Source organism: Planctomyces sp. SH-PL14 (assembly GCF_001610835.1).
Classification (GTDB): Bacteria; Planctomycetota; Planctomycetia; order Planctomycetales; family Planctomycetaceae; genus Planctomyces_A.
The window spans coordinates 5,048,918-5,106,424 of record NZ_CP011270.1; the positions used below are offsets into that span (position 1 = coordinate 5,048,918).

At 65.5% G+C, this 57,507-nt stretch carries 49 protein-coding genes (2 of these 49 only partly in view); 23 read left to right on the forward strand and 26 right to left on the reverse strand.

Annotated features, from left to right (window positions below; translation table 11 throughout):
* Together VT03_RS19250 and metW are read left to right on the forward strand one after the other, a co-directional pair.
* Positions 1–643: the 3' end of an MFS transporter gene (locus VT03_RS19250; RefSeq protein ID WP_075094487.1), read on the forward strand. Its footprint begins 770 nt before the window's first position; only the last 643 of its 1,413 coding nucleotides appear in the window; its start codon lies off the left edge, out of view; the stop codon is at positions 641–643.
* 136 nt (positions 644–779) lie between these two features.
* Positions 780–1,427 carry a methionine biosynthesis protein MetW gene (gene metW, locus VT03_RS19255; RefSeq protein WP_231870478.1) on the forward strand — a complete coding sequence of 216 codons (648 nt, stop codon included), beginning with the start codon at positions 780–782 and terminating at the stop codon, positions 1,425–1,427.
* A gap of 337 nt (positions 1,428–1,764) precedes the next feature.
* Here metW and VT03_RS19260 read toward each other — a convergent pair whose 3' ends face one another.
* Positions 1,765–2,196 (reverse strand): response regulator, encoded by a 432-nt coding sequence (locus VT03_RS19260; RefSeq protein WP_075094489.1) that lies wholly within the window; start codon positions 2,194–2,196, stop codon positions 1,765–1,767.
* A 961-nt stretch (positions 2,197–3,157) separates the two neighbouring features.
* Between VT03_RS19260 and fusA the strand changes: the two genes are divergently transcribed.
* A complete protein-coding gene (gene fusA / locus VT03_RS19265; protein WP_075094490.1) occupies positions 3,158–5,320 on the forward strand; it encodes an elongation factor G in 2,163 nt (720 codons plus the stop codon).
* Positions 5,321–5,672: 352 nt separating this feature from the next.
* Here the strand turns inward: fusA and VT03_RS19270 are convergent, their stop codons facing one another.
* On the reverse strand, positions 5,673–6,017 hold the full coding sequence (locus tag VT03_RS19270; protein ID WP_075094491.1) for a hypothetical protein: 345 nt from the start codon (positions 6,015–6,017) through the stop codon (positions 5,673–5,675).
* Between the two features lie 852 nt (positions 6,018–6,869).
* Between VT03_RS19270 and VT03_RS19275 the strand changes: the two genes are divergently transcribed.
* The 12 genes from VT03_RS19275 (at position 6,870) to VT03_RS19330 (ending at position 17,530) form a co-directional block, all read left to right on the forward strand.
* Complete coding sequence (locus tag VT03_RS19275; RefSeq protein WP_075094492.1) at positions 6,870–9,107, forward strand: PD40 domain-containing protein; 2,238 nt, start codon at positions 6,870–6,872, stop codon at positions 9,105–9,107.
* Between the two features lie 166 nt (positions 9,108–9,273).
* On the forward strand, positions 9,274–9,789 hold the full coding sequence (locus VT03_RS19280) for an RNA polymerase sigma factor (protein ID WP_075094493.1): 516 nt from the start codon (positions 9,274–9,276) through the stop codon (positions 9,787–9,789).
* Between the two features lie 2 nt (positions 9,790–9,791).
* Positions 9,792–11,126 (forward strand): hypothetical protein, encoded by a 1,335-nt coding sequence (locus tag VT03_RS19285; protein ID WP_075094494.1) that lies wholly within the window; start codon positions 9,792–9,794, stop codon positions 11,124–11,126.
* 431 nt (positions 11,127–11,557) lie between these two features.
* A complete protein-coding gene (locus VT03_RS19290) occupies positions 11,558–12,868 on the forward strand; it encodes a YegJ family protein (protein ID WP_075094495.1) in 1,311 nt (436 codons plus the stop codon).
* Positions 12,869–13,033: 165 nt separating this feature from the next.
* Positions 13,034–13,336: a hypothetical protein gene (locus VT03_RS19295; RefSeq protein ID WP_156514620.1), complete on the forward strand. Its 303-nt coding sequence runs from the start codon at positions 13,034–13,036 to the stop codon at positions 13,334–13,336.
* A 105-nt stretch (positions 13,337–13,441) separates the two neighbouring features.
* Entirely contained in the window at positions 13,442–14,023 is a 582-nt protein-coding gene (locus VT03_RS19300) for a TetR/AcrR family transcriptional regulator (RefSeq protein WP_075094497.1), read from the forward strand.
* 63 nt (positions 14,024–14,086) lie between these two features.
* Positions 14,087–14,989, forward strand: a complete 903-nt coding sequence (locus VT03_RS19305) for an alpha/beta fold hydrolase (protein ID WP_075094498.1) — start codon at positions 14,087–14,089, stop codon at positions 14,987–14,989.
* Positions 14,990–15,057: 68 nt separating this feature from the next.
* On the forward strand, positions 15,058–15,543 hold the full coding sequence (locus VT03_RS19310) for a hypothetical protein (protein WP_075094499.1): 486 nt from the start codon (positions 15,058–15,060) through the stop codon (positions 15,541–15,543).
* Positions 15,544–15,722: 179 nt separating this feature from the next.
* Complete coding sequence (locus VT03_RS19315; RefSeq protein WP_075094500.1) at positions 15,723–15,953, forward strand: hypothetical protein; 231 nt, start codon at positions 15,723–15,725, stop codon at positions 15,951–15,953.
* 41 nt (positions 15,954–15,994) lie between these two features.
* A complete protein-coding gene (locus tag VT03_RS19320) occupies positions 15,995–16,348 on the forward strand; it encodes a hypothetical protein (RefSeq protein ID WP_075094501.1) in 354 nt (117 codons plus the stop codon).
* Between the two features lie 105 nt (positions 16,349–16,453).
* The gene (locus tag VT03_RS19325) at positions 16,454–16,729 is read left to right on the forward strand and encodes a hypothetical protein (protein WP_075094502.1); all 276 of its coding nucleotides are present in this window, start codon (positions 16,454–16,456) and stop codon (positions 16,727–16,729) included.
* A 57-nt stretch (positions 16,730–16,786) separates the two neighbouring features.
* On the forward strand, positions 16,787–17,530 hold the full coding sequence (locus VT03_RS19330; protein ID WP_075094503.1) for a TraR/DksA family transcriptional regulator: 744 nt from the start codon (positions 16,787–16,789) through the stop codon (positions 17,528–17,530).
* Between the two features lie 176 nt (positions 17,531–17,706).
* Here VT03_RS19330 and VT03_RS33655 read toward each other — a convergent pair whose 3' ends face one another.
* Positions 17,707–18,057 (reverse strand): hypothetical protein, encoded by a 351-nt coding sequence (locus VT03_RS33655; protein WP_075094504.1) that lies wholly within the window; start codon positions 18,055–18,057, stop codon positions 17,707–17,709.
* A gap of 374 nt (positions 18,058–18,431) precedes the next feature.
* Between VT03_RS33655 and VT03_RS33660 the strand changes: the two genes are divergently transcribed.
* Positions 18,432–18,746 carry a DUF2934 domain-containing protein gene (locus tag VT03_RS33660; RefSeq protein ID WP_075094505.1) on the forward strand — a complete coding sequence of 105 codons (315 nt, stop codon included), beginning with the start codon at positions 18,432–18,434 and terminating at the stop codon, positions 18,744–18,746.
* 330 nt (positions 18,747–19,076) lie between these two features.
* Here the strand turns inward: VT03_RS33660 and VT03_RS19345 are convergent, their stop codons facing one another.
* From VT03_RS19345 to VT03_RS19400, 12 genes are all read right to left on the reverse strand, one after another.
* Positions 19,077–19,397, reverse strand: a complete 321-nt coding sequence (locus tag VT03_RS19345) for a cytochrome C oxidase subunit IV family protein (RefSeq protein WP_075094506.1) — start codon at positions 19,395–19,397, stop codon at positions 19,077–19,079.
* Positions 19,394–20,068 carry a cytochrome c oxidase subunit 3 gene (locus tag VT03_RS19350; RefSeq protein ID WP_197489006.1) on the reverse strand — a complete coding sequence of 225 codons (675 nt, stop codon included), beginning with the start codon at positions 20,066–20,068 and terminating at the stop codon, positions 19,394–19,396. Before VT03_RS19350 ends, VT03_RS19345 begins: the two co-directional genes overlap by 4 nt.
* Positions 20,049–21,746 (reverse strand): cytochrome c oxidase subunit I, encoded by a 1,698-nt coding sequence (gene ctaD / locus VT03_RS19355; RefSeq protein WP_082846353.1) that lies wholly within the window; start codon positions 21,744–21,746, stop codon positions 20,049–20,051. The genes VT03_RS19350 and ctaD overlap by 20 nt, the downstream gene beginning before the upstream one ends.
* The gene (gene coxB, locus VT03_RS19360) at positions 21,743–22,732 is read right to left on the reverse strand and encodes a cytochrome c oxidase subunit II (RefSeq protein ID WP_075094508.1); all 990 of its coding nucleotides are present in this window, start codon (positions 22,730–22,732) and stop codon (positions 21,743–21,745) included. Before coxB ends, ctaD begins: the two co-directional genes overlap by 4 nt.
* Positions 22,725–23,591, reverse strand: a complete 867-nt coding sequence (locus VT03_RS19365) for an SCO family protein (protein WP_075094509.1) — start codon at positions 23,589–23,591, stop codon at positions 22,725–22,727. The genes coxB and VT03_RS19365 overlap by 8 nt, the downstream gene beginning before the upstream one ends.
* Before the next feature lie 51 nt (positions 23,592–23,642).
* A complete protein-coding gene (locus tag VT03_RS19370; RefSeq protein ID WP_075094510.1) occupies positions 23,643–24,170 on the reverse strand; it encodes a hypothetical protein in 528 nt (175 codons plus the stop codon).
* Positions 24,171–25,343 (reverse strand): hypothetical protein, encoded by a 1,173-nt coding sequence (locus VT03_RS19375; RefSeq protein ID WP_075094511.1) that lies wholly within the window; start codon positions 25,341–25,343, stop codon positions 24,171–24,173.
* Positions 25,321–25,995, reverse strand: coding sequence for a c-type cytochrome (locus VT03_RS19380; RefSeq protein WP_082846354.1), 675 nt, complete (start codon positions 25,993–25,995; stop codon positions 25,321–25,323). The genes VT03_RS19375 and VT03_RS19380 overlap by 23 nt, the downstream gene beginning before the upstream one ends.
* Positions 25,992–26,546: a DUF3341 domain-containing protein gene (locus tag VT03_RS19385; RefSeq protein WP_075094512.1), complete on the reverse strand. Its 555-nt coding sequence runs from the start codon at positions 26,544–26,546 to the stop codon at positions 25,992–25,994. Before VT03_RS19385 ends, VT03_RS19380 begins: the two co-directional genes overlap by 4 nt.
* Positions 26,539–28,014 (reverse strand): NrfD/PsrC family molybdoenzyme membrane anchor subunit, encoded by a 1,476-nt coding sequence (gene nrfD / locus VT03_RS19390; protein ID WP_082846355.1) that lies wholly within the window; start codon positions 28,012–28,014, stop codon positions 26,539–26,541. Before nrfD ends, VT03_RS19385 begins: the two co-directional genes overlap by 8 nt.
* Positions 28,004–31,084: a 4Fe-4S dicluster domain-containing protein gene (locus VT03_RS19395; RefSeq protein WP_075094513.1), complete on the reverse strand. Its 3,081-nt coding sequence runs from the start codon at positions 31,082–31,084 to the stop codon at positions 28,004–28,006. Before VT03_RS19395 ends, nrfD begins: the two co-directional genes overlap by 11 nt.
* Positions 31,085–31,163: 79 nt before the next feature.
* Positions 31,164–31,808 (reverse strand): cytochrome c3 family protein, encoded by a 645-nt coding sequence (locus VT03_RS19400; RefSeq protein ID WP_075094514.1) that lies wholly within the window; start codon positions 31,806–31,808, stop codon positions 31,164–31,166.
* A 447-nt stretch (positions 31,809–32,255) separates the two neighbouring features.
* Here VT03_RS19400 and VT03_RS19405 point away from each other — a divergent pair, with 447 nt between their 5' ends.
* A complete protein-coding gene (locus tag VT03_RS19405; RefSeq protein WP_075094515.1) occupies positions 32,256–33,395 on the forward strand; it encodes a hypothetical protein in 1,140 nt (379 codons plus the stop codon).
* Positions 33,396–33,742: 347 nt separating this feature from the next.
* On the opposite strand, the gene VT03_RS19410 is transcribed toward VT03_RS19405, so the two are convergent.
* From VT03_RS19410 to VT03_RS19445, 8 genes are all read right to left on the reverse strand, one after another.
* Complete coding sequence (locus VT03_RS19410; protein ID WP_075094516.1) at positions 33,743–36,328, reverse strand: inverse autotransporter beta domain-containing protein; 2,586 nt, start codon at positions 36,326–36,328, stop codon at positions 33,743–33,745.
* A 541-nt stretch (positions 36,329–36,869) separates the two neighbouring features.
* Positions 36,870–37,532 carry an adenylyl-sulfate kinase gene (cysC, locus tag VT03_RS19415; protein ID WP_075094517.1) on the reverse strand — a complete coding sequence of 221 codons (663 nt, stop codon included), beginning with the start codon at positions 37,530–37,532 and terminating at the stop codon, positions 36,870–36,872.
* A gap of 637 nt (positions 37,533–38,169) precedes the next feature.
* Positions 38,170–38,436, reverse strand: a complete 267-nt coding sequence (locus tag VT03_RS19420) for a DNA-directed RNA polymerase subunit omega (protein WP_075094518.1) — start codon at positions 38,434–38,436, stop codon at positions 38,170–38,172.
* A gap of 122 nt (positions 38,437–38,558) precedes the next feature.
* Positions 38,559–39,134: a guanylate kinase gene (gmk, locus tag VT03_RS19425; RefSeq protein WP_156514621.1), complete on the reverse strand. Its 576-nt coding sequence runs from the start codon at positions 39,132–39,134 to the stop codon at positions 38,559–38,561.
* A 210-nt stretch (positions 39,135–39,344) separates the two neighbouring features.
* A complete protein-coding gene (gene hpnC / locus VT03_RS19430) occupies positions 39,345–40,256 on the reverse strand; it encodes a squalene synthase HpnC (RefSeq protein WP_075094519.1) in 912 nt (303 codons plus the stop codon).
* 533 nt (positions 40,257–40,789) lie between these two features.
* A complete protein-coding gene (locus VT03_RS19435) occupies positions 40,790–42,424 on the reverse strand; it encodes an OprO/OprP family phosphate-selective porin (protein ID WP_082846356.1) in 1,635 nt (544 codons plus the stop codon).
* Between the two features lie 303 nt (positions 42,425–42,727).
* The gene (locus VT03_RS19440) at positions 42,728–43,453 is read right to left on the reverse strand and encodes a TrmH family RNA methyltransferase (RefSeq protein ID WP_075094521.1); all 726 of its coding nucleotides are present in this window, start codon (positions 43,451–43,453) and stop codon (positions 42,728–42,730) included.
* A 155-nt stretch (positions 43,454–43,608) separates the two neighbouring features.
* Positions 43,609–44,094, reverse strand: a complete 486-nt coding sequence (locus VT03_RS19445; protein WP_075094522.1) for a host attachment protein — start codon at positions 44,092–44,094, stop codon at positions 43,609–43,611.
* Positions 44,095–44,523: 429 nt separating this feature from the next.
* On the opposite strand from VT03_RS19445, the gene VT03_RS19450 reads away from it, so the two are divergent.
* The 5 genes from VT03_RS19450 (at position 44,524) to VT03_RS19470 (ending at position 53,004) form a co-directional block, all read left to right on the forward strand.
* Positions 44,524–46,062, forward strand: a complete 1,539-nt coding sequence (locus VT03_RS19450) for a serine/threonine protein kinase (protein WP_075094523.1) — start codon at positions 44,524–44,526, stop codon at positions 46,060–46,062.
* A 1,492-nt stretch (positions 46,063–47,554) separates the two neighbouring features.
* Positions 47,555–48,103 carry an RNA polymerase sigma factor gene (locus tag VT03_RS19455; protein WP_075094524.1) on the forward strand — a complete coding sequence of 183 codons (549 nt, stop codon included), beginning with the start codon at positions 47,555–47,557 and terminating at the stop codon, positions 48,101–48,103.
* Positions 48,100–49,005, forward strand: coding sequence for a hypothetical protein (locus VT03_RS19460; protein WP_075094525.1), 906 nt, complete (start codon positions 48,100–48,102; stop codon positions 49,003–49,005). Before VT03_RS19455 ends, VT03_RS19460 begins: the two co-directional genes overlap by 4 nt.
* Before the next feature lie 32 nt (positions 49,006–49,037).
* A complete protein-coding gene (locus tag VT03_RS19465) occupies positions 49,038–51,521 on the forward strand; it encodes a PSD1 and planctomycete cytochrome C domain-containing protein (protein WP_075097195.1) in 2,484 nt (827 codons plus the stop codon).
* 34 nt (positions 51,522–51,555) lie between these two features.
* Positions 51,556–53,004, forward strand: a complete 1,449-nt coding sequence (locus VT03_RS19470; protein WP_075094526.1) for a DUF1501 domain-containing protein — start codon at positions 51,556–51,558, stop codon at positions 53,002–53,004.
* 275 nt (positions 53,005–53,279) lie between these two features.
* Here VT03_RS19470 and VT03_RS19475 read toward each other — a convergent pair whose 3' ends face one another.
* Positions 53,280–55,142: a heavy metal translocating P-type ATPase gene (locus VT03_RS19475; protein ID WP_231870480.1), complete on the reverse strand. Its 1,863-nt coding sequence runs from the start codon at positions 55,140–55,142 to the stop codon at positions 53,280–53,282.
* Between the two features lie 235 nt (positions 55,143–55,377).
* Positions 55,378–55,854 carry a hypothetical protein gene (locus tag VT03_RS19480; protein ID WP_075094528.1) on the reverse strand — a complete coding sequence of 159 codons (477 nt, stop codon included), beginning with the start codon at positions 55,852–55,854 and terminating at the stop codon, positions 55,378–55,380.
* A gap of 400 nt (positions 55,855–56,254) precedes the next feature.
* Between VT03_RS19480 and VT03_RS19485 the strand changes: the two genes are divergently transcribed.
* Positions 56,255–56,752 carry a hypothetical protein gene (locus VT03_RS19485; protein WP_197489007.1) on the forward strand — a complete coding sequence of 166 codons (498 nt, stop codon included), beginning with the start codon at positions 56,255–56,257 and terminating at the stop codon, positions 56,750–56,752.
* Positions 56,753–56,775: 23 nt separating this feature from the next.
* Here VT03_RS19485 and VT03_RS19490 read toward each other — a convergent pair whose 3' ends face one another.
* Positions 56,776–57,507, reverse strand: the 3' portion of a protein-coding gene (locus tag VT03_RS19490; protein ID WP_075094530.1) for a sigma-54-dependent transcriptional regulator. 723 nt of this gene lie beyond the right edge of the window; the window shows 732 of its 1,455 coding nt (coding positions 724–1,455); its start codon lies off the right edge, out of view; the stop codon is at positions 56,776–56,778.

Sequence of the window (57,507 nt, forward strand, 5' to 3'; positions counted from 1 at the left end):
TCAGCAGACCCCGCAGATCCTCGCCGGTCACGTCGATGTCCTGAAGGCGGTCGAAGCGAACCAGGCCAAGGCCAAGGAGGCCGCCACGGCCGAGAAGCCCTTCACCCAGAAGGATGCGGGGATCATCAAGGGGAACACGACCGACAAGATTGCCGCGTCGGTCCAGGGATGGCAGGAGATCGGCGGGCTTGTCGGCCGGATCCTCCTGGCGATCCTGGCCGTGCGGATCCTCAGCCGCCGGAACCTGTTCCGGATCTTCCAGATTCCGAGCCTGCTCTTCGTTCCGGCGATCTTTTACTGGCTCTCCATGAACCTCAAGACCGAGGGCTCGGTCGAGATGTTCCGGTACGCGATCTTTGCCGCGGGAGCGCTGGTCGTCGGCCAGATGAGCTTCTGGGGGAACTACATCCCGCTCGTCTTCCCGGTCCACCTCCGCGGGACGGGTGAGAGCTTTGCGGCGAACATTGGGGGCCGGGTCATCGGGACCGCGGCGGCGTGGATTACGATCACGCTCTCCGCCGCCAAGCCGCCCGATCCGGCGAAGATCGCCCTCATGGGGGCGGCGGTTGCCGGGGTGTATGCCCTGGTGGGAGCGATCCTGACGCAGTTCCTTCCGGAGCCGACGAACGACGTCCACGAGTGATGTCGCCGGCGTGGCAGCTGTCGGCGGCTGGCCGGTTCTGGAGGCCGTGCCCCTCGAAAACAGGGGCGCGGCGGAATCGGTGCTTGTCACCCGCCGTTTTCCGTGATCTGCTGACTGAACACTGACGACCGAGAACTTGTCACTTTCCGTGCCTATGCCTAAACGCCTGGTCTTTGCCGACTCCTGTGCCACGGTGGCGGACGACGTCATCCTGGGGCAGATCGAGCGCGGCAGCCGGGTGGTGGACCTGGGGTGCGGGGATGGGCGGCTGCTGTCGCAGTTGCGGGATACACTGGGCTGTGACGTGCTGGGGGTGGAGCGGGACCATCTGGCGTTTCAGCATGCGATTGGTCGCGGCGTGCCGATGCTGAAGGCGGATTTGAATCAGGGACTGCACCAGATCCCGCCGGGGAGTTTTGACTTTGCGGTGTTGAGTCAGACGTTGCAGCAGGTGAGTCGGCCGCTGGAGGTGCTCGATGAGATCCTGCGGGTGGCTCGGCGGGCGTTGATTGTGGTGCCGAACTTTGGGCACTGGCGGATCCGGATGCAGGTGGCGTTGCGTGGTCGGGCGCCGGTGACGGATTCGTTGCCGTATGAGTGGTACGAGTCGCCGAACGTTCACTTCCTCACGATGCTTGATTTCCGTGAGCTGGCGCATCATGGCAACTTCCGGATTGTGAAGGAGTTGCCGATTATTGGTGACCGGGCGGTGGAGCGTGCATGGGCCGCGAATCTGAGGGCGAACAGTGCGCTGTACATTCTGGAGCGGGCCCACAGCGCGTAGTTGAGCTCTTGCCGAACCGGGGTCCAGGGGGCCACCCCTGGTGGGGGATGCAAGGGGGCGAAGCCCTCTTGCCCGCCGGAGGCCTGGCCGTCGAGAGATGTCTGAAGGAGGGCGTGTCCAAGCGCGGACGACGTGCCGGATGCCCCCACACCAACCCGCTGGGATTGCAAAGCGAGCGGGGAATCTTCAACGCCGGTACCACAAAACGGTCGCCCGTTGTGCACCACGGTTCCGCAGGGAGAATGCCTCCGGCGGCAAGGGGGTGAGACCCCCTTGACCCCAGGCTGCCGTAGCACGTTGGGTTTGAGCTGTGGGAGCCGCGCCGGCAAGGACGTTGTTACCCGCCGATCGGCGCCAGCTCGTTCAGAACTCGCGTCAGCTCCTGATGCTGGATCGGCTTGACCATGTGAGCATCAAACCCCGCCTCGGCCGACCGCTGACGATCCTCTTCCTGACTCCAGCCAGTGAGGGCAATCAGCACCATCCCCTCACTCCACTCCTGCGCCCGAATCCAGCGGCACACCTCATGACCACTGATCCGCGGCAGCCCGATGTCGAGGAGCACCACCCGCGGACGAAGCGACTCCGCCAACCGCATCGCCTCCTCGGCATCAAACGCCGTGTGAGGCTCATTCCCCGTCAGCTTCAGCAGCATGCCAAGCGTCTTGGCATTGTCGGCATTGTCGTCCACAACCAGGATCCGGCGCTTCCCGGAGGCCTCAGGCCCCGGCTGGGGAGCGGATCCGGCTGGCCGATCATTCGAGTTCACGATTCCTCCGTGACGGACAGCGACGCCAGAAAGGGGTGGGGGGGATCCACTGAGTCCAGCCCTGCTCGACTCAGGACCTGAAAGTGTAGCCGCTCAAAGGGGTGATGGAACTTCATACGCCGGCGGCGGGCTGAATTTGACACAGTCGGCGTCGCTCCCACGGTCGAAACCCGCAGCCCGCTGATGCCCCCCGGGATTCTCCGGTCGTCCCACGGGGCATTGCCCGGGAGAACAGACGAGGCCCGGTCGAGCCAGGAGCGCAACGGCGAAGCGAACCGGACGGCCCCGAAGACTGTCCTGTTCCGGGCGGGAATCGCCTCCCCCGGGCCGCAGTGCGCCCCAAAATCGCGCCGGAAAATTCCCCTTGCCCTTGTTTTGGCAGGGGGACGATGAATACGATTCCGCCGCCATCCAGGGATGGACCCGCTGAGAATCTGTCTGTTTTCCGTCAGTTTCCACCTGTGGGTTTGTCGTTTTCCTCCCGCTTCGTGATCGAAGCGAGGGAAATTTCCCCGGATGCGGAACGATTCGGCTGGACGATTCCCTACACCCGTAAGACAGGAAGCCGCCATGGCTGAACAATCCGATCCACCACAGTGGCGTCAGGCCTGACGGCTCTCTCCCATGAGCTTGCGTCCGCCAGGTCGTAAGCCGCTTCGCGGTCAAAAGGTAACAGGTTCCCCGGTCCCGGCTCCGTTCGTTTCGCAACGGCCGCCGTGTCCGAGCCCGCTCCTTCTCTTGGCCGCCCGACCAGATCCTGCGTGATTTTGCCTTCCGCCACAGACTCCTGTCTCACGACAGACCCGGTCCTGCGGAAGCGGCGGCCAGCCGGGCGCGTTGCCCGGGCCTCACCTTCGGCAGACCAATCGTCCGGTCTCCGGAGAGCGCTTGGCGTGTTCCTTTCACCCACAACTGACCCAAGAACCTCCAACCTCAACTCAACGACCTCACCGTCATGGCAATGGACCTCACTCTCGTCAGAAACATCGGGATCTCCGCCCACATCGACTCGGGCAAGACGACCCTCAGCGAACGCATCCTCTTCTACTCCGGCAAGATCCATAAGATCCAGGAAGTGAAGGGGGACGGCGACGGGGCAACCATGGACCACATGGACCTCGAACAGGAACGCGGCATCACCATCACGTCCGCCGCCACCCAGGTGCACTGGCACCGCAAGGAAGCCGACGGAACGGACCAGGACTACACGATCAACCTGATCGATACGCCAGGGCACGTGGACTTCACCGTCGAAGTCGAACGCTCCCTCCGCGTGCTCGACGGGGCCGTCCTCGTCCTGTGCTCGGTCGGCGGCGTGCAGAGCCAGTCGCTGACCGTGGACCGCCAGATGAAGCGGTACAAGGTTCCCCGCATCGCGTTCGTCAACAAGATGGACCGCACGGGAGCCGACTTCTTCAAGGTCGTGAAGCAGGTCACCGACAAGCTGAACGTCCACGCCGTTCCGCTGACGATTCCCATCGGCGCCGGCAACACCTTCGAAGGGGTCATCGACCTCGTCGCCATGAAGGCCCTCTCTTACGAAGGTAAGAAGGGGGAAACCGTCGTCGTCAAGGAGATCTCCGAAGACGACATCGACGAGGCCAAGAAGCATCGCGCCACGATGCTCGAAGCCCTCTCGCTGTACGACGACGACCTGATGGCGGCCCTCCTGGAAGAGACCGAGTACCCGATCGAGAAGCTGCACGCCCTGATCCGCAAGGTGACCCTGGCCCACCACATCACCCCCGTGATGTGCGGCTCCGCCTTCAAGGACAAGGGGGTCCAGACCCTCCTCGACGCCGTCACCCGCTACCTGCCGAGCCCGCTCGACCGCGAAGTGACCGCCATCGACAACGATGCGACGGAAGCCGCGCGGAAGTCGGGCGAGATCCAGGAATCGGAGACGAAGCGGATCGTCCTCGCTCCGGACCCGACCAAGCCGACCGTCGCGATGGCATTCAAGACCGTCGTCGAGCAGTTCGGCCAGCTGACGTTCACCCGCATCTATCAGGGTGTCATCCGCAAGGGGGACACCTACACCAACACCCGTACCGGCAAGTCGACGCGTATCGGACGTCTCGTCCGCATGCACGCCGACGACCGGCAGGACATTGAAGTCGGCGAAGCCGGCGACATCATCGCGGTGGTCGGTGTCGACTGTGCGACCGGGGATACGTTCGTCAGCGGCGACATGAACATCTCGCTGGAAAGCATCTACGCCCCCGAACCGGTGCTGAAGCTCAAGATCGAGCCGAAGGATCGGGACGGCGCGGCGCAGCTGTCGAAGGCGCTCGAGCGGTTCCGTCGTGAAGACCCCACCTTCCACGTCATGTCGGACCCCGAAACCGGGGAAACCCTCATCGCGGGGATGGGTCAGCTTCACCTCGAAATCTACACGGAGCGGATTCGCCGCGAGTACAAGTGCGAGACGATCATTGGTGAGCCGCGCGTCGCCTACAAGGAGACGCCGACCAAGGAAGTCAGCTTCAACTACAAGCACAAGAAGCAGACCGGTGGTTCGGGTCAGTACGCCCACGTCGTGGGTCGTGTCTTCCCGCTGCCGGAAGGTTCGGCGGTGAACTACGAGTTCGTCAACAAGATCACCCAGGGACGCATCCCGTCCCAGTTCATCCCCGCCATCGACTACGGTTTCCAGCGAGCGATCGTGAAGGGACCGCTGGCCGAGTGCGAGGTGGTCCGGGTCGGTGCGGAGATCACGGACGGCAGCTACCACGACGTCGACTCGAACGAACGTGCGTTCGAGACGTGCGGCTGGCTGGCGCTGCGGGAAGCGATTCTGCAGGCGAGCCCGTGCCTGCTCGAGCCGATCATGAAGCTCGAAGTGGAAGTCCCTGAGGAGTATCAGGGTCCGGTCACCGGCCACATTTCGAGCAAGCGGGGACTCATCACCAACACGACGGCCCGCCTCGGCGTGGCGGTCATTGAAGGGGAAGTCCCGCTGGCGAACATGTTCGACTACGCCAACGAACTGCGTTCGATGACGCAGGGCAAGGGCGGCTTCAGCATGGAATTCGCGGCCTACAAGCAGGTCCCGAAGAACGTGCAGGAAGAAGTGGTCGAGCGTCGCCGCAAGGAAAAGCTCGAAAAGGAAAAGAACAAGTAGCCAGGGGCGAAGCCCCTGGACCTGGTGGCCGTGGAACGATGGGTTGCGCGAAGGATGTCCGTCCGGCCAGGACGGTGTTCGAACGCAACTGTCGGAGGCGGTCTCCGGACTTGTTGACAGCTTGATGTGTTGAATGTCGAAGGGGCGAGTTGGCAGCAATGCCGGCTCGCCCCTTCTTTTTTTGCGCGAGCCGACGGACGCGCGACCGCCGAGAACCGTTGGAAGCGAGTGCTGTCCGATCGCGAACCCTTGTTGCGGGCTCTTTCTCGCCGCTTCATCTCATTGCATAAACACGAAAGGAGGCTGCGCATCAGCGCAGCCTCCTTCGCGATGTCTGGCCTCACGGCCTGTCTCAGTTCGACAGCTGGAACCCGAAGTTCTTGCCGTAGAGCGAGATCCCGGACTGCGGGTAGTACGGGGCGTAGGTCGGCGCGACATAGGTCGGCGGAACGTAGACCGGCGCGGGTGCGACGGGGACGGCCGGGGCGACGTAGGTGTAGCCGTAGGGGGGAGCCACGTATCCGTAGCCGCGATACGGGCGGTACGGCGGATGGACGTGGACGTGGCTCGGGCCGTAGTGACCGTGCCCCGAGTGGCCGTGTCCCGAGGGGCCGTGGTGGTGGTCGGCCCGCGCTTCGGTCGACGGAGCGAGGGCGGCGGTCAGAGCCACGGCGGCGGACAGGATCAGAGTCTTCATCGTGCACCTGCAAAGAGGAATGAGGCGTCTCATGGGGAGACGCGGGAACGGCCGGCTTCGCAACGGTCCGCCGGCTTTCGTTCGCTCGCCGGGACCACAATGAAAGGTCCGTGCCAATCGGTTGCTGCCGCGGTCTGCGGCGTCGGAAACCGGCGGAGAGGGCCGTTCCGTCCCGCGCGATCTGCCCAATCGGATGTTGATGCCGTCGGATTGAGGACGGTTCGCGGGTGCGGTTGGGAGGGGCGGGGTGGATACGCCCGTTCGAAGGGGGTGAGGTCGATTGACGGAGATGCGCGGAGCGGAGGAGTGGCGCAGGTCGGTCGGCCGGTGCTGGTGGCTCGCCTGTTCGAAGAGTGGGACTACTGACGCGCCGCCGTCCATCCCGATGCTCGAACCGCGTTCTTGCCGGCGCAGCATTGATTGCTCAAACCCAATATGCGACGGCCGCTGGGGTCAAGGGGGCCTCGCCCCCTTGCCGCCGGAGGCACTTCTATGAGGGGCCGTGGGACACAACGGATGTTCCCTTTGTGGTACCAGCATTGAGGACTCCCTCAACCTGCACCGCTCGCTTTGCAATCCCCGCGGGTTGGTATGGGGGCATACGGCACGTTGTCCGCGTTTGGACACGCGCTCCTTCAGACATCTCTCGACGGCCAGGCCTCCGGCGGGCAGAGGGGCGTTGCCCCTCTGCACTCCCCACCAGGGTCCCCCTGGACCCGGTTGGGGATCGCGCCCGCTTGTTGCCGCCAGGATCTCCGGATAGCGTGAATGACGTCGGGGCGCGCTCCTCTGCCCCGGTGATGAGGAACGTCGACGTCGCGGGCCATACCCGACGCCTGTGCTGAGGCCGCCATGCTGAGCCGTAAACTGCTCCCGACTCGTCTCCTGCTCTCCCTGCTGACCAGCGTTGCTGTGCCGTTGGCTGGACCGGTCACCGCCGCGGAGCCAGCCGCCAAGACCGACTTCGCCAGCCTCGACCGCGACGGCAACAAAGCCCTCTCGGTAGAGGAGTACCTCGCATCACCGGGCCTCCCCGATCCGAAAGTCGCCCGCCGAAACTTCAGCGTCGTCGACTTCGACCGCAGCGGGGGACTGAACGAAGACGAGTTCCGCGCCCTGCCAGGCCGGCTTCCCGTCGACGAACGAGGCCCCGTTCCCGATCCGATCGCCGAGCTCGCGGCCGCCGCCCTCAAGACCTGGCGGCCGCTGCTGAAAGAGGCAGACCGGAACGGCGACGCCCAGTTGTCGGCAGGCGAATGGCCCGAAGCGAACCTCAAAGCCAAGCTCCCCCCGTTCGGCGATCTCAAGTTCGAGGTCTGGGACGCCGACGGCAACGGAGCCGTGGACGACGCAGAAGCCCAGCGGCTGATCGGCCTCGGCTACGGAACGGTCTATGGAGACGGCACGCCGGCCCGCTCCACAAACGGCCGAGTGCTCTACCTGAGCTGGATCCGCACGGCGGACCGGACCGGCGACCACGCGGTTTCCCGCTCCGAGTTCGTCGCGTCGTACTGGCTGACCCCTCCCGACCGGGCCAAGCTGTTCACCGAGCTCGACAAGGACGGAGACGGCCAGCTCACCGGCCCCGAGATGCTCAAGGCCCCCAGCCTGAACGTCGACGGCATGAACCTTTTCCTCCACCTCGACAAGGACCTCGACGGCCTCCTGAACGCCGCCGAGCTGTTCGGCAACCCCTCAACCGGCGCCACGAAGGCCCAGTGCGTCCATTCAGTCGCCGCTTGCGATGACGACCGGGACGGCCAGCTCTCGCTCCGCGAGTTCCAGCTCGCCCCGGCCGGCCTCGGCTACGTGACGCTGAGGCTCCTCAGCCGTCAGGACGCCAACAAGGACGGTTTCCTCGACTGGTCGGAGTTCTACACCGAGCGGAGCCCATGGATGATCGGCGTCGCGGCGGACCTCTTTCGCCGCTTCGACCGCAACGGCGACCGGCGGCTGGGGCTCGACGAGTTCGAGTTCGTCACCGACCTCACCAAGGTCCCGGTCGATGTCCTGTTCCGGATCAAGGACGCCGACCGCGACAACCGGCTGACGTTCACCGAGGTCTTCCCGCACGCCGAGCCCGTCACGGACGACCAGCGCGAAGCGGAGCGATACCGCATTCGGTTCGGCCGGGCGACGGCACGGTTCAAGCGGGACGACGCGGACGAAAACGGCTCGCTCGATCTCGCCGAGTTCACCCGCGGCCGCGAGCAGGCGGCCGCCGAACTAGGTGAGACTCCGGGCGAGTATTCGACGCGGCTCTTCATCGCCGATGCCGACGGCTCGAACATGAAGCAGCTCACGGAGCTGCCGGACTTCCAGAAGCAGGGCTCCCCCGTCTGGTCAGCCGACGGCCAGCTCATCGCCTTCGACGGCTGGAAGCCCCAGAGCGGCGAAAGTTTTTCCTCCTCCAAGATCGTCATTGTCGACGCCGATGGCCGAAACCCGCGGATCCTGGGGGACGGCTCCATGCCGAGTTTCTCGCCGCGAAGTCAACGCGTCGCCTTTTCGAGCCCCAAGATGGGCGGGGTTGTAGTCGCCAGCAGCCAGGGGGCCGAGCAGGAGCTGGTCCAGATCAGCTCGAGCGGCTGGGGAACTGACTGGGCGCCCGACGGCCGGCTCGTCTTTGCGACGGCGACTCCGGGCGGAGGGAATCTCGTGGTGGCCAATATCGTCGAGGGGACGACGGAGAGTCTGTTTGAGGAGGCCGACACTCCGTATCGGCAGATCGCGTGGAACATGGTCTGGTCGCCGGATGGAAAGCGGATCGCGTTCAAAGGGGTGACGAAGGAGGGGAAGGAAGAGCTGGGCATCGTCGACGCCAGGGGGGCGGACTCCGGCCTCATCCGGCGGTGCGAAGGGCCAATGCTGGCGAGCTTTGCCTGGAGTCCGGCCGAGAGCCGGATCCTGTTCGTGAAGCTCGATCCCGAGACCCGGCGGCACCAGATCTACTTCGTCGATCCGGACACCCAGGACCCGCCCCGCCTCCTCCCCGGCCAGGACGACCTGCGGAGCTACTCAGACGTCGCCTATTCGCCCGACGGAAAGAAGATCGTCGTCTCCTGCCACATGCGGACCGCTTCGGAGTAGCGGTGTCACGGCTCGGTGCCCGCGACTTTCTCGTCGATCCGCCGTCGCGTCCCCGGCGAAGACCGACAGTTTTCCTATTCCGGGCCGTTGCTCTGTAATGTTCAGGGTGTCTCCAGCGACTTCCTGGAGGATCGACACCCTTCTTCGTTCCGCAGAAGTCACCCGCATGCCGGAGTGGGACGCTCTCTACCGACGACATTCGGCCGCGGTCTGGCGGTCCGCCTGGCGGATCCTCCGGGATCGCGAGGGGGCGGCCGACTGCGTGCAGGAGACGTTCCTCTCGGTGCTGCGCCACCCGCAGGCCGAGATGGTCCGCGAATGGGAAGCGTTTCTCGTCAGCGTGGCGGTCCGCCGGGCGCTTGATCAGCTCCGCGTCCGCTGTCGTCGCGAGCGGCGTGAGTCGGAAGAAGGGCCGGACGCCTGTTCGCCCGGCTCGAGTCCCGAACAGGCGGCTGCGGCGTCGGAACTGGCGGACCGGTTGCGTCGGGCCCTCGCCGACCTTCCGCCCCAGCAGGCGGAAGTCTTCTGCCTGCGGACCTTCGACGAGATGAGTTACGACGACATTGCCGTTCAGCTCGGTCTGAGCGGCCCGCACGTCGGTGTGTTGCTGCATCGGGCCCGGCAGGCTCTCGGCCGCGCCCTCCACGACCTTCGCCCCGTCCTCGCGCCCCGGGAGGAATGATCATGACACGACTCCATGCTGACCACGATTCCGAATCCGCGGTGCTCGATGCGGCGGTGGCGGCGGTCCTGGCCGAAGAGGTCCCGCCGGGACCGCCCCCCTTTGTTCTGGACAAGCTCGCCGAGCGCGGGCTGCCGTCCAGGGGAGGGCCGGGGAGCCGTCGCTGGGGGGCGCGGGTCATGTCGGCCGGGCTTGCCGCGGCGGTTCTGCTGTGCGGTGTGCTGGCGTGGCAGGCTCTCGGAACCTCGGGAAGCATCGCCCTGGCCGATGTCGCCCAGGATTTCCGCCGGGCCAGGAACATCCAGTTCCGCAGCGTCGGCTACGTTCACGTCCGGGGCGAAGGGGATCCGGCTCCGCTGTGGCGGCAGGTCTCGTACACGGAACACAACTATCGGGCGCCGGGCCTGTACCGGATGGTGAACTTTGGCGCCGATGGCGTTCCGTGGCAGATCGTCACCGAGGACGCCCCTCGCGGACTCAAGCTGGAGCTCCGGTTGAGCGAGAAGAAGGCGATCCTCACCGATGAAAGCTGTGCCGCCCCATTTCAGGCCCACCAGCAGTTTCCCTCGGCACTGAGACAGATCGAGGAGATGCTGGAGCGTGGTAAGGTGCGGAAGGATCTGGGGACCCGCGAGATCGACGGGCGGCGGGTCATCGGCCTGCGGGTGTCGACCGAGGCCGGGAACGAAGAGGCCGACTTCTGGATCGATCGGAAGACGCGGCAGATCGTTCGCTATCAGAACCCGACGGCCGAGGTCTACGACCCGGAGACCGACCCCGCGTCCCCCGGGCCGGTCCCGCCAGACGCCAAGACCGCGGGGACGGAGCTGAAGGGGTCGATCGTCACCGACATCGTCTATGACGCTCCGCTCGATGTTGCGCAGTACGTCCTGACGCCGCCGGAGGAATACCAGCTGGAGCAGACCCGGTATCGGATGCCGACGGAGAAGGATCTCGTTGAGTGGCTGGAAGTCTTCGCCCGGGTCCGAGGGGGGACTTTCACGGACGACGAGAATTCCCCGGCTTCCGATCCGCTCATGGCGGACAGGCTCTGGAAGACGCCTGAAGCGGAGCAGACGGAGTGGGAGAAGACGCTTCAGCGGGGATACGTTCGCCAGGAAGAGGTGTCGCTGTGGGGAAGCGGTCGGTCGGTGCTGGTCGGCTTCTGGACCATGTATCGCGGCAGCTGGCATTACCAGGGGAAGGGGGTCCGGCTGGGGGACACCGCGACGGCGGTCTGCTGGTATCGCCCGGCGGGTGCGGCTGACTACCGCGTCGTTTACGGAGACCTCAGTGTGCGGGACGTTCCGGCTGAGAAGTTGCCGAATCGCCGATAGAGCCGTCTCGAGCCACATCCTTGCCGGCGCGGCGCTGCTAGCTCAAACCCAACGTGCGACGGCAGCCAGGGTCAAGGGGGTCTCACCCCCTTGCCGCCGGAGGCACTTCCATGAGGAACCGTTGTATGCAACGGATGTCCGCTTTGGGGAACCGGCGTTGAGACCTTTACGCTCGCTTTGCAGTCGCCGCGGGTTGGTGAGGGGGCATACGACACGGTGTCCGCGCTTGGACACATACTCCTTCTGACGACTCTCGACGAGACGGCCTCCGGCGGGCAAGGGGCGTTGCCCCCTTGCATCCCCCACCAGGGTGCCCCTGGACCCGGTTTACTCTCGCTGGCAATCATCCGAACGCCGTCACCCGATCCGAATTGCGAAGGGCCGCCCCGAGTCGTAGCCTGCTGGCATCCGAGGCGCTATCGGAGGTGGGCATGATCAGTATCAAACGGTGGTGGACTTGGGCGGGGGAGGTCTGGAACGACCCGCCCCGGCTGACCGGAATCCTCGGGGTCGCGGCCGGCCTGCGCCTGGCCTGGCTCAACTGGAAAATGTCGCTCGCCGGACGTTGGGGATGGGGCGAGATCCCGATGCTCGGCTGGTTCGCCGCACTCATCTGGATCGGCGGGGGGATCGCCCTCTACCGCCGTTCGAAGATCGCCAAGTGGCTCCTGAGCACGACGTTCACGCTCATGACGCTGTTCTACGGCTTCCTGCTCGTCCGGGCCGGTCGATACCCTCTGTCGCAGCTTCTTTTCCTGGCCGGCGGCATCTATGGGGTCTATCTGCTGTGGACGATGGACCTCAGCCCGCCGTCCGAAGAATCGGACGACGACGCGACCGGTCCTTCGATCGTTCTGTTGCGGTCGACGCCGCTCTATCTCGACTCCGCCATCCTGACCCGCGCGGCCTCGCGGGCCTTCGGCGCCGAGTGCTCCGACATGGGTGACGACGGCGAAGCGGAGTCCTCCGGCGACCTCTTCGTCGGCGGAAACATGCCGGTCTTCCTCTGCTTCTGCCGGCCCCACTCGCTCGCGGTTCACTCCATCGACGAGCCTCTGGATGACCACGAGAGCGTCGCGGCCTCGATTCGGGAGCCGCGGGCCAGGAAGGCCGTCGAGGCGCACAAGGCGTGGATCGCGATCACGTCGATGGACGACACTCCGGACGATCCCGCGGCCGTGTACCGCGCCTGCGGCCGGCTCGCGGCGGAGCTGTACGACGAAGAGTGCCTGGGGGTCCTCCTGCCGCAGTTCACCGCCGTGTACTCCGTGGAGCCCGGGACCGAGGCGAAGCTGCGGAGCGACGATCCGGTCGCCGCGATCCGCGGCCGCGACGCTGATCCGATTCTGCTCGTCGACGAGGACGATCCGCTCATGGTGGCGGCGATGCAGGAGGCCAAGCGGCGGTGGCCCGAGTTCGTCGAGGTGTTTGAAGAGGTGGGGGAGGGAGAACGGCCCCCGTGCTTCGTCAAAGTCCCGTTCAAGACTCCGAAGCATCCGGAGTTCATGTGGCTGCGGGTCACGGCGATGGAGGGGGACTCGGTCTTCGGTGTTCTCGACAGCGATCCGGGGATGGCGGTTGGGGTCAAGGCGGGGGACCGGGTCCGCAAGCCGGTCGCCGATGTCTGTGACTGGATCATTGTTCAGGGCGGGGCGATGACGGGTGGTTTTACGGCGGAGGCGATGAAGAAGATCGTCGAGCGGGACTCGGCGTCGTCGAACGAGGAACGCCGGAAGGAATAGTCCCCGGCCACCCGCTTCTCTTCCGTTTGCCTTCAGAAGCGTTCGGGCGCCGTGACTGTCAAGAGGGGACGGCGCGACCGTTCCTCGCCGCCTCTCTTCAGTGGAAGGAGTCTTCGTTAGCCTTTGCCCGTCGGCAAACTCTTCAGCACGTCAGTGAGGACGGCCATGAAGACGGCGAGTCTTGTCATCGCGTGGACGCAAAACCGGCATGAGATGGACAACCTGCTGGAGTTGGGGGCCAGCTGGGGAATTGACGATGAGCTATGGGCCTCGAAACGTGAGCACAAGGGCGTTCCATTTCTGACTCTGTCATTGCCGGAGGGGGACGAGCGCCGTCGCCGCTTCATCATGCGACTGCGTCAGGAACCCGGATTATGGCGAGTTGAGTTCAGGCCGCATGTTCCTTACTGGCAGACGGGTGACGAGCAGTTTCTTCGTCGTCGCGGGGCCCGTCACGCGATCCGGTAGGCAGGTCTCTCCTCCGCGCAGTCACCGATTCATGAAATCCGAAACTCGCAAAGATTCTCTCCAGAAGTTGTTGACACTATACAGACCTGTCTGTATCTTCGGGCCATGGCCACCAAGACCTCCTCCTCCGAAGCCCGCCAGCGTCTCATCGAGACGGCCGACCGGCTCTTCTACCGGGACGGGTTCCGCAGCGTCGGGATCGACAAGATCATCGCCGAGGCGGGGGTGGCCAAGATGACGCTGTACTCCCACTTCCCCTCGAAGGACGACCTCCTCCTGGCGGTCCTGCAGTATCGCGAGCAGCTTGTGGCCGAGTTCTTCCAGGCCGCGATGACGCGGCATGCCAAGGCCGGCAAGAGCCCGCTCGACCCCTTCTTCGCCGCCCTCAAGGATTGGCTGGAGTCCCCCGCCTTCCGCGGGTGCGCCTTCATCAACGCGACCGTCGAGCTGGCCAATCCGGAGCATCCGGGAGCCGAATACTGCCGGTCGCAGCGGGAGCGGTTCAACGGGATGCTGAAGAGCCTGATCGCCGAATCGATCGGATCGAAGTCGACCCGGCTCCTGCCGGCGATCTCGCTCCTGGTCGAAGGAGCGATCGTCACCGCCCAGATGCATCAGGACCCCAAGGCGGCCGATGTCGCCCGGGACGCCGCTCGCGTGCTCATGGAGCAGGCCGCGAAGAACTGATCGAGTGTTCATTTTTGACCAAGCAAGACAGACCTGTCTGTATTAACCGCGGAGGACAATGAGATGACACACGCCGCCCCGATCAACGAACCCTCGCTCGCCACGATCCCGGAGGTGACGCACCGCTCGGTCGATGTCGACGGCTTGCGGGTCTTCTACCGCGAGGCCGGCCCCGCGGATGCCCCGGTGATCCTGCTGCTGCACGGTTTTCCGACGTCGTCCCACATGTTCCGCCGGCTGATGCCGCTCCTGGCCGGCTCGTTCCGCCTCGTCGCGCCGGACCTCCCGGGCTTCGGGTTCACGGACCAGCCGAGCCGCGACACGTTCGCCTACACCTTCGACAACCTGGCCCGGACGATCGAACGGTTTACAGCCGTGGTCGGACTGACGCGGTACGCCCTGTATGTCTTCGACTATGGCGCACCGGTCGGGTTCCGCCTCGCGATGGCCCAGCCGAAGGGGGTGACGGCGATCATCTCGCAGAACGGCAACGCTTACGCCGAAGGGCTGAGCGACGCCTGGGACCCGATCCAGCGGTACTGGCGCGAGCCAACCGCCGCCCATCGCGAGGCCCTCCGCTCGCTGTTGACTCTCGAGGCGACCCGGTGGCAGTATGTCCACGGCGTCCCGGACGAATCGCTCGTCGCTCCGGAAACATGGACTCTCGACTGGGCCCTGCTGCAGCGGCCCGACAACGACGAGATCCAGCTCGACCTGTTCCGCGACTACGCGAAGAATGTCGCCCTCTATCCCGCATTCCAGGCCCACCTTGCGATTCATCGTCCGCCGACGCTCGCGATCTGGGGACGTAACGACCCGTTCTTTCTCCCGGCCGGAGCGGAGGCCTACCGCCTCCACAACCCGGGCGCGGAAGTCCGCCTCCTCGACACGGGCCACTTCGCCCTGGAGACCCACGCCGTCGAGATCGCCGGAGCGATCCGGACGTTCCTGAGCCGTTCGCTCTGAGTTCACGAGTCCATCGTTCAATCCAGTCCCTGCTGACAACCTTCTCGATTGACCCAAGGAGACCTCTCATGTTCACGTTCTTCCTCGTCGTCCATGTCGCCATCAGCCTGGTTGGGATCGCCGCCGGTTTCGTCGCGGCCTATGGCTTCGTCACGGCGCAGCGGCTCGACCGCTGGCAGTCGCTGTTCCTGAACACCACGATCGCTACGAGCCTCACCGGCTTCCTGCTCCCCGCCGACCGGATCCTCCCCTCGCATATCCTGGCGGTCCTCTCGCTGATCGTCCTGGCGGTCGCGGTCTACGCCCGGTCGGCCCGGCAGATGCAAGGGGGATGGCGGAGCACCTACGTCGTGACGGCCCTGGTCGCCCAGTACTTCAACGTCTTCGTGCTGGTGGTCCAGCTGTTCCAGAAGGTTCCGGCTCTCAAGGCTCTGGCTCCCACGCAGACGGAGGCGCCGTTCGCCATCGCCCAGCTCACTGTGGTCGTCGCCTTCGTGCTCCTGGGTATCGCGTCCGTGACCCGGTTCCGCCCGATCGCCGTTGTCGCCCGCTGATGCTCCCTCCAAACGATGTTGCGTCCCGCCCCGCGAACCCGCGGGGCGTTCGCATTGGGGGGGGGGAAGAGAACTGGACGGGGCCCGTGGCCACGGCTCGGGCGACAGTCGAATCGGCCTGTCCGGGCACCTCAGTTGCACTCATGCTCCTTCGCCGGAACTGCGGAGGAGAGCGACCAATGTGCATACGGCTCATCAAGATCCTGACCCAGGTCACCACGGAATCGCCTGTGGGCCGGCCGGCGTTTGCGGCCCATCTCCGTCGCATCTTCGATCAGCTGAATGAGAATCGGGATTCCGGCCCGGAGGCTTCGCCGGAGATCCGCCCGCGTTCACAGGATCTCCTCGTGGAACTTGCGGCGATCGAAGAGGCCCTGACGGGAGTTCGGTCGCCGGTGCTCTTGCCGTGAATCCGGCCCGTCGGTTGGCCGTCCCCAAGGAGAGGCTTGTCATGCAGCGGATCCCGTTCACCCGAAAGGCGACGGACGTGGAGTTCGCGGCGATCATGCAGCTGGCGTCCGCTTTCAATGACGCCGAATGGCGGGGCTTTCCGCCCGGCTCCATCCAGTTCAACTCGGCCGACTGGGATCCCGCGACGGGGATTCTCTCGGGCGATCTCGATGTAGGCCGCTCCCGGCTTCTCATCGACCAGGAGACCGGAGAGCCGACGGAGCACGCCCTTTATCGAAAGGGCAACTTTGCGCTGCTGGGCGATGTGCAACTGGGGACCCCGCGCGAGATCCCGCTGCCGGAGCCGAAGCAGGACTCCTCGGGGATCGCGGAGAGCTTTGCCCCTTCGATCTGAAGGTGGGCTGCGGCGTTCGGCTGGCCCGCTGGGGGAAAGAGCATCGCTTCTTTATGCGTGTTCGGGCACGACGTGTGTACGGTTTCCGGGCAGGAGGAAAACGCCATGTCCGAAGCCAGAACAACGACCGATCACTCGACAATCCGGCAGTGGATCGAGCAGCGCGGCGGTCAGCCGTCGAGCGTTGCCGGGACCGAGAAGAACGAGGAGGCCGGGATCCTGCGGGTCGATTTCCCGCCCGAGGAGGAACGCCTGGAGGAAGTCGACTGGGAGACGTTCTTTGACAAGTTCGACAAGGAAGACCTGGCCTTTCTCTACCAGGACGAAACCGCGGAGGGAAAGACCAGCCGGTTCTGCAAGTTCATCCGCAAGCCCAAGTAGGGGCGTCCGCCAGGACGACATGTCGCAACGACCCTCCGTTATCAAGGAGCCGGGGCTATGAGCACCAAAACGCAGGATTCGATCGAACGCCTGGAAGTCACCCTGAAGTGGACTCGCGACCGCCTTCGTTCCGACGCCGAGGGGATGGCAGAATCGGCGGCCGGCCTCACGAGCGAAGCGGGGACGGGCGATCTCTCCAACGCCCCGATGCATCTGGGGGACAAGGGGAGCGAAGAGTTCGAGCACGGAATGGATATGGTTCTTCTCGGCAACGAGGAGAACCTGCTGCAGGAGGTCGAAGCGGCCCTCGATCGGATCGAGGGAGGGACGTTCGGCACCTGCGAGGCGTGCGGCGAGGCGATCGCTCCGGAGCGTCTGGAGGCGATCCCCTACACGCGGTACTGCGTCGAGTGCTCGAAGACGGAATCCGAGATCCCGGTGCCGAACTTCAACGACGGCCGGCCCCGTTCGTTCGGCGACACGCTGGGGGGCGAAGGGATGGGAAGCAGCTCGCTCGACATGCCGGTGTCGGCCGACGACGAGAGCGAACCGATCCGCCGCCACGAGACCGATCTGGCGATCGGGACGCCTGGCGGAGGGACGCTGTCGGGAGGACTCGCCGGGAGCACCGAGGGGCACGGCGACCCGGATGAGGAGGAGCTGGAGGCCGAGATGGGAGCCGGCGACTTCGATCCCGACGACCGGGATGTCGATCCGGTTCACCGGGCGACCAGTGGTCCATCCGGCGGAGCGGTCGGCGGGAGCCCGGCCAACAAGCGGCGGCGGAACAAGGCCAAGTGACCTCGCTGGCCGATCGAGTCCGGTCAGCCGGTAACCCGGGGTCACGGCCCCGGAAAACTCTGGTTGACGGGAAACTTCGACTGGAAGGCTTCAGCGGTCGTTCGACACTCGGTGGATCTGATGAGGCGGACGGGGCGTGACTCCGTCCGCCTCCCTTTCTTTGACACTGTCCGTCCTCAGTAGCAGCAGACGGTGGAGTCGGAGTAGCCCGCGCTGGGAGCGGCGTACTCGACGGGCGCTACGGTCGTCCCTCCGACGATCGCCGGGTTGCAGGCATCGCTGTACCCGTAGCCGGAGTCCGCATAGCCGCTGCTCCAGCCGGGGGAGGACCAGCCGCTGGAGCCGTAGCCGTTGCCATAGGCGTACCCACCGCCGTTCCAGCCGGGGGAGGCGTTCCAGCCCACGCCCCATCCGCCCCCGCCGTACCATCCGCCGCCCCGTCGCCATCGGCGGGCTTCCGATGGCGATGCGAAGGCCAGGACCGTCACGGCGATCGTCAACGTCATCATCCAGAATCGCGCTTTCATCTTCCCTCTCCCCGGTTGAGCGGTTCGCGCCGTTGGCCGACAGGGCTCGGTCCGCGAACCGCCGGGCAATGGTTTCCGCGCGGCGCGGGCAGGAAACTGAACACGAGGGCAGCACTGCCGCCATGCGGGTGCGGAAGGGGAGAAGCCACAGCGGATCTGTTCGCGTGTTCCGGGTCTTCGTTGCTGGCGTGTCCGAAAACGCTTTGCCTGCAAAGGAAACCGGCCGGTCGGCTCGGTTCGGGGAATCGAATCTTGCTCAAGGGAGCGGAGTGGGCCGGTTTAGAATGGAGCGAGGTCCGGCATGTGCTGGGAGTTCGGGGGAGAGGTGCTCCGGTCCTGGTGTGGGCTGGGATCTTTTCGAAGGGGGAGTCTCCATGGTGATGGACAATCTGAGCGAGGTGATCCGGGAGCTGGCTTACTTCAAGTGGGAGGAGGCTGGCAGTCCGCCGGGTGATGGCAGGGAGTTCTGGCTGGAGGCGGAGCAGGAGGTGTTTGAGTCGCGGCTGGCGGATCGGGATGAGGACGTCGATGTGATTCAGGAGGCGTCGGAGGAGTCGTTTCCGGCGAGTGATCCGCCGGCGTGGACGGGTGCGATTTCGCATGCTCCGTTGCCGAATCGGATTGGGTCGGAGTCGAGGTCGCGGCGTGGTAAGTCAACGCGACAGGTCACAGCGACAAAGCGCGATTAAAGCCACGCCGAATCCGGGGTCCAGGGGGTCACCCCTGGTGGGGGATGCAAGGGGGCAACGCCCTCTTGCCCGCCGGAGGCCCTCTCGTCGAGAGATGTCTGAAGGAGCCCGTGTCCAAACGCGGACACCGTGTCGGATGCCCCCACATCAACCCGCGGGGATTGCAAGGCGAGCGGTGAGTCCTCAACGCCGGTCCCACAAAGGGGACGTCCGTTGTGTCCCACGGTTCCTCATGGAAGTGCCTCCGGCGGCAAGGGGGCGTGGCCCCCTTGACCCCAGGCTGCCGTAGCACGTTGGGTTTGAGCTATGGGAGTCGTGCCGGCGAGAGCGTCAGGCTCCAGGGCTGCGGGTCACGTAATCCATCAGTAGACCCACAATCAGAATCACCAGCCACAGGAACGAACCGGCGGCGACAATCCAGTTCAGCCGCGGGCTGTCCCGCAGATGCATGAAGTTCATCACGACCAGCCACGCCTTGATCGACGCGATCACGAGCGCCACCACAATGTTCAGCGGCCCCAGGTGGACATAAGCCGCCCCCACCGTGACCGCCAGCAGCACCAGCAGAGAGACATAAATCCGCAGGTACAGCCCGATCGGCGGATGCGCCGGATCATGCGGAACGGGAAGGTTGGTCGTGGCAGCGCTCATGATCGATCGATCAGGTAAAGCAGCGGGAACAGATAGATCCAGACCACGTCGACGAAGTGCCAGTACAGGCCCAGGACCTCGGTCCCCTGCCGTCGATGGCCGACGTCCACGGATCGCCACACCCGCACGGCGAAGATCCCCATCAGGGCGATGCCGATCACCATGTGCAGGGCATGCAGGCCGGTCATCCCCAGGTACAGGGAGAAGAACAGCTTCGCTCCCCCGGCCTGGGCGTGATCGTGCCACTCAAAGGGCAGGCCGAACGCGGGGAGCAGATGATGCTCGTACTTGTGGTGGTACTCCACTCCCTTGATCCCCAGGAACGCGGCCCCCAGGACCATCGTGGCCGCGAGCATCAGGACGGTCAGCCCCTTCTTCCTCGCCCCCGCCGCCGCGACCGCGAAGGCCATCGTGAGGCTGCTCGTGAGTAGGACGAGCGTATTGACTCCGCCGAGAACGAGGTCGAGCTCGCGGCTGGCGGCGTGGAAGGCGGCGGAGTGCTCGCGGCGGTAAACGGTGTAGGTGGCGAAGGCTCCGCCGAAGAACATGATCTCCGTCGCCAGGAAGACCCACATCCCCAGCGTCACCGCCTCCTGCTGCTGCTGGAGGGTGTCGAAATGATGGGCCACCGGCTCGTCGGACTCCGCCCCGTCAGTGGGCGTCGCCGACAAGGGCGCTGTCTTGGTAGGCATAGGCGTCTTCCGTCACGTGCGGAGTCACCGCAAAGTTGTGCGTCGTCGGGGGACTCGGGACCTGCCATTCGAGACCGGTCGCGTCCCACGGATTCGCGGGGGCCTTCGGTCCGAACTTGAGGGACCAGATCAGGTACGTGATGGGGAACAGGTACGCGACACCGAGGATCGAGGCCCCGGCGGAGGACATCACGTTCAGCGTCTGCCACTCCGGGGGATAGATGTGGTACCGCCGCGGCATCCCCAGGTAACCGAGAACGAACTGCGGGAAGAACGTCAGGTTGAAGCCGACGAACACGAGGATCGCCGACAGCCGGGCCCAGCCTTCGGGATACAGCCGGCCGGTCATCTTGGGCCACCAGTAGTGCAGCCCGCCGAGGTACCCCATCACCGCCCCGCCGACCATGATGTAGTGGAAGTGGGCCACGATGAAGTAGGTGTCGTGAACGTGGACGTCGATCGCCAGGAGGGCCAGGAACAGGCCGGTCAGGCCGCCGATCGTAAAGAGGCCGATGAACCCCAGGGCGTAGAGCAGCGGGGTGTCGAACCGCAGCCGGCCACGGTAGAGGGTGGCGGTCCAGTTGAAGACCTTGATCGCCGAGGGGACCGCGATGAGGAGGCTCAGGATCGAGAACACCATCCCCGCGTAGGCGGACTGGCCGCTGACGAACATGTGGTGCCCCCACACCAGAAAGCCCAGGACCGCGATTCCCAGGCTGGCGAAGGCGACGAAGCGGTAGCCGAAGACCCGGTTCCGCGAGAAGGCGGCGATGATCTCGCTGATGACCCCGAACGACGGCAGGATCATGATGTAGACCGCCGGGTGCGAGTAGAACCAGAACAGGTGCTGGAACAGGATCGGATCGCCGCCGAGCTTGGGGTCGAAGATCCCGATCCCCATCCCCCGCTCGATCGCCACGAGGAGGATCGTCACCGCCAGGACCGGCGTCCCGAGGATCATGATCAGGCTCGCGGCGTAGTGCGACCAGATGAAGAGCGGCATCCGGAACCAGTGCATCCCCGGCGCGCGGAGCTTGTGGACCGTGACGATGATGTTGAGCCCCGTCAGGATCGACGAGAAGCCGGTGATGAACACCGCCACGGCGGTCGCCATGACGTAGGTGTTGCTGTAGGTGCTGCTGTAGGGGGTGTAGAAGGTCCAGCCGGTGTCGACCCCGCCGATGAGCATTGTCCAGACGGCGGTCAGCCCGCCGATCATGAACAGGTACCAGCTGGCGAGGTTCAGTTTCGGGAACGCCATGTCCCGCGCCCCGACCATCAGCGGCACGAGGAAGTTGCCGAGGACCGCCGGGATCGAGGGGATGAGGAAGAAGAAGATCATCACCACGCCGTGCATGGTGAAGAGCTTGTTGTACGTCTCGGACTCGAAGAGGTCCGCCTTGGGGGTCATGAGCTCCAGGCGGAACGCGACCGCCGCCGCCCCGCCGATGACGAAGAAGAACGTGATCGACAGGAGATAGAGGATCCCGATCCGCTTGTGGTCGACGGTCAGGAGCCACGACTTCCAGCTGTAGTCGACGTTCAGGTAGTTGACCGGATCGCGGACCGCAGGCCGCGTGACCGTCACGACGCCGGGGGGCGACGATGGCTGCGGGGCGGGCGAAGGGCTCACGGTGGTGCCGTGCGGATCACTCATGGTTTCGCACCCTCCCCGGAACCTCCTTCGGTCGCACCGCCCGCTCCGCTGTCCGCCGCCCCGAGCGACTTGAGGTACGCCAGCAGGTCGCTCAGACCCTCTTCGCTGATCTGGCCTTCGAAGACGGGCATGATCGGCTGGAACCCCGCCACGACCTTCGCGGCCGGGCGGGTGATCGATTCGCGGAGGTAGCTGTCGTCCGCCGTCACGGTCGCACCGTTCGCCAGTTTCACCGAGCGGCCGTAGATCCCTTCGAGCGGCGGGGCGCGGAGCGGTGTTACGGTCGGAGCGTGGCAGCTTCCGCAGCGGAACTGCTCATACAGGGCCGCCCCGGCCACGACCGGCGACTGGTCCCGCCGTCCGCCGCCGAGCCACTCCTCGTACTCCGACGGCGTCTGGACCACGACGCGGCCTTTCATCCGGGAGTGGTTCGTCCCGCAGTATTCCGCGCAGAACAGGTGGTACGTCCCCGGCGTGTCGGCCTCGAACCAGGTCGTCGTGTACCGGCCCGGAAGGACGTCCTGTTTGATCCGGAAGGCCGGGACGTAGAAGCTGTGGATGACGTCCTCGCTGATCATCGTCATCCGGACCGCCCGCCCGGTCGGGACGTGCAGCTCGTCGATCTCCCGCCGGCCGCTCGGATGCTGGAGCTTCCACATCCACTGCTTGGCCACGACCCGGATCTCCATCGCGTCCTTCGGCGGCCGCTGCATCTCGAGGAAGAGCTGCGAGCTCCAGATGAAGACGAAGATCACGACCGGGACCGGCGTCAGGAGCCACGAGAGCTCCAGCCACAGCGGCGGCGAATATTGCGAGCGGTTCACGTTGGCCCCGCGGCGGTAGCGGATCCCGAGGTACAGGATCGCCCCGGCGATGGCGACGGTGAAGAAGACCGTCAGGGCGGTCATGAACAGGAACAGGGCGTCGACTCGCGAGGCGACGGTCGAGGCGGCGTCCGGAAAGAGCTGGAATTCGGCGTTATCCATGGACCGCCTCCTCCCGCTCCGGCTCCGCGGTCTCCTCCACGGCCTTCACCCTCAGCCGTTCCTGGCGGAGCATCGAGTAGATCCCGCTCCCCATCACTCCCAGGGTCAGCAGTCCAGCAAGTTGAAGCGTCCGCATGACCGTCAGGCTGTAGCGGCCGGTCGACGGGTCGTAGTGGAAGCAGAGGAGCAGGAGCTGGTCGACGACCGTCCCGATCCGCTCCTCGGCCGCTTCGACGAGCGCCAGCCGCACGTCGCGGGTCGGGAAGTCGATCCCGAAGAAGTATTTCGACAGTTTTCCATCGGGCGTCACGACGATCAGGCCGCTGGGGTGGGCGTACTGGCCGGTCTTGGGGTCGGGCTCGTAGCGGTATCCCGCCTCGTCGGCGATCGTTCGGATGCTGGCCTCGTCTCCGGTCAGAAAGTGCCAGCCGGCGGCGGTCTCGGGACGGCCGAACCGATTGAGGAGGCTCCGTTTCTTCCCGGCGGCGAGCGCGGGGGTCTCGGTCGGCGAGATGCTGATGACCACGACGTTGTACTCCCGTCCCGGCGTGAAGTCGATCGCCTTGAGGCACTGGACGAGCCCCTGGAGGACCTGCCCGCACAGCATCGGACACTCGTGGTAGACAAACGTCAAAACGACCGGCCGCGCGCCGAAGCAGTCCGCCAGCCGGATCTCCCGCCCCTGGTCGTCGCGGAATTTCTCGTCGAGCGAGAGCGTCCCGCCGAGCCGCTGTTCGAACCGGACCGATTTGAGAATCTCCCCCGAGCCGACCGCCATCGGTCGCGGCACCTGTGCGGCGGCGAGCGCCGGAGTCAGCAGCGCGATGACAAGGGCGAGGATGCGGGACAGGGAGGACATGCGGCTTCGGCTGGGGTTCGTTCTGTCGGGGACGTTGGTGGTTCGAGGCGGTCAGTCGCTCGGCGGAGGGGGCTTCTGGTCCGCGTCGGCTCCGGTCGCCGGTGGCTGGCCTTTCGCGTCGTCCTTCGCGGAGGGTCCGTCGGTCGCGACGGCGGGCCATCGCCGAATCCCTTTCTCGGCGACGATCGCCAGGGCCCGGTCGATCGGGATCCGGACGAGTTTTTCATTGCGGTTGACCCAGGCGATGCTCTGCAGGATCGCCTCCTGCTTCGCCCGGAGTGTTGCCATGTCGGCCACTTCGTCGACCTGGAGATGCGGTTCGGGCGGAGGACGGCGCTCGTCCGCCCGCGGGATCGGAGTTGGATCGTTGGCGCGGGCGATCCACTCGAACCGGCGGTACTGCCAGTAGACCAGGCCCCCCACGACGACGAGCCCCACCGCCATCGCGATCAGGAACTCGCCCAGCCCCGTAATGCTGACGTCGGACTCTTCGTGATCCGTCGCCTGCGGCGGAACCGGCTCCGCGGCTCCGGCGGGCGGGGGAATGATCTCTTCGGGAGTCGCGTCATGGTCCGCCATCTAGTGCGCCTCCCCGTGCAGAGGCCGCGCCGTAGCGGAACCGAGAGCCGTCGGCGTCGGGGTCCAGCGGTCGACAAGCGTTCCGTACCGCCAGAAGAACACCGCCAGCCAGGGGACGCCGAGGACGAGCGTCACGACGGCGAACATCAACAGATTCGCGGCGCTGGAGTCGGCGAACGCCGGCTCGACGCACCACACGAGATCGAACCACCGCAGGACGATCTGCCACACCGCGACGATCGAGACCATCCGGGCCAGCCGCTTCACGTCGCTGCTGAGGAGCGCGAAGAACGGCGCGGCGAAGTGGAACGCCAGCAGCACGATCCCCAGCCACAGCCAGCCCCGGTCGAGACGGGTGCGGTAGTAGATGACCTCTTCCGGGAGGTCCGCGTACCAGATGATGAGGAACTGCGAGAAGGCGACGTAGGTCCAGAGCATTGTGAACGCCAGCAGCATGTTGCCGAGGTCTTTCGACGGCGGCCGCGGCGTCGGGAGGTCGTTCATCCCGCGGGACATCGCCCGGACGGTCCCGAACGCGAGCCCCGCCAGCGCCTGCCCGATGAGGAAGATCACGCCGTAGATCCCCGAGAACCAGTGCGGCTCCAGCGACATCCCCCAGTCGATCGCGGCGAAAGTCATTGTCAGGCCGTAGAGCAGGATCCCGAGGGCGCTGCGGGCCCGGACGTCGCGCTCATTCTCGACCGTTGGGTCCGCGGTCGCCCGCCGCTCCAGCCGGCGGACCGACCACGCCATGAACAGCCACACGCCGAAGTAGATCGCCGCTCGAACGCAGAAGGCGGTCGGGTTGAGCCACAGATGCTTCTTCGCGATCAGAGCGTCGTGGGCCACGACTTCGGGGCGGGCCCAGAGGTAGAGGGCGGCGAGGTTCAGCGGGATGACGAGGAACCCGATCGCCACGAGCGGGAGCGTCTGACCCGCCGCTTCGCAGTCGCGGCGGATCGCCTTCCCCCACCCGCCGCCGGTCAGATTGTGGAGCCACACCAGCACCTGTCCGCCGAGGCTCAGCCCCAGCCAGAACAGCCAGCCGATCAGGTAACCCCGGAGCAGGACCGACGCGCCGACTGTCCCGCCGGAAGTGGCGTCACTGGCCGCGCCCAGAAGGCTCAGGGACTCAACGGTGAAGATCGCGTCACTCGCGAGGGGGAGCGGCATCGCCACCTCGCTGTTCGGTCGACAACCGGGACTGCTCCTCCGGCGTCAGGTCGCTGACCGAGGCGGCCTGACTGAGCTGGAGGGTCCGGACATAGGCGACGATCGCCCACCGGTCGCGGACGGAGATCCGCTCCCGCAGGCTCGGCATCGCGCCGAAGCCGTGGGTGATGACGTCGAAGACCTGGCCGTCGGGAACGCCCCGCAGCCGGTCGGTGTGGTAGGACGGGGGCCGGCGGAACCCCCGCTCGACCACGATCCCGTCGCCGCTGCCGGCAAGGCCGTGGCACGGCGTGCAGAAGATGTTGAACCTCTCGTGTCCGCGATCGAGCAGCTCCCGCGTCAGCTCGACCGGCAGTTCGGCAACGAAGGCGTCGCCCCGCTTGCCGGTCCCGACGGCGTCATCGGTCTCGATCGTTCCGCGAGCGACGACCCCCGGCTCCAGCGGGCGGGAGCTGCGGCCGTCGGAGAAGAACGTGCTCGGCTCGAGCGGCTCGTGCTTCACCTGGTTGTACATATCGTCGTGACAGCCGGCCGCGAGCAGCACGGCCCCGAGAACGATCGCGGTTCCCGTCCACTGGTGCAGAACATCGCCCGTCTCCCTGTGGCCGGGAGGCCGTTCGGACGGTCGGTGATGCGACAGGGGAAAACTCATCGGGGGACGATGCTGACCTGAAGCGGATGGAGGGTGAGCAGGAACGCCGAGACCGCCTCGACGTCGAACTTGGGATCGGTCGACTCGATGCAGAGGAAGAACCGGTCCCGGCTGGCGAGGCCGAACTCCGGGACGTTGAACAGCGGGTGGTAGGGCGTCGGCAGGCCGTTAAGGGCCAGCATTCCGAACACCGCCGCCAGGGCCGCGGCGAGGATCGTGGTCTCGAACGTCACCGGGATGAACGCCGGCCAGCTGTTGAGCGGCCGCCCGCCGACGTTCAGCGGATAGGCGATCACGGCGCAGTAATATTGCAGGCCGAAGCCCCCGAGCGCCCCGAGGACGCCGGCGGCGAAGACGATCCACGGCAGGCGGGTGTGGGTCATCCCCAGTTCGTGGTCGAGCTCCTCGACGGGGAACGGGGTGTAGGTGTCCATCGCGCGGTAGCCCGCCGCCCGCGCGGCCCGCGTGGCGGCGATCAGGTCGTGCGGTTCGGCGAACGAGGCCATGACGCCGTAGGGTGTTTCGACCACCGGTTCGAGCGGTTTAAGCATGCTGACCTCCGGTCTCTTCGGAGGTTTTCTCGACGAGCTCCCGCATCTCGAAGATCGAGATCACCGGCAGGATCCGGACGAACAGGAACAGGAGCGAAAAGAACAGCCCCAGCGTCCCGACGAACATCGCCCAGTCCCAGCGGGTCGGGACATAGATGTCCCAACTCGACGGGAGATAGTCCCGGTGCAGGCTGACGATCACGATCACGAACCGCTCCAGCCACATCCCGATGTTGATGATGATCGAGATGAGGAACAGGGCGACCGGGTTCGTGCGGATCTTCTTCGACCACAGGAACTGCGGCGTGACGACGTTGCACAGGATCAGGAGGACATAGGTGAACCCGTACGGCCCGGTGATCCGGTTCAGCATCGCGTACGACTCGAACTGGTTCCCGCTGTAATAGCCGATGAACAGCTCCATCATGTAGCCGTAGGCGACGATGAGGCCGGTCGCCAGGGCGATCTTCCCCATGTTGTCGAGGTGCCGGAGCGTGATGAAGTCTTCCAGGCCGTAGATCGCCCGCAGCGGGATGGCGAGCGTCAGGACCATCGCGAAGCCGGAGAAGACCGCCCCCGCGACGAAGTACGGCGGAAAAATCGTGTTGTGCCACCCCGGCAGGAGCGACGTCGCGAAGTCGAAGCTGACGACCGTGTGGACCGAGACGACGAGCGGCGTCGCGATCCCGGCCAGGAGCTTGTAAGCGACGTGGTAGCGGTGCCAGTGCCGGGCCGATCCCCGCCAGCCCATCGCAAGGACCCCGAAGAAGACCCGCGCAAAACGGTTTTTGGCCCGGTCCCGCAGCGTCGCCAGGTCGGGAATCAGGCCGACGTACCAGAACAGGAGCGAGACGGTGGCATAGGTCGAGACGGCGAAGACGTCCCAGATCAGGGCGCTGCGGAACTGTGGCCAGATCCCCATCGTGTTGGGGTAGGGGAACATCCAGTAGAAGAGCCAGACCCGCCCCATGTGGAACAGGGGATAAAGTCCCGCGCACGCCACGGCGAAGAGCGTCATCGCCTCGGCGAAGCGGTTGATCGACGTCCGCCAGTCCTGATGGAGCAGGAGCAGGACGGCTGAGATCAGGGTCCCGGCGTGGCCGATCCCGACCCACCACACGAAGTTGACGATCGCCAGTCCCCATCCGACCGGGATGTTGATCCCCCAGATCCCGGTCCCGACCGCCACGAGGTAGGTGATCGAGACCAGCAGGAGCATCGTCAGGAAGAATGCGATCGAAAACCCGACGATCCACCCCCGCGGCAGTCCGCGGCGGAGGACAAGGGCGCTGATGTGATCGGTGACGCTCGCGTAGGAGTGGCCGGGCTCCAGGACCGGCAGGCTCCGGACCGTCGTCGGATCGACCTCTTCGGAGGGCGGGGGCGGCGGGAGCGTGGCGGTCGCCGCGTCGGGACTCGCGGTCAGGCCGGCTTCCGGGCTCTCCGGATCGCGGGGGTCAGTGCTCATGAGGCTGACCTCCTTCCGAGTGCCCGGCTGCGGCCAGGAGCGGCGAGGGGTTCGTGACCCGCGGGAGGTAGGTCGTCCGGGGCCGCGTTCCAAGCTCTTCGAGGACGCCGTACTTCTGCGGGATCTCCCGCCACTTGGAAACCGCGCTTCCCTTGTCGTTGATATCGCCGAAGACGATGGCCCGGGCGGGGCAGGCGGCCTGGCAGGCGGTCACGATCGCGCCGTCGGCGATCTGGAGCGGCTCGCCCGTATGGGCCGATTCGATCGAGGCTTCGATCCGGGCCGCGTTGATCCGCTGGACGCAGTAGGTGCACTTCTCCATGACGCCGCGGGAGCGGACCGTCACGTCGGGATTGGCGCGGAGCATCGCCAGCGGGTCGCCGTCTTCGGAGTACCGCAGGAAGTTGAACCGCCGGACCTTGTAGGGGCAATTGTTCGAGCAGTACCGCGTCCCGACGCAGCGGTTGTAGGTCATCTCGTTGAGGCCCTCGCTGCTGTGGGTCGTGGCCGCGACGGGGCAGACCGACTCGCAGGGGGCGTGCTCGCAGTGCTGGCACATCATCGGCTGCTGGAGGACCTGGGGGTTCTCCGGATCGCCGGCGAAGTATTCGTCGATCCGCAGCCAGTGCATCTCGCGGCCCATCAGGACGCCGGGCTTCCCGACGACCGGGATGTTGTTCTCGACCTGACAGGCGAGGACGCAGGCGCTGCAGCCCGAGCACCGCGTCAGATCGATCGACATCCCCCAGGCCCGGTCCGGGTAGTTCCAGTCCGGGAGGAGCGTCGGCAGATGGGCTGCGTCATGGCCGGCTCCGTGACCGCTGACCACGGGCAGCCCGTTGGCGAGGACGTCGAGGGTCAACGTCCGGAAGATCGCTTCGTCGCGGCCTTCGAGGCTGGTCGTCTTCTGCGTGCAAGCGAACTTGTGCCGGCCTCCCGCCGCCGTCGCTTTCGGGGAGAGGGCGATGGATGGCTCGTTCGACGTCCGGAGCGAGAACGCGTCAAAGCCGTGGGCCGTCGCGATCCGGCCACCCACTTTGCGGCCGTAACCGAAGTGGAGCGTCACGACTTCGGCCGGCTGGCCGGGGACGATCCAGACCGGGACCGAGAGACTCCGCTCGCCGACCTGCAGCTCGACGAAGTTCCCCTTCGTAACTCCCAGCCGCTCGGCGGTCGCGGCCGACATGAGGGCCGCGTTGTCCCAGGTGAGCCGGGTCCAGGGCTTCGGGAGTTCCTGCAGCCAGCCGTTGTTTGCGAAGCGGCCGTCGAGGATCGTCGGGTCGGGAGCAAAGACGACCGCCAGCGGGGGCGGGCTCGCGATCGCTCCCGTACCGAACCGGCCGAGTTCTTCGATGACCTCCGCCGCGGGGCTGGCGGTGGTCGAGACCGGCTTCGTCTCCGTCCCGGCGATCAGGCCGTCGTGGACCGACTTCTTCCAGACCGCTTCGAAGTCGTCGCTCCGCTGCTCCTTCCACGTCGCCCGGACGGCCTCGTAGGCCGGGACGGTCTCCGTTCCCGCGACGGCGGAGAGAAACTCGTGCGGCGACCGGCCGGCAAACAGCGGGGCGATGAGCGGCTGCTGGATCGTCACCGTGTGGTCGTAGGCCCGGACGTCGCTCCACGACTCCAGGAAGTGCGTCTGCGGAATGTGCCAGTGGCACTGCAGACTCGTCTCGTCCTCGTAGGGGCCGAGATGGACCGCCAGCCGTTCAATCGCCCGGATGTGTTTGGCGAACTCCAGGTCCGCGGGGGCGGTGTAGGCCGGATTTCCGCCGGCGATGAGCAGGACGTCCACCTCGCCCGCCGCCATCGAGCGGGTCAGCTCGCGGATCGACTCGATGTGATGGACCGGGGCCAGCGCGACCGGCTCGATGAGGTCGAGCGTCTGGCCGACGTTTTCCAGCTTGGCGTTGATGAGGTGCACGAGCGCGTGGACCGGCCACGGCTGGGCGGGGCCCACGACGACGAGCGATTTGCCAGCGGCCCCTTTCAGGTCCGCAATGACCGCCGCGAGCCACTTTGCCGCCCCTTCCGGCAGCGCCGCGATCCGGCTCTCCGCCGGCAGCGATTCGACGCCGATCTCCTGGGCGAGCTTTCGAACCAGCGCCGCCATGACCGCCGGATGAACCGGCAGCCGATGGTCCGCCGCGGCCCCGGTGTTCGAGACGCCGCACTCGGCGACGTACAGGCGGTTCATCGCCTTGCCGCCGCCCGTCAGGTCGCGGCGGGACATGAAGTCCCGCGTGTACCGCGGACTGCCGTCGAGCGTGGCGAGGAAGTCGCAGTCGAGCGAGACCACGACATCCGCCTTCTCGAAACGGTAGACCGCATCGAGCGGACGCCCGAAAAGCTTTTCGCTCGCCCGGAGCGATGTGTCGGGATGTCCCGCCTCGTACTGGTGCCAGCGGGCTTTCGGGAACCGTTCCAGGATCTGCCGGAGCTGGCGGTGGAGCGTCGGCGAGACGACCGTTTCGGTCAGGATCCGCAGTCCGGCCCCCTGCTGTCCCTCCTGCTGCTGCAGGGCGTCCCGCAGGTCGGTGAGGTACGCCTCCCAGGTGCTGATCTCGCCGAGCCGCCGGACCGCCTGCGAGCGGTCGGGGTCGTAGAGCGAGAGGGGGGCAGCCTGGGCGATGGCGTCCGTCGCCCCGAGCGAGGCGGGGTGGTCCGGGTTCCCTTCGACCTTCGTCGGGCGGCCCATGTGGCTTTCGACGAGGATCCCTGTCGTCCGTCCCCCTTCGTGGATTGCCGTGGCGAAGAACTGCGGGCGGCCGGGGACGAGGGATTCCGGCTGGTGGGCGTAGGGGGCGATCGTCTCCCGCGGCTGTGAGAAGTCGCATCCCGAGAGGCCGCCGACCACAGCCGCCGCTCCCATCATCTCAAGGAACTCGCGGCGGCCGAAGACGGTCGGGTCCTCGGGGATGTCGAGCCGCGCGTCAGACGAGCGATGGGGAACGGTTTCGAAGTGTCCGGCGTGTTCGTCGAGGTCCCGCCAGAGGCGGAGGGAGGAAAGCGGGTAGTGCGTGACTGGCGGTGGCGAGGCCGACGAGAGCGGCAGATGTTTCGACTCCATATCCACCCTCGTCATCGCTCACTGGTGCCAAGCTCGTCCGTCCTACCCACGCCCCACCATCAACGCCCCGCATCTCCCCTCAGTAATGACACGCCGAGCAGTCGGTCGGATGCCGTAGCCGGTAGCGGCTGGCGAGCTCTTTCTTTTCCGTGAGCGATCCGGCGAACGCTTTCATCGAGAACACCTCACTCCGCGGCCGGACGTGCTCTTCCGTGGTCCGGTGGCAATCGAGACACCACTTCATCTGCATGCTCTTTTCGCGCCACATGAGCGGCATCTCGTCGACTTGTCCGTGGCATTCCGTGCAGGCGATCCCCTTGTGGATGTGGATGTCGTGCTTGAAGTGGACGTAGTCGGGCAGGTCGGTGACGCGGGTCCACTGCAGCGGCTGGCCGGTCTTGAGGCTGTCGCGGACGAGCGCCAGCTTGGGGCTGTCGGACCAGATCTGGGAGTGGCAGTTCATGCAGACCTCCGTGGCGGGGACGCCGGCGGAGGAGCTGTTTTCCACGGAGGTGTGGCAGAAGCGGCAGTCGAGTCCGAGGCCCGCGACGTGGTGGCGGTGGCTGAAGTCGACCGGCTGCGGGCGGACGATGTGGGCCTGGGTGTAGTAGTCCGACGTCGCCACGGCGTAGGCGGCCGCGAGGCCGGCCACGACGAAGAAGAGGGCGCCGAAGATCGTGACCTTGGCGAGAGAGTTCGTCAGCGGATGGAAGATCTGGGTCATTTCGGCGCGGCACTCTCCTTTGGGGGATCGTCGCGGAGGGTTCCGCGTGGGCCATCGCAAATTGCCAACCAGTTCAACGCTGAAAGACGCTCCCACCTCCGGTGGACGGGCACGGTTTGAATATCGCGAGTGGAGTTTACCACTCCGCGGTGGAATGCAATCTCTTTTTCCGGGCGTGGTCCTGCTTGCGCAGGAACCATGCTGACACACCAACAGTCACGGGACCGCGGGGCAGAGCTCGCCTCCAGGAGTTCCCCTCGTAAGGGAGCAGGGGGACGGTGTTGTTCTCTGGGCCCCCTTGTCCGCGGAATGCCCGTCTTTGTCCGGAGCCGAGGTTCGAGCCTCCGCGCCCGCCGGGCGAAGAGGATTCCTCACAAATCGACTCGATCTGTCCCGCATTTCGAGACCGCGAAGCGTACTCCTCCCGGTGACAGACCGGAGGGGCTCATGTTCGACATCGATCGGGCGACTGTCATGAATCTGGTGGTGATCGCAATCGTTCTCCTGATTCCCTGCTTCTGGAAGACCGGAGCGCGATGTTCGGCCGGGGTGGCGGCCATCGCGGGGATCTGGCTTCTCATCCAGCCCGCGGGGCGCGGGCCGCTGGCTTTCCTGCTCCTGGCGTTTGCGACCATGGTCGGGCTGGGGCTGCGGTCCGAACTGGCGGCGTCGCGCCGGGTTCTCGCGGGGGCGGTGGCCGCCTTCCTTGTCATCGGGCTGACGGCGTTCTCCCGGCATCCTGCACCGCGAACTCCCATGGCCGACAGGTTTCCGCTGCTCTCACTGGCCCCGCGGCTGGAGTACGAGGCGCGGGCTCAGGTTGCGGAACCCAAAGAGCCCTTCACCGCGGACGTTACGGCGGCGATGACGGAACAGGATCAGCGGATGGCCCCCTGGAACGAGCGGGTCGCGATCCTGCGGCTGTTTCACGCAGGCGTTCATCGCCGGTTCGACGAGACGGAGGGGTTCGGCGTGAGCCGCATGGGTGAGCTCACGCCCGACAAGCTGGTGCTTCCTGCGGAACCCGATCCGCTCCCTACGGAGCCGCCCGACACCCTGAGGTACGAGCCGCTGGCCGGACCTTCCGATGTGCCGGATGTGAAGCGGCTGCAGGGGGCGCACGTGGAGGCCCGGGACAGTTTCCTGTGGCCGACGGCGTTCGGGTACGTCAGGGACCGCGAGCATGTGGCCGGGTTTGCCTCGCATGCCTTCCGCCGGCCATTGGAGCCGCGGGTGGAGTCACCGCGGGGGGCTGTGGCGTGGAATCTCACGCGGCTGCAGCTGGTGAGCCTCCTCAAGCATGAGACTCCGCGGGTTTATGAATCCGGGGAGCTGCCGAACATGGAGAGGCTGGCGGCGGTTCCGACGCGGGCCCTGACGGACTTCGAGCAGGCCGCGCTGTTGCAGCTCGTCACGGAGCGGGATGTGGTCACTGAAGACGGGCCCCATCGGATCCAGATGCTGGGGTCGCTTCGTGCGTCGAAGGCGTGTCAGCAGTGTCACGAGGTACCGATGGGGACGCTGCTGGGGGCATTCAGCTATGTGTTCTCGCGCGTGCCTGACGAGCGTGATGTGGCCGTTCCGTGACGTGCCTGAACATCCGGGTCCAGGGGGACCCTGGTGGGGAGTGCAGAGGGGCCTGTGTTGTTTTCTTGGCCCTTTGCCCGCCCGAGGCCGTCTCGTCGGAAACCATCGGAAGGATTGCGTGTCCAAGCGCGGACGACGTATCGGATGCCCCCTCACCAATCCGCCGGGATTCCAGAGCGAACGGCGAGGTCTTAACGCCGGTTCCACAAAGCGGACGTCCGTTGCTTACAACGGGTCCTCATGGAAGTGCCTCCGGCGGCAAGGGGGCGTGGCCCCCTTGACCCCAACCTGCCGTGGCACATTGGGTTTGAGCAAAGACGCTGTGCCGGCAAGGACGGTGTTCAACCTTACGGCTTGGTGATCGTCAGACTGTCAAACTGCAACTGCAGATTGCCGCCGTTGCCCGTCAGGATGTCGATGTTGTCGCCGAAGAGCGTGCTGACCGTGCTCGCAATGCCCGTAGTCCCCAGGCTCACCGTCAGCGGAGCCGGCGTGTTCTGAATCTGGATCGACGGCGGGCTCGCTCCATTGATCGTCGTCGTACCGCTGTCGATGCTCCCCGAAACCGCGTTCAGGAAGATCCCCCGCGTCGGACTGTTGACCGACCGGATCGAATCGAACGCCAGATCGACACTCACAGTGTTGAGCTGCATCGCCGCTCCGGCCGTCGTGCTGATCGTGCTCGTCGACTGCGACGAGATGCTGAACGTTGTCCCGAGACCCGTCGTGTCGACCAGCAGCCCTGTCCCCGTCGAGTTGAAAATGTCGAGCGTCGAGAACTGCAGGGCCCCGGTCGTGTTCAGCAGCCGCACACCGTCCCCGACGACGTTCGTGAGGGTCGTCGAACTGCCGACCGTCAGGCTGCCGGCCACCGCATCGATGGCGGCGGTCGTCGGATCGGCATCGAACGTGACCACGTTCGCCAGGAAGCCGCCGGCAACCGCCCGGCCGACCGTGTTGCCGTTGAACGAGGTGACATAGAGCGTTCCCGCACCCGCCGAGCCGTCCAGGATGATCCCCGAGCCGGTCGTGGAGGCGACGGTCGTGTCGTTCAGCGAAACGATGGCGTTGCCCGCTCCGCTCTTCACGATGTCGATCGCGTTGCCGGAGGAGGAGATCGTGTTGCCCCCTCCCGTTGTGCCGGAGCTCTGGAGCGTCAGGGTCAGGTCGCCGGCCCCGGTCACGTTGACGTCCAGCCCCTGCGTTCCCGCGGACTGCACGTTCAGGTCGGTGAAGGTGATCGTCCGGTCGTTGGCTCCGTTGTTGATGACGACGCCGTTGGCGGATCCGGTCGCGACCTTGAAGTTCGTAAAGTCCGCGTCGCTGTCCGTGATCGTGGCTCCGTTGCCGCCGCCTCCCGCCGTCACGGTGATGTTCGAGATCGTGGCTCCGTTCACGCCATTGAGGGTGATCGCATCGCCGACGGAGCTGAACGTCGCGTTGTCGACCTCGATGTTCGAGACGCCGTTGGCCAGCAGTTGCCCCGTGACGTTGAAGCCCGAGAACCGCGAGTTGTTGGCCATCGTGACGTTGCCCGTGAGCGATGGCGGCGGCGTCCCCGGCGAGAACGGGAGCTGCTCCGCTCCGTACTGCGTCGGGAGGAACTGGGCGGTGATTCCGTTCCCCAGGACCGTCGCCCCCGGCACGAGGACGATGTTCTCGTTGAAGGTTCCCCCCTGCGGCGTGTAGATGATGCTCGTGCCGGCGTTGCCGTCGGCCAGGGCGGCGGTGAGCGTGCCGTAGGGGTTCTCGAACGTTCCGGTCCCCACACCGCCGTTCACGACGTGCAGGAAGTTGTAGGCGAGGCCGGTCGTCGGATCGCGGGCGATGTCGGAGATGCGGTTGAGGACGACGTTCGTCTGGCGGGCGACCGGCTCGCTGAGCCGCGACGAGATCGTTCCGGCCTCGGCATCGCCGTAGCGGCGGAAGAACTTGTGGTCCATCGGGACCGGAGTCTGCTTCGCCGGCGGGAGGAAGCGGTGGAGGAAGCGGATCGTGACCCCCACGCTGGCCGTCATGCCGAAGACGTCATCATCCTGGATGCGGAAGTCGACGTTGTACTGCTGGTCGAGGTCCGCCTCGGCCCGGACCCGCCAGCCGGAGGCGTCGGGGGCTCCCTTGTGTCCGGCGAAGAAGTAACCGCCGCCGAAGACCTTGAGCTGGAGGCGGTCCTCGTTGATGACGCTCAGACCCGCTTCGGCGTCGAAGCCGGTCATGGCGACTTCGCGGTTGATGAGCAGGCTGTTGCCGACGAAGAAGCCCGGCAGGACGCCGACGGTCTGGTCGAGATCGGGGATGTAGGCGTTGGCCCGGAAGTCCATCAGCGGGCCGAGGGACTCGACCCCCGCGCCGAGCTGGTTGAAGCCGTTGTGTCCGGAGTCGCGGTAGTCCCAGAAGCCGTTGACGCCCCAGATGCGGTTCCGGGGGAGGTCGTACCAGCGATAGGCGATGCCGAGGTTCGACGAGACCGTAGCGTCATTGAGGAGGTTGACGTGGGCTTCGCCGAAGAGGATGTCGAATTCGTTGTCGCCGTGGATGGGGGTCATCCACTCGAACGTCCCGTAGCCGCCGTTGTAGCCGACGCCGTCGCCGCCCGTGTAACCGAGGCCGAAGCGCTGGACGTAGGGGTTGAACTGGTCGAACGACCAAGCCGCGGGGGCGTTGGGATCGGGGGCTGGTGCGGTGTCGGCCGGAGGATTGGTGAGGGCGGCGTCGAAGCTGGGGGTGGCGAGGAACGGCGAGGGGTCGACGACCTGGGTGGTCGGGCCTTCTTTGGGTTGTTCGCCGGGGGCGAGGCCGCTGACGTCCGGTGCGACGTTGTCCGGGTTCTGGGCGACGCGTTTGGGTGGAGCGGCGGAAACTGCCGGTCCGGTGATGACCGCAGCGAGGGCCGCGAGTGTGGCGGCGAACCGAGCTGTCCGTTGCCGGGCCATCAAATGGTGACCTTCCGTCCCTGAACGTCCGGGGTGCGTGGTGGCGCAGTCCCGTCGGCTTCGTTGCCGTATTCGGGTTATCGACCTTGCGGGTTAGGCAGGCCAAGTTGACTTTGCCGATTCAGTAGATCTTGAGGCGAAAGTGGGAGGAAAGCGGCAAAAGTGAGCAGGTCGGGTGGGGGTCAAGGGGGCCACGCCCCCTTGCCGCCGGAGGCACTTCCATGAGGAACCTCGGTAAGCAACGGACGTCCGCTTTGTGGTGCCGGCGTCGAGGACTCACCGTTCGCCTTGGCGTCCCCGTGTGTTGACGTGAGGGCATCCGACGCCGTGTCCGCGCTTGGACGCGTGCTCCTTCAGATATCTCTCGACGGCCAGGCCTCCGGCGGGCATGTGGGCTTCGCCCCCCTGCACCCCCCACCAGGGGTGGCCCCCTGGACCCCGGTTGGACTGGCTCGAAGTTGGTGTTCTGCCAACGAAAACGCCCTCGTCGAATCGCTTCGACAAGGGCGCGATCTCAAATCAGCAGACCACCCGACACCAATCAGGCGTCCAGGTAACCCTTCCCCTTCAGGAAGGCGATCACATCGTCCGCCAGCTGATCAATGTTCTTGTTGTCCGAATCCAGCACCAGCTCCGGCTTCAGCGGCTCTTCATAAGGATCGCTGATCCCCGTGAAGTTCTTGATCTCGCCAGCACGGGCCTTCTTATACAGACCCTTCGGATCGCGCTTCTCACACGTCTCGACCGAAGCCTTGACCAGGACTTCGATGAACTCGCCGTCCTTGAACAGCGCCCGCACGTTGTCCCGGTCGATCCGGTACGGCGAGATGAAGGCGGTCAGGGTGATGATCCCGGCGTCTGCGAACAGCTTCGCCACTTCGCCGATCCGGCGGATGTTCTCAGCCCGGTCCGTCGCGCCGAAGCCGAGGCCGAACCGCGTCGCGAACTCGTCGCCGTAACGCTCCTTCAGCATCGGACCACCGGCGTTCAGACCCATCCGGATGTTGTCCCCATCCAGGATGTAAGTCCGCTTGCCGAGGGCAAACAGCTTGTGGTCGACCGTGTTGGCGATCGTGCTCTTGCCCGAAGCGCTCAACCCCGTGAACCAGATCACGCAGGACTTCTGTCCGTTGAGCTTCTTCCGGTCCGCGCTGGCGACCTTGTGCTCATGCCACGTCACGTTCATCGATTGACCAGCCGACATCTCTCTCGTTCTCCTGACTGCCGGGACGCCTTGGCCCGGAACTGGACGCCTCCCGCGAACAAAGGACTGGCGTTCAAAACAATTCACATCCGTTCGCAACGGTTGAAATGCTAGAGAAGTCCTGGGCGAGGGGGAAGACCGCGCGGCGTCCGCCCACCAAACCGGGTGCGTTCGCTGGATAGCGGTTTGGTAGTGGGGCGGTTTGATCCATTGCGCAAGTGAACCGGGGTCCAGGGGCTCGCCCCTGGTGGGGGATGCAAGGGGGCAACGCCCCTTTGCCCGCCGGAGGCCTGGCCGTCGCGAGATGTCTGAAGGAGTCTGTGTCCAATCGCGGACATCATGCCGTATGCCCCCTCACCAACCAGCCGCGTCTTCAGGACGAGTAGTGAGTCCTCGACGCCGGCACCACAAAGCGGACGTCCGTTGCTTGCCACGGTTCCTCATGGAAGTGCCTCCGGCGGCAAGGGGTTGCCCCCTTGACCCCGGCTGCCGTGGCACGATGGGTTTGAGGTAACAGAGCCGCGCCGGCAAGGACGTGGTTCAAAACACCGGGATCTGCCCGCCGCAAAAACGAAAACGCCCTGCCCGGATCAGTCGTCCCGGGCAGGGCGCGGTGTTCAATCAACGAGACCCGATCTTACAGGTCGTCGAGGTTCGGAGCCCCGTCGTCGCGGATGTCCGGAGCGTCGTCCGAAGCGATCACGACGTTGTTCGAGTTGTCCAGGAAGATCTTGTCTTCGAGGATCTCACGGATGACGGTGTGCATCCCCGGCTTCGTCATCTCTTCGACGAGCGGCGGAGCCCCCCGGTTGAGCTGCACGAGGCGCTTCTGGATAAGAGTCGAGAGCTTGAAGCGGCCCCCGACCTTGTTGACGATGCTCTCTTCTTTCAGTTCGTCCAGCATTCGCGTGTTTCTCCCGCCGCGGCCCGCTCTCCGGGCGATTGCAGCGTCGTCAACGTGATCCCGGGCTTCGCTGCCACGGTCCCCAATCTCAGTCGTCTGCGCTCGCCCGTCGCCGAGGGAGATCACCGGGCCGCACAGGCACCCAGCAGGTCGCAGATCTCACGCACCGCGCGATCCAGATCGTCATTGACGACACGGTGGCGGTACGAATCCGCCAGTTTAAGTTCTTCTGCCGCCGTCTGCAACCGACGCTGGATGACCCCCTCCGTCTCCGTCCCCCGCGACCGCAGCCGGCTCTCGAACTCCGCCATCGACGACGCCGTCAGGAAAATGCTGACCGCCTCAGGGTATTCCCGCATGATGCTCCGGGCCCCCTCGACGTCCACCTCCACCAGAGCCCACTTGCCATCCGTCCAGATCCGGGTCAGCTCGGACTTGAGCGTCCCGTAGAGGTATCCGCTCTTGTGGACCTCCGCCCACTCCAGGAACTCCCGGTTGGCGAGCCGCTTGTCAAACTGCTCGCGGGTCAGGAAGTGGTAGTGAATCCCATCGATTTCCTGGGGCCGGGGCGGCCGGGTCGTGGCCGAGACCGACATCCGCAGCGGAACCGGGGCCTCCTTGAGCAGCCGCTGAATGATCGTGGACTTTCCGCTACCGCTGGGGCCGGACAGAACGACAAGGCGGCAGGAAGTTTCCACGGGGGAGAGCAGCGTGCGGCGATGGAGAGAGAAACACCGTAACGGCTGGAGTGTAATCCGAGGCGTACCGACCGGCGAGAGACGGGGCGGAGTGAAACACGAAGACACGAAGTTCACCAGGAGCGAAGGGAGGCGGACGACCGGAGACCGCGGTGCCAATGACAGGCAAACCCCTTCGTGCCCTTGGTGCCTCCTTTGTGTCTTGGTGTTTCACCTCCCCAAGCCGGTCCACTGTCTCAAAGCGGACTTGGCCAGAAGCCGCAGGGCCATCCCTTTCGTCACCTTGGGCCGCGTCTCCCAGACCCGGTAGTCGATCCGCTCGATCTCCCGCAGGATCTGGAGTCCCCCCTGGATGAAGAGGTCGATGTCGATCTTCAGCCGGCCCGGCATCCGGTCGACGAGCGGGAGCCCCTCGGTCAGGAAACCCTGGGCCCGGTCGACTTCGAACCGCATCAGTTCCAGGAACGCGGGGGTCGTCCGGCGCTGCCGCAGGTCTTCGTCGGGGTAGCCGAAGCGGAGGCGGTCTTCGCGCGGCAGATAGATCCGCGGGATGTCGAGGTCGCGGGCGACGTCCTGCCAGAAGTTCGCCAGTTGCAGCCCGGTGCAGACGGAGTCCGACCAGCGGACGTTCTCGTCCGTCACGCGCTCGCACAGATGGAGGACGATCCGGCCCACCGGATCGGCGCTGCGGCGGCAGTAGTCCTGGAGTTGGGGGAACGTCTCGTAGTCCGTGACGAGCTGGTCCTGCTGGAAGGCGGAGATGAGGTCCGCGAACGGCGTCATCGGGATGTCGAAGCGGCGGATCGTCGGGAGGAGGGCGATGAAGACCCAGTGCCGTGGCTCGCCTGCGTAGCAGGCTTCGAGTTCCTGTTGCCACCAGCCGAGGAGTTCGCGGGCCCGTTCGGGGGTGCCGGCGTCGTCTCCGAGGTCGTCCGCCCAGCGGCAGAAGGCGTAGACGTTGTAGAACGGTTGTCGAAGGTCGCGCGGGAGGGCCCAGGAGACCACCGGGAAGTTCTCGTAGTGTCCCAGCGCCAATTGTCGCGCGGCGGCTTCGGCCTCGGCGTGGGTCAGGGGAGCGATGGCACCGCGTCGCCAGGCATCGGCTTGATCGGCGAGCGACACGGGGGACAAGTTCCGGGCGGAGCGAGGGGATGGGGACCGGCGGCCGGGCCACCGATCGAGGCGAGCGGCATGCTATCGAGATTCGCGAGTCGCCGCCGCATCAAACGCGTCCTTGCCGGCACGACTCCGATAGCTCAAACCCAACGTGCGACGGCAGCCGGGGTCAAGGGGGTCTCACCCCCTTGCCGCCGGAGGCACTTCCATGAGGAACCGTGGTAAGCAACGGACGTCCCCTTTGTGGGACCCGCGTTGAGGACTCCACACTCGCGTTGCACTCCCCGCGGGTCGGTGAGGGGGCATACGACGCGATGTCCGCGCTTGGACACTCACTCTTTCAGACATCTCTCGACGGCCAGGCCTCCGGCGGGCAAAGGGGCGTTGCCCCTCTGCACTCCCCACCAGGGTGCCCCTGGACCCGGTCGATGAGCAGCGATTGCTCGTTCCATCGAAAGCTCGAACACCGCCCCCGCCCGAACGGACTCCGCCACCTCAATCCCAGCGTGCGACGGCCACCCGGTCCAGCGGGACCCTGGCTAAAAATCGACCTGGCAACGCATCGCAAAGAGATCCGTCCCCGTCTTCCCGAAAAACGCCGGATTGTTCGGCGCATTCGCAATCGTGTACGTGTTCGGCGTCGTGTTCGCCACCGAATGAACATAGTTGAACACGATCTTCGTATACGGGTTCCAGAACCAGTTGATCCCCGCCGTGAAGTCCGTCACCTCGCCACCGCGGTAAGCGGGAAGCAGATCGTTGTTCAGATTGAGGTACGAGACCCGCGCCGCAAGCTCCCACGCCCCGATCCCCGGGTTGCCGCAGGTGTCGCAGAACGCCAGGTTCGTCTTCGGAATCACCCGGTCGATCGCCCCCGCCTTGCGGTCGTACGGCCGATGCTCACCCGTCAGGAAGTAACCCGCCTGCACATACCCGCCCGGCAGAACCGCCGTCGGTCCCCCCGCCTGATCGACGAAGTTCAACATCCCTTCCGACTGCAGCGAGAACGGCCCTTCCACCCACAGCAGCTCGGACCCCAGGACGTTGTAGCAGCTCGCAATGATCGTCGCGGTCTGAGCAAAGAAAGGGGTCCCGTTGATCGGTCCCGTCGGCACCGGCGCTCCGCTGGTCCCGCCGGCGGCGGTCGTGGCGTTCTGGCCGATGAACAGCTCGGGGATTGTCCGGAAGGCGATGCGGCTGTCGTTGGGAGCGCTGAAGTAGTGCCCCACCCCCAGGTGCAGATACTCCTTCCCCTCGCACTCCCAGTGCGGGAGAAACGTGACGCGTTCGGCGGTTCCGATTCCCCCTCCGGTCGCGATCGACCCGCCGAGCTGGTCCTGGCCGGCGGCGAACACCGAGGCCGCCCAGGTCATGCTCAGGTCTTCCGAGTGGTCGTAGAACCCGACCCCCAGGTGGCGGAACGGCGTAAAGGGGACGAAGAGGAGCGAACGCTCCATGAAGGTCGTGTACCGGTAGCTGCTGACCACTTCGAGACTGAACGGCTGCTTCCACTGCCCGATGCGGACGTTGCCGAAAAGAGGGACATCCGTCTGCTCGACCCACATGTCGGTGATCGTCGGACGGCCGAAGGCCCCGAAGTCCACCTGCATGAGGTAGTTCGTGTGCTCAGTGACCGACCCCTTGGCAGAGAGACGGGCCCGGCGGATGTCGGCCCCGTTCTTGATCCGCCCGAACTCCTCCAGGCTCGCGGCATCCTGGTGGAAGAACCCGGTGTCGGCCTGGAGAGCCCCGTTGACGACGACGTTGGGATAGGTCTTCTTGCTGCCCTTGTCGGTCAGCGCTTTGATCGCCTTCTCGAGGGTCGAGAGCTGCTGCTGCTGGGCGGCGTTGGTCGCGTCGAGGAACGACCCTTCGACGGGCGGCTCCACCGCGAAGGTCTCCATGGACCCCTGATCTTCCACCGCTTCGATCGCCTGCAGCCGCTGGGTCGCTTCGTTCCGGATCGAGCTGCGGAGCTCCTGGTTGTCCGCTTCAAGCTGCTCGATTCGCCGGCGGAGGTCGTCGATCGGATCGACCTCCTGCGTGATCTCCGGGGCCGGCTCCTGAGCCAGCACCGATCCGCCGCAGCAGGCGGCGAGCAACAGGCCGATTCGGCCCCATCGGGCGCAACTCGAGAGTCGGGCCCAGGTCGAAAACGGCGAGACTCCTGCCATGCTGCCTGCTCCGTCGGCGGTTCCTGTGAGCCATCCTGTCTCACGCCAGCAAAAGAACTATCGTCGCACGGGGCCGAGGGATTGCGTGCCAGTTACCGCGTTGTAATCTGCAAGTTCGGACTCAGCGGCATAACCGGCGCATCTTGCCAGCCTTGCCAGGCAGGACCCCCGCGACATGGATTTCCCGCAAGGGGCGGATTCCGGCTGGAGAGGTTGCAGTCCTGGGACAGCCGCGACGTCGCCGTCCAGCTTTCGGGCGATCATCCGACCCCAGACGCGCGTTCAGGCCAAGGCCAAAACAGATCAGGCCAGTGCGGAAATCATGATCGCCGCCGCCGCGGAGACGTTGAGCGATGTGACCCCGCCCGGCGTGCCGCGAGGGGTCAGCCGGCACATCTCGTCGCAATGCTCCGCGACGAGCCGCCGCAGGCCGCTCTCTTCATTGCCGACGACCATCAGCCACTTGCGGTCGCGGTCGACCTGGGTGATATCCCGCTCGGTGTGCTCGGACGTCCCCAGAACCCACAACCCCTTCTCCTTGGCCACCTCGATGGCTCGGACCATGTTCGGCAGGACGACGAAGGGGACGAACTCCAGCCCCCCGGATGCGACGTCGTAGACGGTCGCGGTGAGCGGAACCGACTGGTCCTTGGTGAGGATGATCCCCTTTACGCCAAAGAACGCGGCGGTGCGGAAAATCGCACCGGCGTTGTGCGGATCCTGGATGTGGTCCAGGGCGATCCACAGGCCGCGCGTCGCGTCGGTGGCAAACAGCTCCGGCAGCCCGGCTCCCTGTCGCTCGCGGACGACCGCTTCGCTGCCGCCGATCCGGCCCGCCTCCTTGGAGCGGGCGTCGCGGGCGGGAGCCAGCGGCGCCCGGACCGGGATGCGGTGGGCGTACGCGGTATCGACGACCGTCTTCCAGGCGTCGTTGGCGGTCTTTGTGTTCGTTCGGACTTCCAGCACGTCGGCCGGGCGCGTCTGCAGGATCGCTAGGACGCTGTGCGGATTCTTGAGGGTCAGAGACATGCGGCGAGTGTATCGCGCGCGAGCCCGTTCGCCAGATTGGAGCGATCCGCTTTCAGCCGTCAGCCAGAGGAGAAGACGCCGAGCCGCCGCGTGGCGGCTCGGGCCAATTCCGCGGATTGCCGGCAGCCGATCGCTGACAGCCAGCCGTCAACGGTTCAGACAACAGCCGCCGTCGCGGCGAGCGCCTTGCGGGCGTGGGCCGCGATCTCGTTGTCCTTGAGCTGCACGATCGTCTTGTCGATATCGAGTTCCACGATCTTCTGCAGCGGTCCACTGAAACGATTACGCAGCTCGCCCAGCATCAGCGACGGGGCGAGCAGGATCAGATGGCCGAACTCGTTCTCGTTCCGTCCCTGTTCCAGACGCGTGACGATCTCATCCGCGAACTTCTGCGCGGTCGCGTGTCTGTGGTCCGTCGGCCAGACGAACGAATGGGCCGGCCCGAAGGAAGCTCGTTCGCGCCCCGCCCCGTCCGCGTTGAGCTCTCGACCCATCATTTGCCCTTCCGGGTTGTCGAGAGTTTCGATGAGCTGGAAACCGTCGAGCGCGGGCCAGTTGGCGGCGTAAATCTTCGCCAGGGCGCGGTCGGCGGCAACGATCCAGGCAACGGGATTGCGGCGTGGTTCGCGACGAAAACTCATTGGACACCTCCATTTTCCGAGAAATGAACTTGCGCATAGGGAGCAACCAGGGTGCCCGGCGGTGTCAAACCGCCCTTACCTGATTGGCCATGACAGAAATTGCCAGGATGCCCGATCCCCACCCGGTTCAAGGGACCATTCGAGGTTCAAGCAGGAACCCGAATCGCAGAAGCGATAAACCATGATTCCGAATCCCGGAACGTCATGACTTGAGAACGCGCAACCACGTCATTCTCCGCGCAGGGATGCTCCGGGCCAGAGAATTCTTCGGAAGTTTGCCGGAATGTCACGGTTTGCGTTCCGCGCTCCAGAGAACGAGCGGCCACTGACATTCGCTGGAATCCGGGGATATAGTGGAGGTCCACGTCCCGCACAGCGCGTCGCGCAGTGCCCAGCGCCCGTCACCTGGATGTCACTCACGGTATCTCGATGGCCGATAAGCAGCCGGAAAATGAACGACAGATCGACCAGTACCAGCTGGTCAACGTCATCGCCACCGGCGGGATCTCGCAGGTCTGGGAAGTCCGGCACCTGGCGACGCAGCAGCCCTACGCCATGAAGCTCCTCCTGCCGGAGGCGTTCCAGGACAAGGAGCAGCGGGCCGAGATCAAGACCGAGGCCAACACCGCCAAGCTCTTCGAGCATCCGAACATCATTCGCGTGCTGGACGTCAACGTCAGCCGCGACCATGCCTACTTCCTGATGGAGCATTTCCGCGCCAGCAACCTCAAGCAGATGATCCGCGGCGACCTGGCGGGCGCGCAGGCCCGGATGAAGAAGATTGCCGAAGGGCTGGCGAGCGCGCTGACCCTGGTTCACGACAAGGGGTGGCTGCATCGCGACATCAAGCCGGAGAACATCCTCGTCAACCGCTCGGGAGAGATCCGGCTGATCGACTTTTCGCTCTCGTCGAAGATCCCTTCGGGACTGGCGAAGATGATGACCGCCAAGAGCCGGGTCGTCATTCAGGGAACCCGGACCTACATCGCTCCGGAACTCGTCGAGCGGCAGCTGCCGGGGATCCCGTCCGAGATCTACAGCATGGGGGTCCTGTTCTATGAGATCCTGACCGGGCGTCCGCCGTTCGTCAGCAAGAACCCGAACGACCTCTTGATGATGCACGTCCGCGACATCCCCGAGCATCCGGCCGGCTACAACCCGAACGTGTCGCCGGAGATGGACCAGCTCGTGATGAAGATGCTGGCCAAGAAGCCGAAGGACCGGCCGCAGAACATGAACGAGCTGTTCACCACGATCCGGTCGATGCCGTTCTTCAAGGAGGATCCCGAAAAGTACCACCGGACGAAGGCCCAGGCGGCGAGCGAGAAGCAGGCGCAGTCGCTCGACGTCCGTCTCGACAGCCGCGTCGATGCCGGCCGGACTCCGGAAGAGCGGGCCCTGGTGGCGAAGGCGGCCAAGGAGAAGCTGGAAGCCTCGCAGAAGAAGAAGGCCGAGATCGAGCGGCACGTCGCCAAGACGGGCGGCGGGTCGGCGCCGGCTCCCGCTCCGGCGGCGGCCTCTCCCGCGCCGCAGGCTCCGCCGCCGAACTTTGGCTACGGGATGCCCGGATACCCGCCCGGCTATCCGATGCCGATGCCCGGAATGATGCCGGGGATGCCTCCCGGAGGAATGCCCGGCATGGGCTTCCCGGGGATGCCGTTCCCGGGAATGCCCGGGATGCCCGGTCCGGGTGGAATGCCTGTTCCCGGGGGCATGCCGGGCGCGATGCCCGGGATGCCGATGCCTGGCGCTCCGATGCCCGGTATGCCGGGAGGACAGATGCCCGGGGGGATGCCGATGCCGGCCGGAATGCCGGTCCCCGGCGCTCCTCCGCGTCCCGCGGCTCCTGCGGCGGCCCAACCGGCTCCCGTCCCGGCGAAGGCCGCTCCTCCGAAGGCGGCCCCGGCTCCTCCGCCGAAACCGCAGGACGACATTCCGCTGATGGATGAGCTGCCGGACGTGCTGTAGCGACAGCGACCGGAAAGCCTCTTTAAACCGGGTCCAGGGGCACCCTGGTGGGGAGTGCAGAGGGGGCCTAGGTTGTGTTCTTGGGCCCTTTGCCCGCCGGAGGCCTGGCCGTCGAGAGATGTCTGAAGGAAGGTGTGTCCAAGCGCGGACGCCGTGCTGTATGCCCCCTCACCAACCCGTGGTGATTGCGGAGCAAACGGTGCGGGGTTGAGGGCGTCCTCAACGTGCGCTCCGTGACGCTGAAGGCGTCTAACAGCCTAGCCTGGGGCCAACGCCCCAGGTTCGCGGCGCAAATCAAGCGACAAGCCCTGTAGGGGCGCAACAATCCTGTTCGTTGTTGCGCCCCTACAGGGCTTGGGCTCCAGCACCGTCCCCGTACCTGGGGCGTTGCCCCAGGCTAGGTTGTCTCACGCCGTTGGCGTTCCCCGAAGATGCGGCTCGATGCGTTGATCAGTCGCAACAAATTACCCAAGAACATCTTACGGCATCTGAGGTTGGATACAACGCGGAGATACGGAGAACGGATATCTTCGTGGATACAGAACACCATCGGAAGCTCTCCGAATACCAAGTGCACTGGTTCTCATGGCCCGGCAGGATTCGGCCACAGCCCACTCAAACAATGGGGGTTCGGACTATTATTGCGGGAATGATCGGGCGCAATTCTGGGCGCGGTCGGAGGAACAATTGGCCGGTCAGGACCTGCTGACGGACCTCTTTCCAGAACTCCATATCGGATCGCACTTCTGGGCACCTCGGGGACGACGGACAGGACGAAGGCTGGCGCCTCCATCCTTCAGCGTTCCTGAAATGCACAACTGTGCGCTGTCAGATTCGAGCGCCCCGATCCCCGCCCGCCGCCACCATTTTGAACCGCCCTCAACACTCGGCTCCTGGTCGGTCGTTTGTGCCAATGCCCTGCCTCGTCCTGCCAGGAGACGCACGCCACCCGCATCTGTCGTCACACCATCCGGCTCTCTTGCGGGTCGTCTGGAGCGGGCTCGCGCTGATAGGTACAAAACAGGATTCCGTCACAACTGACATGTGCCCGCTTGGGGGTCACCCGAGGCTCGGGACAGGTGAATTCTCTGCAAGCAACTGCAGGGCTCTCTCGGGGCCATGTTTCTTGATTAGCTCTAGCACCTGACGAGCCCGTGGGTGGTCAGGCTTTAGCTTGACGAGTTCCTAGGCCCGCTTGGCCAATTTCGCTCCTTCGCGGGACTGGAGCGCTGACTCCATCTCCTTCAGGATGAAGTTGACTTCATCCATCAGCTTGTGGGCCTGCGCCAACAGCAACGCCGTTAACCCTCTGAGAGAGGCTGTTCAAAGAAAGTCTTGAGGCGACAACGCGTTGTGGCGACGCTTCGGTTCTCACTCTGAAAGTCTCACTCCGTCATCGCGCTCTCGGTCTCTGAAAAATGGTTCCCTTTCCGTGCGGCCCACATTTTCTGTAACGCTTCCGTGCTGACCGGGTTCTTTTGGTACCAGGAGGTTGTCCCTGAATTCTGGAGACGAATCCATTCAGAAGTGCGGCGAACGCGAGCGATGGGTTGCCTCGACCGTTCGCCGTGCGCTGGCGTACGCCCTGACCCTGGTCCGCCGGCAGCACGATGCGGAAGACATTGTCCAGGAGTGTTACCGGCGCCTGCTCACGAGGGCGGACCGGTACGACCTCCCTCGTGATGGGGCGAAGATCCTATTCAAGTCGATCACGAATGCCTGCTTCAACCACCTCAAGCGGCGGCGCCCCGCGGTCAGCATCGAGGGCGGGGCTGGCATGCCGGAGGTTTCCACGCCAGTAGCTGGCACAGGCCCTGATTTGCCGGTGCTGGAGCAGGAGCTCCAGCAAGCCATCGGAAGGGCCCTTGCTGAACTGCCGGTCAACCAGCGAGCGGTTGTCGAACTGTCGAGCCTAGGACATCCCCTCGTGGATGTGGCCGAGATGGTTGGCCTCAGTCCTGGCAACACTCGCGTGTTGCTGCACCGGGCGAGGCAGATGCTGGCAGAGAGACTGCGAGAGTTTCGAGAGGAGAAGTCATGACGGATCCGGAACGCGACCCGATCGACCAGCTGGTGCGATCATATCTCGACAACCAGGAATCGTTGGTCAATGCCGAACGTCTGCTCAGCCGGATCTCGGACGATCAGGGCCTCGATCCCGTGAGGTTTCGTCCTACCGAGGTCTCCGCGACTCGAAGACGGTTCCTGTGGATGGCGTGGTGGCCGTCGATCGTGACCTTGATCGTGGGGGCCTTTCTAGTCGGGCGGTCCTACCATCCCTCCTCCGCCAGTGCGGCGACCTTGCTGCGGAACGTCCAGGAGGTTCATCAGCGAGGGGGCGACCGCTGCTACCGCGTACTGCACGTCCCGGAACCGTCGGCGCTGTCGGGGCAGAACTCGAAGATCCTCGGATCCGAGAGCCTGTTGTGGACGAGGGGAGACCGCTTCTGGTCTGACTGCCGGATCGGAGAGACGCGGTTGAAGATCGGGCGGGATGTTGACGGCGCGCTTTGGCTGGCCCCGTCGCGAAAGAAGGGGGTCCGCTTCCCCCCCGATGACCCCGCCTTTCCGAAGGACCTCGAGACGCTGTGCCAGATCAGCTCCGTCACGGTCCCCGTTCTGCTCGACCGAGTCCTGGCCGATTTCGATTTCCGAACGGAAGCCCCCCTGGCCCATACCGGGAATGAGCGGCGCCTCGTCTGGGCGCGGCTGATGCCGGGGCGGACTCACAGCTTCCTGTCGGCGGCTTGCCTGGAGGTCGATCAGGAGACCGATGTGCTGGTCAGGATGGTGCTGTGGCTGCAGAAAGATGACCGTCCCAATGGGACCGTCACCTATTCCCTGATGGAACAGTCTCCCCCAGGGGACGAGAGCTACCGGCTGGAGTCGCACCTCGATCCGGACGCGACGATCGAAGAGCAGTCATTTCAGAAGCCGAAGTGAACGTGCCGAACAAGATCAGCGGGAATAGAAAGATGAAACTGCGGCTGATTCTGATGTGCGCGATCGCCCTCGGATCGCCCTCCTTTCTGTCGGCGAACGAGAAGGGGGGCGAGTTGGCCGGCGCTGCCGACGTGGCGTTCTTCGAGGCGAAGATCCGCCCCGTCCTTGTCGAGCATTGCTACCGCTGTCACTCCGCCGCCTCGGGGAAGGCGGAGGGGGAACTGCGGGTCGACTCCCGGGCCGCCCTTCGGAAGGGGGGCTCAAGGGGGCCGGCCGTCGTCGCCGGCGACACGAAGGCGAGTTGGCTGCTCGTCGCGGTCGCTCACTCCGATCCCGATCTCCGGATGCCGCCGCGGGAAGATCGGCTCAAGGACTCGGTCCTCGCCGACTTCAAATCCTGGATCGACCGCGGCGCGACTGACCCGCGGGACGTCGATCCTCCGGTCATGGCAAAGCCGCGTCCGGAATTCTGGGCGAAACGAGGGATGGTCGATCATCCGGCTCCGGAAGTGGTCCGAAAGCATTGGCCGCTCACTCCCATTGATCGCTTCATCCTCGCCAAACTCGAGGCCGAGCGAATTGCCCCGTCGCCGGATGCCTCCCCGGCCGTGCTCCTCCGCAGAATCTATTTCGACCTGACCGGTCTTCCCCCCTCGACGGCTGACCTCGATCGGTTCACGGGGCGCGCGGCGGCGGACGGAATGGATGTCGCCTTGGTGGTGGAGGTCGACGCCCTCCTGGCCACGCGGCAGTTCGGCGAACACTGGGGGCGGCACTGGCTCGATGTCGCCCGCTTTGCCGAGTCGAGCGGGAAAGAGGCCAATATTTCCTTCCCATACGCCTGGCGATACCGTGACTACGTGATCGACAGCGTCACGGCCGACGTTCCCTACAATCGGTTCCTGGAGGAACAGGTCTCCGGGGACCTGCTGCCGACCGGGACCAATGCGGAACGGGCCCGGCTTCTGATTGCGACCGGCTTTCTCGCGCTGGGGCCAAAGAATCTCGACGAAGGGAACGAGGCCCAGTTTCAGGCGGACCTGGTCGATGAACAGATCGACACAGTTACCCGGGCCATCCTGGCGAACTCCATCGCCTGCGCCCGTTGTCACGATCACAAGTTCGACCCTTACTCGATGGAGGACTACTACGGCCTCGCGGGGATCTTCGGCAGCACGAAGACGTACTTCGGCACGGCGGTTTCCCCCTCCAACCGGAACAGCGGCGATCCGCTCCGGCTGCCGGACATCGAAGGACAGACGGTCCTGCATGCCTCGATCCCCAAAGCAAAAGTCGATGAGCTGAAGACGAAGCTCGCCGCCCTCAACAAGGAAGAGCAGGAGAAACAGGCCGCCGTGTTGAAAGCGGTCGCCGAAGGAAGGGATGCCAGCGGGATCTTCACTCTTCAGGACGCGCTCCGGATCTTCTGGTCTCGCGGCGGCATCGAAGGGGAACTGGAGCGGGTTTCCGACGACGGGACGGCATTGCCTCTGGCGATGGGGGTTCTCGATCGCAAGGAGATCAAGGATTCCCCCGTCTATGACCGCGGGGACGTGGCGCGGCCGCGCGAGCTGGTCCCTCGTAGTATTCCCGCCGCGCTCCGAATTGACGGGTGCGAAGCCATCTCCCCGGACCACAGCGGACGTCTCGAGTTCGCTCGATGGCTCATTCATCCCGAGAATCCGCTCACGGCCCGTGTCTTCGTCAATCGGGTCGTCCGGAACCTGCTGGGAGCGGGGCTCGTCAGGTCCGTCGACAACTTTGGCTCGACGGGTGAACCGCCGACGCACCCTGAGCTGCTGGATCACCTGGCGGTGCAGTTCGTCTCGGAAGGATGGTCACTGAAGAAGCTCGTGCGGAGTGTGGTCCTGTCGCGGACGTACCGGCAGGCCTCCGACTTTCGCAGCGACTGCTTTGAGCACGACCCGGAGAACCGACTTGTCTGGAGGATTCCGAAACGACGGCTGCCCGCCGAGGCGATTCGCGACGCAATGCTGTGCGCTTCGGGAGAACTCGACCTCTCGCGCCCTCAGGGGTCGCTGGTAGGACGAGTCATCGGAGATCGTCCGATCTCACTGATCGGGCTCGACCGGCGGTTGCCGCGGGATCTCGACGGTTCCGTTCAGCGGAGCGTGTACCTCCCTGTCATCCGGGATCGCCTGCCGGATGTCCTTGAGCTTTTCGATTTCGCCGAGCCGAGCCTGGTGACCGGGGAACGCGAGAAGACCAACGTGCCGACCCAGGCCCTGTACCTGATGAACAGTCCCTTCGTGAGCGAGCGATCGACCGCGATGGCCCGGCGTCTGACCCGGGAGTCGACTCGTCCGGATGAACAAGTCCGGATGGCGTTTCAGATCTGCTTCGCCCGCGACCCGCTGCCAGAAGAATCGACCCGCGTGATGGCCTTTCTGGATTCGCAGCATTCCGGTCCTGAGGAACAGAAGACACCGCCAAAGTCCCTGGTCATGTTCTGCCAGGCACTGCTCTCCACGGCCGAATTTCGCTACGTCGACTGACTTTGGAACGCTTCTCCGCACAAGAGGACGAGGAATGACTCACAACCTCGATCACACGCCCGCACTCCTGTCGCGGCGCGCGACGCTGAAGTCCCTGGCCTCGGGTTTCGGCTATCTCGCCTTCGCGGGCCTCGCGCAGGCCGAAGCCCTTCGCTCGCCCTCGGCCGCCGGCTCCCAGTTGGCGCGGCGGACGACTCACTTTCCGGCCCGCGCGAAGCAGGTCATCTTCCTCTGCATGAACGGCGGCCCGTCGCATGTCGACCTCTTCGACTACAAGCCCGAGCTGAACCAACGCTCCGGCCAGCCGATGAAGGTCGACCAGAAGAACGGTCCGCGGCTTCTCGGTTCCCCGTTTTCGTTTGCCCGGCACGCGGAATCGGGGCTTTGGATCTCCGAGCTCTTTCCGCACCTGTCGCAGCACGCCGACGAGCTGTGCGTGGTCCGCAGCATGCAGACAGATCTCCCGAATCACTCGCAGGCGTTCCTGCAGATGCACACGGGAAGCTTCCAGTTCGTCCGCCCGTCACTTGGAGCCTGGACGCTCTACGGGCTTGGGACGGAGAACGCCAATCTCCCGGGGTTCGTCACGCTCAACCCGCCGAGCGACAACGGGGGAGCCCGCAACTACGGCAGCGCGCTCCTGCCATCCATCTGCCAGGCGACCCGGATCGGCACGAACCAGATTCCCGGGTTCTACGCAGCCCTTCTGAAGATCGACCAGGAGCCGGGGCCGCCGCTGAAGAACATCGAGAATTCGGCCCTCTCACTGGCCGAGCAACGCAGTCAGCTCGATATGGTTCGCGATCTGAATGCCATGAAGCTCGCTCGCGACCAGTACCATCCTGAGATCGAGGGAGCGATCGAGTCGTTCGAGCTCGCTTTCCGGATGCAGGGTGAACTGCCGGAGGTGCTCGACCTGCGGAAGGAGACGGAGGCGACTCAGGAGGCGTATGGACTCGGAGCCGGCAAATCGACCGACCGTTTCGGCCGCCAGTGCCTGTTGGCGAGGCGGATGGTCGAATCGGGTGTAAGGTTCATTGAGCTGACGTCGCCAGTCGCCTGGGATCACCACTTCCTGCTCAAGGACGAACTTTCGAAGAGCTGCCTGGCGACCGATCAGCCCATCGCCGCCCTCCTCAGCGACCTGAAGCAGCGGGGCCTCTTAAGCGACACCCTGATCGTCTGGGCAGGCGAGTTCGGAAGAACTCCGTACGTGCAGGGGGGAGCCGGACGCGACCATAATAACAAGGGCTACTCTATTTGGATGGCAGGCGGCGGCGTGAAAGGGGGGCTCGCGTACGGGGAAACCGACGAAATCGGCTACGAGGCGGTCGAAAACCCGGTCCACCTCCACGATTGGCACGCCACACTGCTGCACCTGTTGGGGTTCGACCACACGCGGCTCACGTTCAACTACGGCGGCCGGGATTTTCGGCTCACGGACGTGCACGGACACGTGATCCACGAGTTGGTGAAGGGCTGACTCCACGGACCACGGACAACGAGTATTTTCGGCATCGCGACCTCATTGTCGCAGAGAGTGGTAAGCCGGTGATCGTCATGCGACGGTGCTCCTGCCGGACCACAAAGCCGCGCTCCTGCTCGAAGACTGGTTCGAAGCGGAGCCCCCGTTCGTGCGGGTAATTGCCCTGCGATATGGAGTGTCTTCGACATCGGTCCAAGGAATTGTCAGAGAGGTCAGAGGGTCAGTTCTGGTGCCTTCTCAACGGCCTTGCTCACGCTCTAAAAACCGCTCGTCTACGCACTGATTTCTTGGTCGCGATGGAGATCGTCGAGATTTCGCGGCCGGTGCGCCACGCGAAGCGCATTCAGAACAGCCAGGACATCGATGACTTCCTGGCTGATTGCACCAGCGACCGGGGCCAGATGGCCGCTCGCCGCGAGGAGCATGCCGACCAGGCTGAGGCCCATTCCCCCCAGCGCGCTCTGCATCGCAATCGTCCGCATCCGATGGCCGATGTGGAGCAGCTCGTCGACTCGTTGCAGGGAGCTTTCCAGAAGAACCGCTCCCGCCGCCTCAGCCGTAACGTCGCCTTGGCCGAAGGCGATCCCGACCGTCGCGGCCGTGAGGGCCGGGGCGTCGTTGATGCCGTCTCCCATGTAGAGCGTCTGGGCCCGCGCGGTCTCCTTCCGGACGAGCTCGAGCTTCTGCTCCGGAGTCTGGTCCGCGTAGACCTCGCGGATGCCGACCACGGAGGCCAGATGCCGGGCCTCGATCTCGCGGTCGCCGGAGACGAGCAGCACCCGTTCAAAGTGGTGCCGCGGAAGATGGTCCAGGAACGGTTTGCTGTCGCGGCGGGGCTCGTCTCGAAACCGCAGAACCGCCGCGAAGACGCCGTCGATCACCAGCACGCACTCCAGCCCCGCCGCTTGGGCCGGAAGCGTTTCGGGGGAGACGCCGCGGCGGGCCAGGAGTTTCGTCCGGCCCGTGACCTCGACGTCATAACCCTCCACCCGGCCGGTCAGGCCGTGGCCCGGGGGTTCCCGTACCTCGGTCGCCTCCGGGATAGTCAGTCCCCGCTCCCGGGCTCCGCGGAGGACCGCGTCGGCCAGAGGATGCTTCGAATACTGTTCCAGCGCCGCGGCGAGTCGCAGGACCGGCCCCTCCGCGAGAGCGCTTCCCGGCGCGAGGACGCATTCCGTCAGCCGCGGGCGGCCGTAGGTGAGCGTTCCGGTCTTGTCGAAGATGGCAACCCGGCACTGGTCGATCCGCTCCAGGACCGAGGGGTCCCGGATGATGATGCCGCGGCGGGCCGCGAGCGAGATTCCACCGAGAATCGCGACGGGAATGGCGATCAGCAGGGGGCAGGGGGTCGCCACGACGAGCACCGCGAGAAACCGCGTCGCATCCCCGCTGGCGATCCAGGCCGCGAGGGCGATCGCCACCGCGAGGGGCGTGTACCAGGCGCCGAGCTGGTCAGCGAGTCGCCGGAGACTGGGCCGCCGCTGCTCGGCGTCGCGCATGACCGACATGATCTTTGCGTAGCGGGAGTCAACAGGGAGTCGGTCGGCCCGGATCCGGAGGGCCGCCGTTCCGTTGAGCGCGCCGGAGAGCACGAGGGCGCCCGGCGCTTTCGGCATCTGGTAGGGCTCGCCCGTGAGATAGGACTCGTCCATGCTCCCCCGCCCGTCGAGGACCGTTCCGTCGACCGGGCAGACTTCGTGCGGCAGAACGACGAGCTCGTCGCCGGTCTGGATCTCTTCCAGTGGGATGTCGGACTGGCCGTCGGTTGTTTTCCGATGGGCGGTCCGCGGAACCCGCTTGGCCAGGGCCCGCAGGACCGAGGAGGCCTGCCGCATGGCGAACGATTCGAGGGTCTCGCCTCCGGAGAGCATCAGGACGACGATCAGGCCGGCAAGGTATTCCCCCTGGATTGCGGCGGTGGTGATCGAGAGTCCCGCCAGGAGGTCGGAGCCGAACTCGCCGCGCAGGGCCTGTCGCGCGAGCAGGAGGACGAGGGGGAGTCCGCCAGCGATCAGGCCGGCGATCAGCGGGGCGTCCCGCGCCGGGACGAGGTGGCCTGGATCCGCCGCCACTAGCCATCGCGCCGCCAGGTGAACGGCGAGGCAGGCGAGAGCCAGGGCGGCGATGGCGGGCATCAGTCGTCCGATCCAGGGCTCGGGGGATGTAGACCCATCCGGCGGTGGATTGAGAGGCATGGAGCAGGCTTTCCGTTTGCTCAAACCGCGTCCTTGCCGGCGCGACTCCGCCAGCTCGAACCCAATTTTCCACGACCACCGGGGTCATGGGTGTGACCTCCTTGCATCCCCAACGAGGGTAGCCCCTGGACCCGGTTCGGCCACGATGTCGGGTTGCGCTCGCCCCGATTCAGGATCACTTGTCAGACGACTTCTCCGGGGCCTTCGCTGGCGGAGCCTTGCGGACGTGATCGTGACAGTCCACACAGGAGATCGTCACATCGAACCAGGCGAGAGCCGCCTTGTCATACCCCTCCTTGTCCGCCGCCGCAATCAGCCGCTGGACCGCCTCCCGGAACTGACGGTTGTGAAGCCGGTACTCCTGGTCCGTCAGAACCTGGAACTTCTCCGCCTTGCTCATCTCCAGGAGCGAATTCCCCCCCTGTTTGATGAGGTCTGAATTCTCCATCACGATCCCTTCGAGGATCTGGCTGGACGCTTCCATCTTGCGAGCCATGAACTGCTGCAGCGGACTCTTGTCCTGACGCTTGGCCGCGGGAGGATCCGCGTAACAGGTCATCATCGAGGCGTGCCAAAGGAGCGCCCCCGCCGCACCCGCACCGGCAGCGACAAGGGGGAGAGCCCAACGGAGGGAGGGATGAAGAAGGGACATGATGCTTCCTGAACCAGTCGGGGAATGGGAGTCGGGAGGGGAACTGGGATGGGGCGGGATCGCGATCGCCCCGACCGGCAGGGAGCGAAGCAACCGATATACCGCCCGGCTGCGCGCCTCGGGATTTCAGAGAGGCAGAGTTCGGAGCAGCAATCCGGAGCATGCGGCCTCTCCTTCCGCGTTCGCCGCGGTCGCACCGGACATCGCGTCTCCCTGGGAATTCGCAGTGGTGGCGAAACTGTGCGTTTCAAGCCTACCCACTCCCGGACGCACACTTGTGTGACACCCGTGCCCAGTGCCAGGGGCAAACCCGCGTCTCCGGTGGAACTCTCTTTCCGGAGTCAACGATCCCACCGCGTCCAGCCGATCAATGAGACCAGAGCTCAAGGAGGCTGGCGTCATGCGATCGATATCGATGGGAATCGGAACGGCCCTGCTGCTGGCGGGGGCCCTCTCCCTCCGGGGAGCGGAACGAAACGGGGCCGCGGAGAAGCCGGTGGCCAGCCAGACCGCCAACGCCGCCATCATGCGGGCCAAGCTGGCGAGCACGCAGAAGATCGTGGAAGGTCTCCTGGCCAATGACTTCGCCCTGATCGAACGAGGAGGAGACGAACTCGACCGGATCGGCCACAGCGAAGCCTGGGCCGCCGCCGAGGACCAAGTCTACGCGCACTACCGCAACGAACTGCAGCGGCAGGCGGTGAAGATCTCGCGTCTGGGGCAGGAGCGGAACTTGGACGGGGCGTCCTACGCCTACATGCACCTCCTGACGGCGTGCATCGGGTGCCACTCCCATTGCCGGGATGTCCTGCACGTGGCGACACGGATTCCCCGCCTGGAAGCGCCGCCCAAGTCGACCGGCTCGGCCACAACAGTGCCGCCGGCGCGGGAGCCGTGACTCTCGGGAACGGAGGCGGCCTGTCAGAACTCGCCGGAGTCGATCTGCAGCCGATCGAGCAGTCGGTAGAGCTTGCGGCGATGGATCCCCAGGATCCGGGCCGCCTTGGCTTTGTTCCCCCGCTCTCGCCGGAGGATCTCCAGGATGTGCTCCCGTTCCTTGGCCTCCAGCGTGTCCTCCGCCGGGACCTTCGCGGAGACCGTTCCCAATGCGATCCCGCGCCCGTCCATAGAGAGGAGGGGCGCGTCGACGCCCGCCCCGTTTGACCCGCTTCCGCCCTTCCCGCTGTCGCTCTTGGCTACGGAGGCGGCCGTTCGGGACACGACTTCCCCCGGCAGGTCATCCACTTCGACGACATTGGTGTCGGCCAGGATCTTGGCTCGCTCCAGGGCGTTGATCAGTTGCCGGATGTTCCCCGGCCAGCGATAACTCTCGACCGCGGCCATCGCGTCCGGGTCGATGTCCCAGCCCTCCCCCAGGATCGACCGGACCAAGAGCGGGATGTCCCCCTTCCGTTCCCGCAGCGGCGGTAGGACCAGCGAGAAGACGTTAATCCGGTAGTACAGGTCCTCGCGGAAGCGTCCGGCCTGCACTTCCTGCTCCATGTTGCGGTTGGTCGCGGCCAGGATCCGCACGTCGACCTTCCGTTCCTGGTGGGATCCGAGCCGCCGGAGCGAACCGTCTTCCAGCACGCGGAGGAGCTTCGGCTGCAGGGCGGGCGGGAGCTCTCCGATCTCGTCGATGAAGAGCGTCCC

What these genes read in the sequence shown, in the direction of transcription:
- VT03_RS19480 (WP_075094528.1), bottom strand. Translation starts at nt 55,854, where the DNA reads ATGTCCCTTCTTCATCCCTCCCTCCGTTGGGCTCTCCCCCTTGTCGCT.
- fusA (WP_075094490.1), top strand. Translation starts at nt 3,158, where the DNA reads ATGGACCTCACTCTCGTCAGAAACATCGGGATCTCCGCCCACATCGAC.
- VT03_RS19290 (WP_075094495.1), top strand. Translation starts at nt 11,558, where the DNA reads ATGATCAGTATCAAACGGTGGTGGACTTGGGCGGGGGAGGTCTGGAAC.
- VT03_RS19285 (WP_075094494.1), top strand. Translation starts at nt 9,792, where the DNA reads ATGACACGACTCCATGCTGACCACGATTCCGAATCCGCGGTGCTCGAT.
- ctaD (WP_082846353.1), bottom strand. Translation starts at nt 21,746, where the DNA reads ATGAGTGATCCGCACGGCACCACCGTGAGCCCTTCGCCCGCCCCGCAG.
- VT03_RS19370 (WP_075094510.1), bottom strand. Translation starts at nt 24,170, where the DNA reads ATGGCGGACCATGACGCGACTCCCGAAGAGATCATTCCCCCGCCCGCC.
- nrfD (WP_082846355.1), bottom strand. Translation starts at nt 28,014, where the DNA reads ATGAGCACTGACCCCCGCGATCCGGAGAGCCCGGAAGCCGGCCTGACC.
- VT03_RS19375 (WP_075094511.1), bottom strand. Translation starts at nt 25,343, where the DNA reads ATGCCGCTCCCCCTCGCGAGTGACGCGATCTTCACCGTTGAGTCCCTG.
- VT03_RS19470 (WP_075094526.1), top strand. Translation starts at nt 51,556, where the DNA reads ATGACTCACAACCTCGATCACACGCCCGCACTCCTGTCGCGGCGCGCG.
- VT03_RS19280 (WP_075094493.1), top strand. Translation starts at nt 9,274, where the DNA reads ATGCCGGAGTGGGACGCTCTCTACCGACGACATTCGGCCGCGGTCTGG.
- VT03_RS19475 (WP_231870480.1), bottom strand. Translation starts at nt 55,142, where the DNA reads ATGCCCGCCATCGCCGCCCTGGCTCTCGCCTGCCTCGCCGTTCACCTG.
- coxB (WP_075094508.1), bottom strand. Translation starts at nt 22,732, where the DNA reads ATGGATAACGCCGAATTCCAGCTCTTTCCGGACGCCGCCTCGACCGTC.
- VT03_RS19380 (WP_082846354.1), bottom strand. Translation starts at nt 25,995, where the DNA reads ATGAGTTTTCCCCTGTCGCATCACCGACCGTCCGAACGGCCTCCCGGC.
- VT03_RS19325 (WP_075094502.1), top strand. Translation starts at nt 16,454, where the DNA reads ATGTCCGAAGCCAGAACAACGACCGATCACTCGACAATCCGGCAGTGG.
- VT03_RS19435 (WP_082846356.1), bottom strand. Translation starts at nt 42,424, where the DNA reads ATGGCAGGAGTCTCGCCGTTTTCGACCTGGGCCCGACTCTCGAGTTGC.
- cysC (WP_075094517.1), bottom strand. Translation starts at nt 37,532, where the DNA reads ATGTCGGCTGGTCAATCGATGAACGTGACGTGGCATGAGCACAAGGTC.
- VT03_RS19410 (WP_075094516.1), bottom strand. Translation starts at nt 36,328, where the DNA reads ATGGCCCGGCAACGGACAGCTCGGTTCGCCGCCACACTCGCGGCCCTC.
- VT03_RS19460 (WP_075094525.1), top strand. Translation starts at nt 48,100, where the DNA reads ATGACGGATCCGGAACGCGACCCGATCGACCAGCTGGTGCGATCATAT.
- VT03_RS19275 (WP_075094492.1), top strand. Translation starts at nt 6,870, where the DNA reads ATGCTGAGCCGTAAACTGCTCCCGACTCGTCTCCTGCTCTCCCTGCTG.
- VT03_RS19465 (WP_075097195.1), top strand. Translation starts at nt 49,038, where the DNA reads ATGAAACTGCGGCTGATTCTGATGTGCGCGATCGCCCTCGGATCGCCC.
- VT03_RS19330 (WP_075094503.1), top strand. Translation starts at nt 16,787, where the DNA reads ATGAGCACCAAAACGCAGGATTCGATCGAACGCCTGGAAGTCACCCTG.
- VT03_RS19345 (WP_075094506.1), bottom strand. Translation starts at nt 19,397, where the DNA reads ATGAGCGCTGCCACGACCAACCTTCCCGTTCCGCATGATCCGGCGCAT.
- VT03_RS19385 (WP_075094512.1), bottom strand. Translation starts at nt 26,546, where the DNA reads ATGCTTAAACCGCTCGAACCGGTGGTCGAAACACCCTACGGCGTCATG.
- VT03_RS19445 (WP_075094522.1), bottom strand. Translation starts at nt 44,094, where the DNA reads ATGAGTTTTCGTCGCGAACCACGCCGCAATCCCGTTGCCTGGATCGTT.
- VT03_RS19320 (WP_075094501.1), top strand. Translation starts at nt 15,995, where the DNA reads ATGCAGCGGATCCCGTTCACCCGAAAGGCGACGGACGTGGAGTTCGCG.
- VT03_RS19300 (WP_075094497.1), top strand. Translation starts at nt 13,442, where the DNA reads ATGGCCACCAAGACCTCCTCCTCCGAAGCCCGCCAGCGTCTCATCGAG.
- VT03_RS19270 (WP_075094491.1), bottom strand. Translation starts at nt 6,017, where the DNA reads ATGAAGACTCTGATCCTGTCCGCCGCCGTGGCTCTGACCGCCGCCCTC.
- VT03_RS19420 (WP_075094518.1), bottom strand. Translation starts at nt 38,436, where the DNA reads ATGCTGGACGAACTGAAAGAAGAGAGCATCGTCAACAAGGTCGGGGGC.
- VT03_RS19315 (WP_075094500.1), top strand. Translation starts at nt 15,723, where the DNA reads ATGTGCATACGGCTCATCAAGATCCTGACCCAGGTCACCACGGAATCG.
- VT03_RS19485 (WP_197489007.1), top strand. Translation starts at nt 56,255, where the DNA reads ATGCGATCGATATCGATGGGAATCGGAACGGCCCTGCTGCTGGCGGGG.
- VT03_RS19295 (WP_156514620.1), top strand. Translation starts at nt 13,034, where the DNA reads ATGAAGACGGCGAGTCTTGTCATCGCGTGGACGCAAAACCGGCATGAG.
- VT03_RS19405 (WP_075094515.1), top strand. Translation starts at nt 32,256, where the DNA reads ATGTTCGACATCGATCGGGCGACTGTCATGAATCTGGTGGTGATCGCA.
- VT03_RS19395 (WP_075094513.1), bottom strand. Translation starts at nt 31,084, where the DNA reads ATGGAGTCGAAACATCTGCCGCTCTCGTCGGCCTCGCCACCGCCAGTC.
- VT03_RS19310 (WP_075094499.1), top strand. Translation starts at nt 15,058, where the DNA reads ATGTTCACGTTCTTCCTCGTCGTCCATGTCGCCATCAGCCTGGTTGGG.
- VT03_RS19305 (WP_075094498.1), top strand. Translation starts at nt 14,087, where the DNA reads ATGACACACGCCGCCCCGATCAACGAACCCTCGCTCGCCACGATCCCG.
- VT03_RS19450 (WP_075094523.1), top strand. Translation starts at nt 44,524, where the DNA reads ATGGCCGATAAGCAGCCGGAAAATGAACGACAGATCGACCAGTACCAG.
- VT03_RS19440 (WP_075094521.1), bottom strand. Translation starts at nt 43,453, where the DNA reads ATGTCTCTGACCCTCAAGAATCCGCACAGCGTCCTAGCGATCCTGCAG.
- VT03_RS19400 (WP_075094514.1), bottom strand. Translation starts at nt 31,808, where the DNA reads ATGACCCAGATCTTCCATCCGCTGACGAACTCTCTCGCCAAGGTCACG.
- VT03_RS33660 (WP_075094505.1), top strand. Translation starts at nt 18,432, where the DNA reads ATGGTGATGGACAATCTGAGCGAGGTGATCCGGGAGCTGGCTTACTTC.
- VT03_RS33655 (WP_075094504.1), bottom strand. Translation starts at nt 18,057, where the DNA reads ATGAAAGCGCGATTCTGGATGATGACGTTGACGATCGCCGTGACGGTC.
- VT03_RS19365 (WP_075094509.1), bottom strand. Translation starts at nt 23,591, where the DNA reads ATGTCCTCCCTGTCCCGCATCCTCGCCCTTGTCATCGCGCTGCTGACT.